The organism is Mammaliicoccus lentus (assembly GCF_947036595.1).
Lineage (GTDB): Bacteria > Bacillota > Bacilli > Staphylococcales > Staphylococcaceae > Mammaliicoccus > Mammaliicoccus lentus.
In genome coordinates this window covers 2,767,229-2,824,899 of the sequence record NZ_OX344834.1, presented here as the reverse complement: position 1 = coordinate 2,824,899, position 57,671 = coordinate 2,767,229, and the positions used below count along the sequence as shown (strand labels likewise).

General features: G+C 31.4%; 57 protein-coding genes, 2 riboswitches and 1 other annotated feature (2 of these 60 running past the window's edge). Of the genes, 30 read left to right on the top strand and 27 right to left on the bottom strand.

From position 1 onward, the window contains the following. Positions 1–634, top strand: the 3' portion of a protein-coding gene (locus ACNMOQ_RS14040) for a hypothetical protein (RefSeq protein ID WP_416350023.1). Its footprint begins 20 nt before the window's first position; 634 of the gene's 654 nt are visible here — the last part of the coding sequence; its start codon lies off the left edge, out of view; its stop codon occupies positions 632–634. 159 nt (positions 635–793) lie between these two features. Beyond that, positions 794–2,248, top strand: a complete 1,455-nt coding sequence (locus ACNMOQ_RS14035) for a carbon starvation CstA family protein (RefSeq protein WP_064211265.1) — start codon at positions 794–796, stop codon at positions 2,246–2,248. Between the two features lie 122 nt (positions 2,249–2,370). Here the strand turns inward: ACNMOQ_RS14035 and ACNMOQ_RS14030 are convergent, their stop codons facing one another. Genes ACNMOQ_RS14030 through ACNMOQ_RS14010 form a run of 5 tightly spaced genes read right to left on the bottom strand, consistent with a single transcriptional unit; the run spans position 2,371 to position 9,448 of the window. Then, entirely contained in the window at positions 2,371–3,114 is a 744-nt protein-coding gene (locus tag ACNMOQ_RS14030; RefSeq protein WP_103268566.1) for a cyclase family protein, read from the bottom strand. 20 nt (positions 3,115–3,134) lie between these two features. Beyond that, positions 3,135–5,384 carry a 5-methyltetrahydropteroyltriglutamate--homocysteine S-methyltransferase gene (gene metE / locus ACNMOQ_RS14025; protein ID WP_026023621.1) on the bottom strand — a complete coding sequence of 750 codons (2,250 nt, stop codon included), beginning with the start codon at positions 5,382–5,384 and terminating at the stop codon, positions 3,135–3,137. Next, entirely contained in the window at positions 5,378–7,216 is a 1,839-nt protein-coding gene (locus ACNMOQ_RS14020) for a bifunctional homocysteine S-methyltransferase/methylenetetrahydrofolate reductase (protein ID WP_416350022.1), read from the bottom strand. The genes metE and ACNMOQ_RS14020 overlap by 7 nt, the downstream gene beginning before the upstream one ends. Continuing rightward, entirely contained in the window at positions 7,173–8,345 is a 1,173-nt protein-coding gene (gene metC, locus ACNMOQ_RS14015; RefSeq protein WP_416350021.1) for a cystathionine beta-lyase MetC, read from the bottom strand. Before metC ends, ACNMOQ_RS14020 begins: the two co-directional genes overlap by 44 nt. Beyond that, on the bottom strand, positions 8,342–9,448 hold the full coding sequence (locus ACNMOQ_RS14010; protein WP_415363665.1) for a PLP-dependent transferase: 1,107 nt from the start codon (positions 9,446–9,448) through the stop codon (positions 8,342–8,344). Before ACNMOQ_RS14010 ends, metC begins: the two co-directional genes overlap by 4 nt. Positions 9,449–9,520: 72 nt before the next feature. Further along, positions 9,521–9,835 (bottom strand) — a binding site (T-box leader). A gap of 181 nt (positions 9,836–10,016) precedes the next feature. On the opposite strand from ACNMOQ_RS14010, the gene ACNMOQ_RS14005 reads away from it, so the two are divergent. The 7 genes from ACNMOQ_RS14005 (at position 10,017) to rpsR (ending at position 14,343) form a co-directional block, all read left to right on the top strand. Next, complete coding sequence (locus ACNMOQ_RS14005; protein ID WP_070044817.1) at positions 10,017–10,850, top strand: ParB/RepB/Spo0J family partition protein; 834 nt, start codon at positions 10,017–10,019, stop codon at positions 10,848–10,850. A 12-nt stretch (positions 10,851–10,862) separates the two neighbouring features. Then, entirely contained in the window at positions 10,863–11,747 is an 885-nt protein-coding gene (locus ACNMOQ_RS14000) for a mechanosensitive ion channel family protein (protein WP_016999200.1), read from the top strand. A gap of 23 nt (positions 11,748–11,770) precedes the next feature. Next, positions 11,771–11,968, top strand: coding sequence for a DUF951 domain-containing protein (locus ACNMOQ_RS13995; protein ID WP_016999201.1), 198 nt, complete (start codon positions 11,771–11,773; stop codon positions 11,966–11,968). A 1-nt stretch (position 11,969) separates the two neighbouring features. Continuing rightward, on the top strand, positions 11,970–13,070 hold the full coding sequence (gene ychF, locus ACNMOQ_RS13990) for a redox-regulated ATPase YchF (RefSeq protein ID WP_016999202.1): 1,101 nt from the start codon (positions 11,970–11,972) through the stop codon (positions 13,068–13,070). 118 nt (positions 13,071–13,188) lie between these two features. Then, entirely contained in the window at positions 13,189–13,482 is a 294-nt protein-coding gene (gene rpsF / locus ACNMOQ_RS13985) for a 30S ribosomal protein S6 (RefSeq protein WP_016999203.1), read from the top strand. 30 nt (positions 13,483–13,512) lie between these two features. Then, positions 13,513–14,046, top strand: a complete 534-nt coding sequence (gene ssb / locus ACNMOQ_RS13980) for a single-stranded DNA-binding protein (protein ID WP_016999204.1) — start codon at positions 13,513–13,515, stop codon at positions 14,044–14,046. Positions 14,047–14,100: 54 nt separating this feature from the next. After that, on the top strand, positions 14,101–14,343 hold the full coding sequence (gene rpsR, locus ACNMOQ_RS13975) for a 30S ribosomal protein S18 (RefSeq protein WP_016999205.1): 243 nt from the start codon (positions 14,101–14,103) through the stop codon (positions 14,341–14,343). Between the two features lie 237 nt (positions 14,344–14,580). Here the strand turns inward: rpsR and ACNMOQ_RS13970 are convergent, their stop codons facing one another. Continuing rightward, on the bottom strand, positions 14,581–15,480 hold the full coding sequence (locus ACNMOQ_RS13970; RefSeq protein WP_214269660.1) for an Abi family protein: 900 nt from the start codon (positions 15,478–15,480) through the stop codon (positions 14,581–14,583). A gap of 250 nt (positions 15,481–15,730) precedes the next feature. Between ACNMOQ_RS13970 and ACNMOQ_RS13965 the strand changes: the two genes are divergently transcribed. Beyond that, the gene (locus ACNMOQ_RS13965) at positions 15,731–16,570 is read left to right on the top strand and encodes a DUF2785 domain-containing protein (RefSeq protein ID WP_064211271.1); all 840 of its coding nucleotides are present in this window, start codon (positions 15,731–15,733) and stop codon (positions 16,568–16,570) included. A gap of 20 nt (positions 16,571–16,590) precedes the next feature. On the opposite strand, the gene ACNMOQ_RS13960 is transcribed toward ACNMOQ_RS13965, so the two are convergent. The 7 genes from ACNMOQ_RS13960 to ACNMOQ_RS13930 form a co-directional block, all read right to left on the bottom strand. Then, the gene (locus tag ACNMOQ_RS13960; RefSeq protein ID WP_064211272.1) at positions 16,591–16,971 is read right to left on the bottom strand and encodes a YbgA family protein; all 381 of its coding nucleotides are present in this window, start codon (positions 16,969–16,971) and stop codon (positions 16,591–16,593) included. A gap of 53 nt (positions 16,972–17,024) precedes the next feature. Next, the gene (locus ACNMOQ_RS13955) at positions 17,025–17,498 is read right to left on the bottom strand and encodes a pyrimidine dimer DNA glycosylase/endonuclease V (protein ID WP_064211273.1); all 474 of its coding nucleotides are present in this window, start codon (positions 17,496–17,498) and stop codon (positions 17,025–17,027) included. A 211-nt stretch (positions 17,499–17,709) separates the two neighbouring features. Then, positions 17,710–18,498, bottom strand: coding sequence for a hypothetical protein (locus ACNMOQ_RS13950; RefSeq protein WP_416350020.1), 789 nt, complete (start codon positions 18,496–18,498; stop codon positions 17,710–17,712). A gap of 126 nt (positions 18,499–18,624) precedes the next feature. Beyond that, positions 18,625–19,527 (bottom strand): type I pantothenate kinase, encoded by a 903-nt coding sequence (gene coaA, locus ACNMOQ_RS13945; protein ID WP_016999210.1) that lies wholly within the window; start codon positions 19,525–19,527, stop codon positions 18,625–18,627. 80 nt (positions 19,528–19,607) lie between these two features. Further along, positions 19,608–19,958 (bottom strand): hypothetical protein, encoded by a 351-nt coding sequence (locus ACNMOQ_RS13940; protein WP_416350019.1) that lies wholly within the window; start codon positions 19,956–19,958, stop codon positions 19,608–19,610. 183 nt (positions 19,959–20,141) lie between these two features. Further along, positions 20,142–20,954 (bottom strand): alpha/beta hydrolase, encoded by an 813-nt coding sequence (locus tag ACNMOQ_RS13935; RefSeq protein ID WP_416350018.1) that lies wholly within the window; start codon positions 20,952–20,954, stop codon positions 20,142–20,144. 180 nt (positions 20,955–21,134) lie between these two features. Then, a complete protein-coding gene (locus ACNMOQ_RS13930) occupies positions 21,135–22,007 on the bottom strand; it encodes a hypothetical protein (protein ID WP_416350017.1) in 873 nt (290 codons plus the stop codon). Positions 22,008–22,209: 202 nt separating this feature from the next. Here ACNMOQ_RS13930 and ACNMOQ_RS13925 point away from each other — a divergent pair, with 202 nt between their 5' ends. Next, the gene (locus ACNMOQ_RS13925; RefSeq protein ID WP_416350016.1) at positions 22,210–23,730 is read left to right on the top strand and encodes an SLC13 family permease; all 1,521 of its coding nucleotides are present in this window, start codon (positions 22,210–22,212) and stop codon (positions 23,728–23,730) included. Positions 23,731–23,857: 127 nt separating this feature from the next. Here the strand turns inward: ACNMOQ_RS13925 and ACNMOQ_RS13920 are convergent, their stop codons facing one another. Together ACNMOQ_RS13920 and ACNMOQ_RS13915 are read right to left on the bottom strand one after the other, a co-directional pair. Beyond that, positions 23,858–25,198, bottom strand: a complete 1,341-nt coding sequence (locus tag ACNMOQ_RS13920) for a sodium-dependent transporter (RefSeq protein ID WP_016999215.1) — start codon at positions 25,196–25,198, stop codon at positions 23,858–23,860. Between the two features lie 221 nt (positions 25,199–25,419). Continuing rightward, positions 25,420–26,079 (bottom strand): nitroreductase family protein, encoded by a 660-nt coding sequence (locus ACNMOQ_RS13915; protein WP_323710772.1) that lies wholly within the window; start codon positions 26,077–26,079, stop codon positions 25,420–25,422. Between the two features lie 44 nt (positions 26,080–26,123). Between ACNMOQ_RS13915 and ACNMOQ_RS13910 the strand changes: the two genes are divergently transcribed. Then, on the top strand, positions 26,124–27,212 hold the full coding sequence (locus tag ACNMOQ_RS13910) for an NAD(P)H-dependent flavin oxidoreductase (RefSeq protein WP_416350015.1): 1,089 nt from the start codon (positions 26,124–26,126) through the stop codon (positions 27,210–27,212). A 173-nt stretch (positions 27,213–27,385) separates the two neighbouring features. Here the strand turns inward: ACNMOQ_RS13910 and ACNMOQ_RS13905 are convergent, their stop codons facing one another. Together ACNMOQ_RS13905 and ACNMOQ_RS13900 are read right to left on the bottom strand one after the other, a co-directional pair. Next, positions 27,386–28,042, bottom strand: a complete 657-nt coding sequence (locus tag ACNMOQ_RS13905; protein WP_416350014.1) for a GNAT family N-acetyltransferase — start codon at positions 28,040–28,042, stop codon at positions 27,386–27,388. A gap of 148 nt (positions 28,043–28,190) precedes the next feature. Continuing rightward, the gene (locus ACNMOQ_RS13900; protein ID WP_416350013.1) at positions 28,191–29,531 is read right to left on the bottom strand and encodes a YsnF/AvaK domain-containing protein; all 1,341 of its coding nucleotides are present in this window, start codon (positions 29,529–29,531) and stop codon (positions 28,191–28,193) included. 255 nt (positions 29,532–29,786) lie between these two features. Next, positions 29,787–29,889, top strand: a riboswitch (purine riboswitch). A 107-nt stretch (positions 29,890–29,996) separates the two neighbouring features. Here ACNMOQ_RS13900 and xpt point away from each other — a divergent pair. From xpt to guaA, 4 genes are read left to right on the top strand one after another with little or no spacing between them, the layout of a single operon-like run. Then, positions 29,997–30,572: a xanthine phosphoribosyltransferase gene (gene xpt, locus ACNMOQ_RS13895; protein ID WP_070044839.1), complete on the top strand. Its 576-nt coding sequence runs from the start codon at positions 29,997–29,999 to the stop codon at positions 30,570–30,572. A 1-nt stretch (position 30,573) separates the two neighbouring features. Then, complete coding sequence (locus ACNMOQ_RS13890) at positions 30,574–31,842, top strand: nucleobase:cation symporter-2 family protein (RefSeq protein ID WP_416350012.1); 1,269 nt, start codon at positions 30,574–30,576, stop codon at positions 31,840–31,842. Between the two features lie 34 nt (positions 31,843–31,876). Then, positions 31,877–33,346 (top strand): IMP dehydrogenase, encoded by a 1,470-nt coding sequence (guaB, locus tag ACNMOQ_RS13885; RefSeq protein ID WP_016999221.1) that lies wholly within the window; start codon positions 31,877–31,879, stop codon positions 33,344–33,346. 19 nt (positions 33,347–33,365) lie between these two features. After that, positions 33,366–34,910, top strand: coding sequence for a glutamine-hydrolyzing GMP synthase (gene guaA / locus ACNMOQ_RS13880; protein WP_016999222.1), 1,545 nt, complete (start codon positions 33,366–33,368; stop codon positions 34,908–34,910). Between the two features lie 1,103 nt (positions 34,911–36,013). On the opposite strand, the gene ACNMOQ_RS13875 is transcribed toward guaA, so the two are convergent. The 3 genes from ACNMOQ_RS13875 to ACNMOQ_RS13865 all read right to left on the bottom strand — a co-directional run bounded on the left by ACNMOQ_RS13875 (position 36,014) and on the right by ACNMOQ_RS13865 (position 40,284). Next, positions 36,014–36,637: an ABC transporter ATP-binding protein gene (locus ACNMOQ_RS13875; protein ID WP_135021325.1), complete on the bottom strand. Its 624-nt coding sequence runs from the start codon at positions 36,635–36,637 to the stop codon at positions 36,014–36,016. After that, positions 36,630–38,666, bottom strand: coding sequence for a DUF1430 domain-containing protein (locus ACNMOQ_RS13870; protein WP_416350011.1), 2,037 nt, complete (start codon positions 38,664–38,666; stop codon positions 36,630–36,632). Before ACNMOQ_RS13870 ends, ACNMOQ_RS13875 begins: the two co-directional genes overlap by 8 nt. A gap of 511 nt (positions 38,667–39,177) precedes the next feature. After that, positions 39,178–40,284 (bottom strand): Gfo/Idh/MocA family protein, encoded by a 1,107-nt coding sequence (locus tag ACNMOQ_RS13865; RefSeq protein ID WP_257504252.1) that lies wholly within the window; start codon positions 40,282–40,284, stop codon positions 39,178–39,180. Between the two features lie 279 nt (positions 40,285–40,563). Between ACNMOQ_RS13865 and ACNMOQ_RS13860 the strand changes: the two genes are divergently transcribed. Next, entirely contained in the window at positions 40,564–41,154 is a 591-nt protein-coding gene (locus ACNMOQ_RS13860; protein WP_416350010.1) for a type 1 glutamine amidotransferase family protein, read from the top strand. Between the two features lie 69 nt (positions 41,155–41,223). On the opposite strand, the gene ACNMOQ_RS13855 is transcribed toward ACNMOQ_RS13860, so the two are convergent. After that, entirely contained in the window at positions 41,224–42,450 is a 1,227-nt protein-coding gene (locus ACNMOQ_RS13855; RefSeq protein WP_416350009.1) for a hypothetical protein, read from the bottom strand. A gap of 339 nt (positions 42,451–42,789) precedes the next feature. On the opposite strand from ACNMOQ_RS13855, the gene ACNMOQ_RS13850 reads away from it, so the two are divergent. Continuing rightward, positions 42,790–43,428 carry a hypothetical protein gene (locus tag ACNMOQ_RS13850; protein ID WP_064211285.1) on the top strand — a complete coding sequence of 213 codons (639 nt, stop codon included), beginning with the start codon at positions 42,790–42,792 and terminating at the stop codon, positions 43,426–43,428. Between the two features lie 68 nt (positions 43,429–43,496). Here the strand turns inward: ACNMOQ_RS13850 and ACNMOQ_RS13845 are convergent, their stop codons facing one another. Both ACNMOQ_RS13845 and ACNMOQ_RS13840 read right to left on the bottom strand, forming a co-directional pair. Next, entirely contained in the window at positions 43,497–44,030 is a 534-nt protein-coding gene (locus ACNMOQ_RS13845) for a hypothetical protein (RefSeq protein ID WP_218708835.1), read from the bottom strand. A 132-nt stretch (positions 44,031–44,162) separates the two neighbouring features. After that, positions 44,163–45,776, bottom strand: a complete 1,614-nt coding sequence (locus ACNMOQ_RS13840; protein WP_064211287.1) for a BCCT family transporter — start codon at positions 45,774–45,776, stop codon at positions 44,163–44,165. A gap of 242 nt (positions 45,777–46,018) precedes the next feature. Between ACNMOQ_RS13840 and ACNMOQ_RS13835 the strand changes: the two genes are divergently transcribed. After that, a complete protein-coding gene (locus tag ACNMOQ_RS13835; RefSeq protein WP_016999229.1) occupies positions 46,019–46,594 on the top strand; it encodes an ArsR/SmtB family transcription factor in 576 nt (191 codons plus the stop codon). Then, positions 46,594–47,841 carry an MFS transporter gene (locus ACNMOQ_RS13830; protein WP_257504246.1) on the top strand — a complete coding sequence of 416 codons (1,248 nt, stop codon included), beginning with the start codon at positions 46,594–46,596 and terminating at the stop codon, positions 47,839–47,841. The genes ACNMOQ_RS13835 and ACNMOQ_RS13830 overlap by 1 nt, the downstream gene beginning before the upstream one ends. Before the next feature lie 19 nt (positions 47,842–47,860). Here the strand turns inward: ACNMOQ_RS13830 and ACNMOQ_RS13825 are convergent, their stop codons facing one another. After that, positions 47,861–48,442 (bottom strand): alpha/beta hydrolase, encoded by a 582-nt coding sequence (locus ACNMOQ_RS13825; protein ID WP_416350008.1) that lies wholly within the window; start codon positions 48,440–48,442, stop codon positions 47,861–47,863. Between the two features lie 36 nt (positions 48,443–48,478). Between ACNMOQ_RS13825 and ACNMOQ_RS13820 the strand changes: the two genes are divergently transcribed. The 5 genes from ACNMOQ_RS13820 (at position 48,479) to ACNMOQ_RS13800 (ending at position 51,722) form a co-directional block, all read left to right on the top strand. Then, the gene (locus ACNMOQ_RS13820; RefSeq protein ID WP_135031828.1) at positions 48,479–49,450 is read left to right on the top strand and encodes a VOC family protein; all 972 of its coding nucleotides are present in this window, start codon (positions 48,479–48,481) and stop codon (positions 49,448–49,450) included. 15 nt (positions 49,451–49,465) lie between these two features. Beyond that, a complete protein-coding gene (locus tag ACNMOQ_RS13815; RefSeq protein WP_315295746.1) occupies positions 49,466–49,828 on the top strand; it encodes a hypothetical protein in 363 nt (120 codons plus the stop codon). Between the two features lie 229 nt (positions 49,829–50,057). Further along, entirely contained in the window at positions 50,058–50,381 is a 324-nt protein-coding gene (locus ACNMOQ_RS13810; RefSeq protein WP_016999234.1) for a PadR family transcriptional regulator, read from the top strand. Beyond that, positions 50,374–50,934 (top strand): HAAS signaling domain-containing protein, encoded by a 561-nt coding sequence (locus tag ACNMOQ_RS13805; RefSeq protein WP_064211292.1) that lies wholly within the window; start codon positions 50,374–50,376, stop codon positions 50,932–50,934. Before ACNMOQ_RS13810 ends, ACNMOQ_RS13805 begins: the two co-directional genes overlap by 8 nt. After that, a complete protein-coding gene (locus ACNMOQ_RS13800; RefSeq protein WP_064204272.1) occupies positions 50,931–51,722 on the top strand; it encodes a DUF4097 family beta strand repeat-containing protein in 792 nt (263 codons plus the stop codon). The genes ACNMOQ_RS13805 and ACNMOQ_RS13800 overlap by 4 nt, the downstream gene beginning before the upstream one ends. A 115-nt stretch (positions 51,723–51,837) precedes the next feature. Here the strand turns inward: ACNMOQ_RS13800 and ACNMOQ_RS13795 are convergent, their stop codons facing one another. Continuing rightward, complete coding sequence (locus ACNMOQ_RS13795; RefSeq protein WP_231051521.1) at positions 51,838–52,179, bottom strand: helix-turn-helix domain-containing protein; 342 nt, start codon at positions 52,177–52,179, stop codon at positions 51,838–51,840. 129 nt (positions 52,180–52,308) lie between these two features. Next, positions 52,309–52,407, top strand: a riboswitch (guanidine-I (ykkC/yxkD leader). 50 nt (positions 52,408–52,457) lie between these two features. On the opposite strand from ACNMOQ_RS13795, the gene ACNMOQ_RS13790 reads away from it, so the two are divergent. After that, positions 52,458–52,781 carry a DMT family transporter gene (locus tag ACNMOQ_RS13790; RefSeq protein ID WP_016999238.1) on the top strand — a complete coding sequence of 108 codons (324 nt, stop codon included), beginning with the start codon at positions 52,458–52,460 and terminating at the stop codon, positions 52,779–52,781. A gap of 1 nt (position 52,782) precedes the next feature. Continuing rightward, the gene (locus ACNMOQ_RS13785; RefSeq protein ID WP_016999239.1) at positions 52,783–53,097 is read left to right on the top strand and encodes a DMT family transporter; all 315 of its coding nucleotides are present in this window, start codon (positions 52,783–52,785) and stop codon (positions 53,095–53,097) included. 7 nt (positions 53,098–53,104) lie between these two features. Here ACNMOQ_RS13785 and ACNMOQ_RS13780 read toward each other — a convergent pair whose 3' ends face one another. Beyond that, entirely contained in the window at positions 53,105–53,557 is a 453-nt protein-coding gene (locus ACNMOQ_RS13780; protein ID WP_416350007.1) for a GNAT family N-acetyltransferase, read from the bottom strand. Positions 53,558–53,664: 107 nt separating this feature from the next. Between ACNMOQ_RS13780 and ACNMOQ_RS13775 the strand changes: the two genes are divergently transcribed. From ACNMOQ_RS13775 to ACNMOQ_RS13765, 3 genes are all read left to right on the top strand, one after another. Continuing rightward, the gene (locus ACNMOQ_RS13775; protein ID WP_064211294.1) at positions 53,665–54,561 is read left to right on the top strand and encodes a TIGR01777 family oxidoreductase; all 897 of its coding nucleotides are present in this window, start codon (positions 53,665–53,667) and stop codon (positions 54,559–54,561) included. 127 nt (positions 54,562–54,688) lie between these two features. Next, complete coding sequence (gene rocD / locus ACNMOQ_RS13770; RefSeq protein WP_016999242.1) at positions 54,689–55,900, top strand: ornithine--oxo-acid transaminase; 1,212 nt, start codon at positions 54,689–54,691, stop codon at positions 55,898–55,900. Positions 55,901–56,007: 107 nt separating this feature from the next. Then, complete coding sequence (locus tag ACNMOQ_RS13765; protein ID WP_016999243.1) at positions 56,008–57,078, top strand: NAD/NADP-dependent octopine/nopaline dehydrogenase family protein; 1,071 nt, start codon at positions 56,008–56,010, stop codon at positions 57,076–57,078. Positions 57,079–57,160: 82 nt separating this feature from the next. On the opposite strand, the gene ACNMOQ_RS13760 is transcribed toward ACNMOQ_RS13765, so the two are convergent. After that, on the bottom strand, positions 57,161–57,671 hold the 3' end of the coding sequence (locus ACNMOQ_RS13760; protein WP_064204269.1) for an MFS transporter. 653 nt of this gene lie beyond the right edge of the window; only the last 511 of its 1,164 coding nucleotides appear in the window; its start codon lies off the right edge, out of view; it ends in the stop codon at positions 57,161–57,163.

Sequence of the window (57,671 nt, the reverse complement as noted above, 5' to 3'; positions counted from 1 at the left end):
AAGATTGTTAGGTAGCAATGTTGTTTTAGATGAAGATAATTTGAACAAGTTTTATAAAAAAATAACAGTAATGACTCTACTTACTTTCCCATTACTATTTGTGGAGATTTATAATGTTATAAATTGGAATAACCAAACTTTTTCCATTTTAATATTGTTATTTATTCTTTTATTTTGGCTTTGGTATATGTTTATAGCTTCCCTTGATTTTGAATATACAGTCGATAACAAAAAAACTACTAACAAAGATAAGATAAAATCTTCCCTTTTATTTTCATTATTACTTACGATATTTGGGTTAGGTGGATTTGAGACATTCGTACTAGGATTAGATAAGGTAACAATTAAAGATTTTTTCATTCTTATTGGATCTTTTATAGTGGTAACAGTAGCTTGTTTTTACATTATTGTATATAAGAAGGCTTATTATGAACAAAAAAGATTATTACCTTTTGTTTTTTTTACTTTGATAAACTGTTCTTTATTTCAAGGTATTACGAATTTACTTTCTGATGAATCATTTCTAACTATTCATGATTTTACTGATGACATACTTCCATATATGGCTTTTATGATATTTACGCTTTTTATATACTACAGATATGAAAGTAAAAAAGGTGATAGAAGTACTTAGAAAAATTAAAGAATGGAAATTTAAAAATTATAAATCTGGCTACTTGTTATATTTGAATATATCTCCCGTTAACGAAAACGTTAAAGAAGTATTGTTTTTTACTAATATATAATTTATACTTTGATTTGAAAGCGTTTGCAAACAAAAGGGGGATTTTGCATGATAACATTTTTAGTATCAATTGCTTTGTTAATTATAGGGTATTTTACATATGGTAAATATATTGAAAAAATGTTTGGTGTTAAAGAGGAGCGTCCGACTCCTGCTCATGACCAACGTGATAATATTGATTATGTTCCTATGTCGACGAATAAGAACTCATTAATACAATTGTTGAATATAGCAGGTGTTGGACCGATATTTGGACCTATTATGGGTGCTTTATATGGTCCAGTTGCGTTTTTATGGATTGTTCTTGGATCAATTTTTGCAGGAGCAGTGCATGATTATTTAACAGGTATGATTTCTATACGTAATAAAGGGGCTCATTTACCTGAATTGGCGGGTAAATTTTTAGGTAATGTTATGAAACACCTTGTAAACGTGTTTACATTGTTATTGTTATTACTTACAGGGACAGTTTTTGTTACGAGTCCGGCGTTACTTTTACATTCGTTAATGGACGGTAGAATAGCTTTAGGTATTATTATATTTGTGATTTTCTTATATTATTTCTTATCAACAGTTTTACCGATTGATAAAATTATTGGTAAAGTTTATCCGATATTTGGTTTTATTCTAATGATTTCAGCTGTTGGTATTTTCATTAGATTGTTGATGACTGGTGCAGAAATTCCTGAATTGACGTTGAAGAATATGCATCCTGATTCAGCGCCTATCTTCCCACTATTATTCTTTACGATTACTTGTGGGGCTTTATCAGGTTTCCATGCTACTCAATCTCCAATCATTTCTAGAACGACAAATCGTGAGAAAAATGGTCGTATGATATTCTATGGCATGATGATTGCAGAAGGAATTATCGCTATGATTTGGGCTGCTGCTGCTATGAGTTTATTCGGTGGTTATGGTGGACTTCAAGAAGTACTAGCAAAAGGGGAAGCGGCTCTTGTAGTGAGTGAAGCATCTACTATGTTACTAGGCTCAGTATTTGGCACGCTTGCAATATTAGGGGTTATTGTATTGCCAATTACGAGTGGTGATACGTCGTTTAGAAGTGCAAGAATGATTCTTGCTGATTATTTCAACTTCGGTCAAAAGCAAGTTTGGAAACGATTCGCAATAGCAATTCCAATGTTTGTGATTAGTTTTATTCTAACTACAGTAGATTTCACAATATTATGGAGATACTTCTCGTGGGCTAACCAAACAACTGCAACAGTGGCGTTATGGATTGGTACGATGTATCTATTGTTATCTAATAAGAACTTCTATGTAGCTTTAATACCGGCACTCTTTATGACGTGGAATATATTCACATATATTTTAAGTCAGCCAATTGGTTTAGGTATAGATTTATCGCTTAGTTATTGGTTATCAGCTGGCTTAACGATACTATGGACGATGTATTTCTATTATATATATCGTAAAAATAGTGAAACAGAATTTGAAATTGATCATCAAATTTTATCACCAACAGCACCTAAATATTAATATAAAAGCAGAACCTTTCGATCTCCACCGAAAGGTTCTGCTTTTTTGTTACGTATTTATTTAATATAGGTAAGGGGCTGCCATATAATACTCGCTCAAAAATACTATATGGCAGTGTGCTATTAACTTGGGCTAATAGCAAATGCTCGGACAGGGAATCCGGGGGCATTTTTAGGTTTTGGACTAATGGCTAAAATGACTGAACCACGTGTTGGTAGTTCATCTAATCCGGTTAACAGTTCTATCTGGAATGTATCTAAACCGAGCACATAACGTTCACCTACGATGTCGTTATGTTTACGGATATCAATAGAAGCATCTGTATCGAACGTTTCATGTCCTATTGATTTTATTTTTCTTTCTTCGAATAAATATTTCAAGGCATCTAATGACCAACCTGGTAGATGCTCGTTTCCATCTGCATCTCTATTTTCAAATTGTTCTTTATCTGGCCAACGTTTAGACCAATCACTTCTAAAAGCGACAAATGTATCTTGTTCAATTTGACCATTCTCAGCTTCCCATTTAAGGATATGTTCTTTTGTTAATCTAAAGTCTGCATCTTGTTCAACTTCTTTTGAGAAGTCTAGTACTATTAAAGGTAAGACCGTTTCTTGTAAACCTAATTCATGTAGATAACGTTTATGTTCTACAAAATGAATAGGGGCATCTATATGTGTGCCATATTGTGTTGCAAATTGCCAAGATTGAGCAAAGAATCCATCATCTTTCACTTGATATAAAGTTTTCGTTTCAGCATTTTCAAATGATGAAAAATGTGGAGATTCAGAATCAAAAGTATGCGTTAAATCGACCCATTTATATTTCTTTAGTTGGCTCAGTGATTCCCACAATGGATATGACATAACATCACCTCTTATTTTGATTAATTTGGTTGTTTGACTGTGTTATCTTGACGTAGCTTTTCAACTGAACGAACAAGCACATTTAAAGCTTCTTTAACTTCGTCTTCTTTTCTTGTTTTTAGACCACAATCTGGGTTAACCCAGAATAATGAACGATCAATTTCTTTAAGTGCTCTATTGATAGCAACTGTAATTTCTTCTTCTGTTGGAATACGCGGGCTATGAATATCATAAACGCCTAAACCAATACCTAAATCATATGTGATGTCTTCGAAATCTTGAATTAAATCACCGTGACTTCTAGAAGTTTCTATTGAAATAACATCCGCATCTAGTGATTTAATAGCGTGAATGATTTGTCCGAACTGAGAATAGCACATATGCGTATGAATTTGCGTTGAGTCTTGAACAGATGATGTTGATAATTTAAATGAATGTACTGCTTTATCTAAATAATCTTCATGATATTCTGAACGAAGCGGTAAGCCTTCTCGTAATGCTGGTTCATCAACTTGTATAATTTTAATACCTGCGTCTTCAAGTGCTAGCACTTCCTCGTTAATAGCAAGCGCGATTTGGTCTTGTACTTCACGTCTTGGAATATCAACACGCTCAAATGACCAGTTTAAAATTGTAACAGGTCCAGTAAGCATACCTTTAACTGGTTTATCCGTTAAACTTTGTGCATATAATGTTTCATCAACTGTTAATGGAGCTGTCCATTTAACATCACCGTATATGATTGGTGGTTTTACAGCACGTGATCCATAAGATTGAACCCATCCAAACTTAGTTACTAAGAAGCCATTTAACTTTTCACCAAAGAATTCAACCATATCATTACGTTCGAATTCACCATGAACAAGTACGTCTAAACCAATGTCTTCTTGAATTTCAATCCAACGTTTAATTTCATTTTCAAGGAACTCTTGATACTGTGCATCAGTAATTCTATTGTTCTTCCAGTCAGCACGATATTTTCTTACTTCCCTAGATTGTGGGAAAGAACCAATCGTAGTTGTAGGTAGGTCAGGTAAATTTAATAATTGATCTTGTAATACTTTTCTCTCTTTAAATGGTGTTGCACGCTCTGACTTAACAGCTTCATAATCATATTCTAATTGTTTGAATGATTGACCTTCAAAACGTTCAAATTGTTCTTTTAATTGGTTATATAAAGTATCATCTTGTTCATTAAATAATTGTTTTAATGCGTATAATTCATCTAATTTTTCTGTAGCGAAACTTAAACCATCGCGTATTGAATCATCTAAAGTTTCTTCTTCTAATGTAACTGGTACGTGTAATAAAGAAGATGAAGGTTGAATAACAAGTTCGTCAGTATAAGATTGTAAAGTTTCAATCAATGATTTCTTTTCTTCAATATTAGCTGACCAAACGTTTCGACCGTCTACAATTCCAGCAAATAAAGCTTTTTCTTTAGGGAATAGTCCGTCTTGGATTTGTTTTAAGTTATAACCATTATCATGAACGAAGTCTAACCCAAATCCGTATACAGGTAATTTACCAACGAAATTCAAATCAACGCGTTCAAAGTATGTTTGTAATACGATATTAGTTGAAGCAGCTTCTTTATTAAAGAAGGCATATGCTTCTTCTGTGATTTCTTGTAATTCATTAGCTTTATCTGTAACAAGAATAGGTTCATCTACTTGTATATATTCAGCACCAGCTTCTGTTAACGTTTGGAATACTTCTTTATATAAAGGTAGTAATGTTCTGACTTTCTCATCAAAAGTTTGGTTTCCGCCTTTTGAAAGTGCAACGTAAGTGATAGGTCCTAAAATAACTGGATGAGTATTTACACCTAATTCTTTTGAAAAATTAAATTTATCTAGTAATACATTACGATTTAATTGAGGTGTTACATTATCCCATTCAGGAACGATGTAGTGATAGTTAGTATTAAACCATTTAATTAAAGCACTAGCTACATGCTCTTTGTTACCTCTAGCAATATCAAATAGTAAATCATCATCTACTTCGCGACCTTGAAAACGTTCTGGAATGATATTAAATAATAATGATGTATCTAAAACATGGTCGTAAAGTGAAAAGTCACCAACAGGTATTTGATCAACATGATGATTTTGTTGGATTGTTAAAATTTCTTTGTGTAAATCTTGTAATGTTTGATCAAGTTCAGTTTTGTCTATTTTATTTGACCAATAACTTTCAATTGCCTTTTTCCATTCTCTTTTCTTACCTAGTCTTGGGAATCCTAAATTTGCTGTTTTAATTGTCATAATATTGCCTCCTTAGATTGTGTACCAGTTATGGATTTTGAATACTGTGCAAGTTCAACTGTAATATCATATTTTAAAAATGGTGTGACTAAATACAGACCATTAAAATATTGGTGAATCGTGTCGATTAATTCTTTACTTAAACTTATGCTAAGTGCTCTAGTTGCCTCTTTATCATGTTTGACTTTTTCAAAGGCATTAAGAACACCTTCAGATAATTTGATACCGGGTACTTCGTTGTGTAAAAACAGTGCGTTATTATAGTTGGTTATTGGCATCACTCCTATAAATATTGGTGCATCTAGATGTTTAGTTGCTTCGTATATTTCTTTTATTTTTTCAGGTTCATAAACAGGTTGAGTAATAAAATATTCAATGCCTGAATCTAGTTTTTTCTCTAGTCGTTTCACTGCTGGTTCTAATCTTCGAACGTTTGGATTAAATGCTCCAGCTACTGAGAAATTTGAATTCCTTCTTAGCGATGCTCCGTCTGCGTTAATACCTTGATTAAACTGTTGTATAATTTCTGCTAAACCATTTGAATTAACATCGAATACGCTTGTTGCACCTGGGAAATTCCCTACTTTAGAAGGGTCTCCTGTGATTGCTAAAATATCATTAATTCCTAAAAGCGATAGCCCCATTAAATGAGATTGTAGACCGATTAAGTTTCTATCTCGACAAGCTAAGTGTACGAGGGGTCTAATTTTATAGTTTTGTTTAATAATACTTGCTGCAGCAATGTTAGAAATTCTAACGCTAGCTAAAGAATTATCAGCAAGTGTTATCGCTTCTACTTCAGCATCTTCTAAAGCTTTAACACCTTTGAAAAACTTGTCTGTATCTAAATGCTTTGGTGTATCTAATTCAACGATAACGGTAGGTTTGTGGCTAACGAGTTCGGTAATGCTAGGTTCTTGTTTATCTTGTTTTTGATATTTCTTTGTTTCTATCGGTATAACATTTTTATGATGTACAGGCTTTAAATCTTTTACGACTTCTTTGATTTTCTTAATGTGTTCTGGCGTAGTACCACAGCAACCACCGATAAGGCGGACGCCTTGATTTACAAGTTCTTTAGCAGATTTTGAAAAGTATTCAGCGTTATTGCTGTACTTAAGTTCATTCTCTTCTAAATCAAGTAAGCTTGCGTTTGGATAACATGAAAGATATGCATCTTTAGGAATATCAATATGTTTATAAGTTTGAATCATATGATAAGGTCCATGGTGACAATTCAGTCCAACAATATCTGCTCCTGCATCGAGTAAAGACTGCAAAGCATCCGGTATAGGTGTACTATTTCTTAAGAAATTCGTGTTGCTTGCTGTTAATTGAGCTATAATCGGTAAGTCATATTTTGCTCTAGTATCTTTTAATACAGCGAGTAATTCTTCTAAGTCGTAATATGTTTCAAAAAGTATGCCATCCACACCTTCATTTACTAAAGTCTCAATTTGTATTTCTGTATGGTATTGAATGGATTCAATGGATAAGTCACTTTTTCTTATGTTTCGAAAACCACCGACAGTTCCTAGTATGAATGTGTCTTCATTGCTTGCTCTTTTAGCGATGCGTACTGCTTCTTTGTGTATATCTTTGACGAGGTGCTCTAAATTATATATTTGCAATTTTTCAAAGTTAGCACCGTATGTGTTGGTTTGAATAACATCAGCTCCTGCTTCTATATAGGAGCGATGTATTTTTTCTATCTTTTTTGGATGTGTTAAGTTATAGCTTTCTGGACAAGTATCTAATCCTTCTGAATAAAGGATTGTACCCATTGCTCCGTCAGCTATTAAGATACGGTTCTTCAACGCCTCTTTCATCTTCATATATAGCCTCCTTTAATGCCCAATCGATATCTGTAATCAATTCTTTGACATCTTCTAATCCGACTGAGAGTCTGAACAAACCGTTAGTAATACCACGCTCTGCTCTAATTTCTTCTGGTATTGCAGCGTGACTCATTGTAGCAGGATGAGAAAGTATCGTTTCGACACCACCTAAACTAACTGAAACAAGTGGAATATTGAGATGATCTACAAATGACTGTGCTTTTGACTCGTCTTTAAGTCTAAATCCAATAACAGCACCACCATTTTTAGCTTGTCTTAGGTGTGTGTCATTAGTAATTGGATAATAAACAGTTTCAATCGCTTCATTTGTTATTAAATATCTATATATTTGTTCAGCATTATGAACACTTTGTTTAAATCGAATTGGTAATGTTTTTAAATGCTTCGCAAGTGTCCATGAATCGTACACACTTAGACCTGATCCTGTTCCATTTTGAATGAGATAAATATCTTCTTTTAATTTAGGATCATTCACGACAACTGCTCCTGCAATCAAATCACTATGGCCACCTAAAAACTTAGTAGCAGAGTGAACAACGATGTCAGCGCCTAATTTAAGAGGTGACTGTCCAAGTGGTGTCATAAATGTGTTATCAACTGCCAATAGTGCATCGTTACGTCGTGCTATCTGTCCAACTCCATCAATATCTGTCACTTTAAATAGTGGATTGGAAGGTGTTTCAACGTAGATGAGCTTTGTATTAGGTTGAACTGCGTTTTCAACTTGGTTTAAATCAGTCTGGTCAACTGTTGTAAATTCGATTTTAAATTTTTTAAGAATTTGTTCGGTTAGTCTAAAAGTACCGCCGTATACATCATTCGGCAAAATAACATGGTCTCCAGGTTCTAATGTGAGAAACACTGCAGTGATAGCTGCAATTCCTGAACTAAAAGCAAATCCATACTGACCGTCTTCTAATTTAGCTAATTTTTCTTCTAGCAACTTTCTATTTGGATTTCCACTTCTTGCATAATCAAATTCTTGATTTTCACCTAGTGTATGTTGGTGAAATGTTGATGAATAATATAATGGTTGGTTACTTGATAAATGTTCATGTCCGCGAGTTGAGTCTAAAATTAATGAAGTTTCTTTTGAATAGCTCATAATGACACTCCTTCTTTTTTTGATTTTTTCAGAGCTTGAAGTATGTCTTGGTAGATGTCTTCGTAATCTTCAATTCCTATTGATAGACGAAGTAAGTATTCATCAATGCCACGTTTGTCTTTTTCTTCATCAGCCATATCAACATGCGTTTGCGTATACGGGAAAGTGATGAACGTTTCTGTACCACCTAGGCTTTCAGCAAAAATACATAAATCTATATTTTGTAAAAATCGATCTACGCTATAGTCTTGTTTCAATCTGATGCTTAACATGCCTGTTCTTCCTGAATAAAGAACTTCTTCTATGCTGTTTACTGATTGAAGTGACTCAGCTAATTTTCGAGCGTTTTCTGTAGCACGGTCTAATCTTAGATGTAAGGTTTTCAAACCACGTACTAGTAAATAACTATCGAACGGTGAAAGTGTAGCGCCGATCATATTGTGAAATTGTCCGAGTAATTCACCTAAGTTATCATCTGCTACTGTTACAACACCTGCTAATACATCATTGTGTCCGCTTATATATTTAGTAGCAGAATGTAAAACGATATCTGCACCATCTTTTAATGGAGTTGATAGATACGGTGTTAAAAATGTATTATCAATGATTGTTAAAATGTTATGTTCTTGGGCTATTGCATACAATGGATCTAAATCAACCGAGAACATTAACGGGTTTGATATTGGTTCGATAAAAAATGCTCTAGTATTTTCAGTTAAAGAAGCATTTACTTCATCAATATTTGAAAAATCAATGTATTTAAATTTAATATTGTATTGTTTCTCATAAAATTCAAAAAGTCTAAATGTGCCACCATATAAATCAAAAGAAACAAGTATTTCATCATTTGGTTTAAATAAGTTACAAATCAATTGAATGCTAGCCATACCACTTGAAGTTGCAAATGAGTATTTTCCACCTTCAAGTTTTGCAAAAGCTTCTTCAAATTGTGAGCGAGTTGGGTTTTTAGTTCTTGTATAATCAAATCCAGTAGAACAACCTAATTTTTCGTGTTGATAAGCTGTAGAAAGATAAATTGGATTTGTTGTTGCTCCCGTTTGATCTTTTGTTAATGAAATTTGAGCGAGTTGAGTAGATTTCATAATTGCCTTCCTCCCTAATTAAATATAAAAATAAAAAAAGCTTCCGTCCTTTAAATCCGAAATGATTCGGATGTAAAGGACGAAAGCTTAGCTCGCGGTACCACCTTTGTTTGTAATGACATTGCTGACATCACCTCTATAAGTACGCCATCTCTTAATAAAATATACAGTGGCAGAAAAGGAATAGTACAAAAAATTTCCAGTACGCCATCAATATAAGAGATTTTAATACTGTATCGCTATAACGGGCGATCCCGTTGACACCTCAATATCGATGTCACCACTCCAAGGCCATTTTCAATCTTTCTTTCAATATTCCCTTTCAGCAAATAGGAACTCTCTGTTAATTGCAGTGCTAAGATTTACTTTCCTTTTTATCGTGCTTTTAATTATTATTTCGTTGTTGATATATTACACATTACTATGCGCTTATTTTTTTGTCAACAACTTTTCTGAATATTTTAATTTATCCGTTAATTTTTCTTTTGTGCATAAGGTGTTTAAAATTGTTATAATTTAGTGTGCATGTTTTACGTGAAACAAATTAAAGGATAGACGCGGTGATGAAATGAAAGAAAGAAATTATGAATTAACTCAAAAAATTTCTTATAACCATAGTAGTGATCAAATTATTGAAATTCCATTAGATAAATTAAGAAGAAATCCTTATCAACCACGACAGTTTTTTGATGAAGTAGCATTACAAGATTTAACCCAATCCATTTCACAGCATGGTGTGTTACAACCTATCGTCGTCAGAGAAACGATTAAAGGGTACGATATTGTTGTAGGTGAAAGGCGTTTTCGGGCTAGTCAATTAGCCGGTAAGCAGACTGTCCCAGCAATTATTAAAGACTTAACAGATGAAGAAATGCTAGAATTAGCCATTATCGAAAATCTGCAACGAGAAAATTTAAAACCTTTAGAAGAAGCGAAAAGTTATGCGACGATGATGGAAGAATTAAACTTGAGACAACAGCAAGTTGCTGATAGATTAGGTAAGTCACGATCATACATCGCAAATGTCTTAAGGCTACTTAATCTGCCACCAAGTGTTAAAAATATGATTAATGAAGATCAGTTATCTAGTGCACATGGAAGAACGCTACTAGGTTTAGAAAAAGAACATAACATTGTTGAGGTCGCCAAAAAAGTCATCAAAGAACATATGAGTGTTAGGGCGTTGGAAGAGCATGTGAAGCTCTTAAATGAAAAAGGAAAACCAAAAAGTAAAGCTCATCAAAATAAGCCGCAATTTATTATGAAACATGAGTATCAATTAAAAGAAAAATTTGGAACTAATATTGATATTCATAAAACGAAAAAGTCTGGCAAGATATCACTTGAATTCAATTCAGAATCTGAGTATAAAAGAATAATAGAATTATTGTTAGAACAGTAAAGAGGTGCAAAATTGAAAAAAATAAACAACATCATCCATAAATTAATTGATCCATTTATGAACCCAGACAATTGGCAGAAATGGATAGAACAGATATTTATTGGCTTATTTTATATTATACTCGCGTTTATAATCATTAAAATATTGCATAAATTAATAGAAAAATTCTTCACTACTAAATATGGAACGAAGCGGGTAGGGAAGTCTAACAAACGTGCAAAAACAATGGTAAACTTATTACAGAATGTAGTTTCATACGTAGTTTGGTTTATTGTTGCTACAACTATCTTAAGTAATTTAGGGATTAGAGTAGAAAGTATCATTGCCGGAGCTGGAGTAGTCGGTTTAGCAATCGGTTTTGGTGCACAAGCATTAGTAAAAGATGTCATAACAGGATTCTTTATTATATTTGAAAATCAATTTGACGTCGGAGATTATGTAAAAATTAATACGACTGGGACAACAGTAGCAGAAGGTACTGTACAATCTATTGGTATGCGATCAACAAGAATCTTATCCTTTGAAGGAGATTTAACAATCTTACCAAATGGAACTATGAACGAAATAGTAAACTTCTCAATTCACAATGGTATGGCTATTGTAGAAATACCTGTTTCTATTAAAGAAGATCTAGATAAAGTAGAACAAAAATTAGAAGTGTTTTTACCAACTATAAAAGAAAAATATGCAATTTTTGTTAATGAACCTGAAATATTAGGAGTAGAAACTGTAACAGCAGGTGAAGCTACTATAAAAATTGCAGGAGAAACAGAACCAAACGCACATGGTACAGGTGCACGTATTTTAAGAAGAGAAATAAAATCATTCTTCGATAAAGAAGGTATACAATCACCAATACCAACTATGGTTTCATATAATCCAAATAATATTCAATAAATATCTAAAATGGAGGCTGTTTCATGATAAAATCATATGACTTAAATGATATTGTAGAAATGAAAAAACAACATGCATGTGGCGTCAATAGATTTAAAATCATAAGATTGGGAGCAGACGTTAGAATTAAATGTGAAGGTTGTTCACGTAGTATAATGTTACCAAGGCAAGAATTTGATAAAAAAATCAAAAAAATATTAGAAAAAGGACAAGGTGAATAAAATGGCATTAACAGCTGGTATCGTAGGTTTACCAAACGTTGGGAAATCTACATTATTTAACGCAATAACAAAGGCGGGAGCATTAGCGGCAAACTATCCTTTCGCTACAATTGATCCAAACGTTGGTATCGTAGAGGTGCCGGATCATCGTTTACAAGAATTAACTAAATTAGTTAAACCAAAGAAAACAGTACCAACTGCTTTTGAATTTACAGATATAGCAGGTATCGTTAAAGGTGCTTCTAAAGGTGAAGGATTAGGGAATAAATTCTTATCACACATCCGTGAAGTAGATGCTGTATGTCAAGTTGTACGTGCATTTGAAGATGAAAATGTTACGCACGTTTCAGGTAAAGTAGACCCAATCGATGACATAGAAGTTATTAATATGGAATTAGTGTTAGCTGACTTAGAGTCAGTAGAAAAACGCTATGAAAGAGTCGCGAAAATGGCGAAACAAAAAGATAAAGAAGCTGTTGCCGAAGAAAAAATATTAGCAAAAATTAAAGAAACATTAGAAAATAATGAACCAGTAAGAAGCATAGAGTTTACAGCCGAAGAAAAAACTATTTTAAAACACTTAAGCTTATTAACAGCAAAACCTATGTTATATGTAGCAAACGTAGCTGAAGATGAAGTAGCAAATCCTGAAGACAATGAATATGTGAAACAAATCAAAGAATACGCAGATAATGAAGGATCAGAAGTTATTGTTATTTCAGCGAAAATAGAAGAAGAACTTGCAACATTAGATGATGAAGACCGTGAAATGTTCTTAGAAGATTTAGGTGTAGAAGAAGCAGGTCTAGATAAATTAATACGAGCTTCATATAACCTATTAGGATTAGCAACATACTTTACAGCAGGTGAACAAGAAGTAAGAGCTTGGACATTTATAGAAGGTATGACAGCCCCACAATGTGCTGGAATTATTCATACAGACTTCGAAAGAGGATTTATTAGGGCAGAAACAGTAAGTTATGATGACTTATTAAGTAATAATGGCATGGTTGGAGCTAAAGAAGCGGGCAAAGTAAGACTTGAAGGTAAAGACTATTTAATGAAAGACGGAGACGTCGTTCACTTCAGATTTAACGTGTAAAAAATGATTGTAAAAAGTAATGCTGTGTGCTATAATTCTTGATTGTGAGTAATGAAAATTATTCCTTGCTTAATACAAAAGATATTAAGCCGCATAGACCACAAGGAGGTGTAAATTGATGAGAACATATGAAGTAATGTACGTAGTACGTCCAAATATCGAAGACGAAGCTAGAAAAGCTTTAGTTGAGCGTTTCAAAGGCGTTTTATCTTCAAACGGTTCAGAAATCATCGAAGAAAAGGATTGGGGTAAACGTCGTTTAGCTTATGAAATCCAAGACTTCGCAGAAGGTTTCTACAATATCGTTAGAATTAAGGCTGAAAATGATGAAGCAATCAATGAATTTGATCGTTTATCAAAAATCACTGGCGATATCATTCGTCACATTGTCGTACGCGAAGATGAAAAATAATTTTAATTTTTAAGATATGGGGGAGATTAAATGATTAATCGTGTTGTATTAGTCGGTCGGTTAACTAAAGATCCGGAATACAGAGTAACACCCTCAGGCGTTCAAGTTGCTACTTTTACTTTAGCTATTAATCGTACTTTTACGAATCAGCAAGGTGAAAGAGAAGCTGACTTTATCAACTGTGTCGTTTTTAGACGTCCCGCAGAGAATGTAAACAATTACTTATCTAAAGGTAGTCTTGCAGGTGTTGAAGGTCGTTTACAATCTCGTAGCTACGAGAACCAAGAAGGTCGTCGTGTTTATGTAACTGAAGTTGTTTGTGATAGCGTTCAATTCCTTGAACCTAAAGGCGCAAACCAACGTCAATCAGGTAATGATAACCAATCATACAACCAGAAAAATAATAACGAATTCCAAAACTATGGACAAGACTTTGGCGGTAACCAACAAGGCCAAAAAGCACCTTCAAATCAACAACAGTCAAATAATAATCAACAATCAAGTAACCCATTTGCAAATGCTAATGGACCAATTGATATCAGTGATGATGATTTGCCGTTCTAAACAGTTGATTTAAACGTTTATATATAAACTTAACGAGAAGGGAGGAACATAATCATGGCAGGTGGACCAAGAAGAGGTGGTCGTCGTCGTAAAAAAGTTTGCTATTTCACAGCAAATGGTATTACACATATCGACTACAAAGATACAGATTTACTTAAGAAATTTATCTCAGAAAGAGGTAAAATCTTACCACGTCGTGTAACAGGTACTTCAGCGAAATACCAACGTATGCTTACAATAGCTATTAAACGTTCACGTCACATGGCTTTATTACCATACGTTAAAGAAGAACAATAATATTTAATGTATACAAAACCCTCTAGCAATCAGGCTAGAGGGTTTTTTGTGTTCGGATTTATGGAAAAAAGGGCAGAAAAAGGGCAACGTGTGAGAAAGTTGATATTTTAAGCATAAAAAAAGAGGCAACCTCTCGGTCAACCTCTTAAAACGGAAAGAACAAAGTTCTTTCATAATAAACAAGAGATTTTAAAAAGTATCTCTTGGAGACAATTGTCTCATTCCTTATATATAATACTAATTGTTCTTGACATAATAGTCAATCATTTTGTTGAGGGATAGAAAAAAATAAGAAAGGGATGGTACATTTCTATAATGCTTATATTTTCTATTTTTACGTTCTTTGAATGCTAATAATTCATTTTTTCTATTGTTTTTAATACTATCACTACAATACTTCGAATGTAATATAAATAATGAGAGTATATCTATAATTGGTAATACTTTTAGATTGATTTCTGAGAGTCCTTGTTTTTGACCAAGTTTTTTTAGTTCTCTTTCAGTTTTTAATTTATATCTTGGGATTAAATTAAGCATTAAGGGCTGGCTATGGGCACATTTATTCCTAACATTTTTAGTGAATTTAATGAACTTACCAGCTTTTCGTAATTCATCGTCATTAGTTCTAGCGGAATAAAATTCTACAAATGCAGAAAATTGTCCGAAAGGCATTAATTCTAAACATACCCATACTGGAGGGTCATTGTAGTATTTTTGAAAACTAGGCATAACTGTATTATCTCTTTTTATAACAGTAGTAAAAATTTTATTTAGATCGCCTTGATGATTATTGATAAAATCTTGCATAATTTGGTAACCATCTTCTTTATCATCATTAGTTATTTTTTCAAGAATATCAGTTTTTAGAGAATGTTCAATATCTAAACACATTGGTAATAACATGTAACGTAACCTCATATCTAAAGTTGCGAGATCTGATAGTGCGGAAAATTCAAAATTATAATTTCCACTACTATCTTTAGGTATGTTTTTTCTGAATGAAGATAGTTTAAAAAAGTATGTGTTATTTTTCAATATTTCTTTAGCTTCATTCTCTTTTATTTCGTTAAATAAAATACCTAAAGATTTTAATTTTTTGATTTGTTCTTCATAGTTTAACTTTGGCTTTCTACCCATTTCAACTTTCTATCCCCTCTAATTATTCATCATATCTTTTACCATTTTATCCGTAATATATGGCTACTGTTGCTTTATAATCACTATGCTTTACTCTATCTCGATTGCCAGTAAGGCATTTTTCTATTATTAAGATAACTCTTAGATAATATTATATCTAAAATAAGAGCGCATCCTTTATAAATATTATAATATAATGGATTTATAAAGCTATAAAATATATAATTATTTTGTCGGGTGGGGATGAGAATTGGATATAAAAGAGGTATTAAAATTATTTGAAAGTAATTTGTTACATGAGAACATTTCAGATTCAGTGCTAAGTGAATTAATGAATAATGTAGGCAACACAGATTCTGATATTCGTGAAAAGACTACTGAAATAATTTGTTTATTAATTTTAAATAATAAATTAACTGATATTCAAATAGATAAAATATTGTATATGAGCTTGAGAAATTTAAATATAAACTTGGGTAATGATGATTCTGATAGTGTATTTTTAAGAAGTTTTAGTTCTTTAATACTTGCTTCTATAGTAGAAAATGATATTAAAAGTAAAACTTTTGAACGAGATACTTACAATGAAATTTTTAATGCAGCGATTTTTTATTATGAAAAAGAGCAAGATATTAGAGGTTATATACACAATAAAGGATGGGCGCATAGTATTGCACATGGGTCGGATTTAATAGTTGCTTGTATAAAATCTGATTTTTATTTAAAGAATTATAACAGTATGGTTATGAATTTGATTAGTAATAATCTCTTCAAGTTAACAAAAGATTCTCTACCATATATTGATGATGAAGATGAGAGGCAAGTATTCATAATTGAATCATTATTAGAAACAGGGTTCTCTGATATAGATTTAAGTAACTGGATAAATGATATTCAAGTTAAATTAAATCAATTAGACTATACTGGAGTAAAATATTATAGAGCTCAAAAAAATATAACTGATATGTTTAAAACTTTATATTTCAGATTAAAGTTTAACAACCAATGTGAAAGAACACGAATGACAATTGAATCAAAACTTGAAGAAATATTTCTTAAAACTTACTTTAAAGATATTGAGAAGAAGTAGAATAATAATAAATTATAACACTATATTTCTAATTCACTAATAATAGTCGAATTTAGAATATAGTTGGTTTGGTATTTTTCGCTTAAAAATTTTATAAAATGAAGCAATTCTTTTGGTTCTATATTGCCGTTAAGAAATTGATCTTTTAATAATAAATACGTTGTTTTTTCTTCTTTATCTGAGATTTTCTTGAAGTATCCCCACATATGGTCATACGTGTTTATTATAGAACCTTTAGTTGGCGTAATCTGTTTAGCTTTATTTATTTCACTTTCTATTTCGTCTAAAGTGACAGGTGATTTTAGCATTTCTCGAATGCTTAAATAGTATTTTTGACTGTGCCACATGACTTCATATTTATGCTTAGCCCATAATAATTCACTGTTTTTATTATTTTTCATAATGATTAACCACACCTCTTTTACCTGTAATTAAATCATTCATAATAATTCTCCTAAACATTAATCAAACAGTTGCATCTTGCCGGTATCTTGTCATTTTGCCATTTATAATATAATAATTTAATATATTCTTCGTAAGCTGTGTCTCCGTATATTTTATCATTACCATAGACGTAAATAGGAGGTAAGTTTTCATCAGAAAAATGACTACGATTTTTATCAATGATTAGTGCTAAATTTGATAAATCTTGTTTAAATGACTCTGATCTTTTTCCACCTCTACGAATATGTTCTTTATTCATCTCTTTTAACAATTGGAAAGTATCTATAATATAAGGATTACCATCATTATAAACATGTTGAACAATTGGATGGTGTATATACTTTGTGTTTCCTTCAATTAGTTCCATATGAGCCAAGCATACTCTAATAATTTGATATAGCTCCAGTATCTGTTTAGATAAGCGTCTATTGTCTAGATATTTTGCACTGACTTCATGATTCGGACTTACTCTAAATATTTGCATATTAATCACCTAATCTATAAATACCATTTTGAGACTTTTATTTTGTGGTATTTTTAAACTAATACCACAAAATTATAACTATTCGATACCCTATAATAATGGGAAAGAAACTTAATAGTGAATTTCATAGCTATTACACAAAAATATATAAGACGGAAGGACCTCTTGTGAAAGTTGGTAAATATGGCTTTTTAGTTGGATAAAAGTATATTTATTTTTGCCGGTAGATATATTTGTCATATTTCCCCCAATTGTATTCAAGCTCCTGTTTGCTTATGATTTTATATGGATTAAATATAGTTTGGCCGTTTTTATTTAAGTAAAAATTATTTTCAATTTGATAAGCAGCATGGACGACTGCTTGCTCAGAAAAGTAAATTACTACATCTCCTACAGTACTAGAATTATCAGTTCTTACATAGCCTAGTTGTCTAAGAGTATGTAAAAATGAATCTCCTTTTATCCATTGATTTAAAATATTTCTAGATTTAGTAATCGCATATAATACTGTTGATAAACAATTCGAGCCCTGATATAAGGGGAATGTATCAACTAAAGATTCTATATGCTCTGGTAGTTTTATATGTATTTCATCAGATTTATTGTCTTGATAATCATGAATTTTTGTATTAAAAAATTCTTTTTTAGTATCAGAATTCATTGTTTTCCATTTGAAAGATGTAATTAATTTGTTATTAATAAAAAGTGGGTTATTAATTTTATGTTGTTCGTCTATAAGAGTGTTCTGAGTAGCATTGCTTAAGGATTCAAACCATCCAGCGTATGCTTGAATCACATATTTATACTCATATAAGTTCCATATTTCGTATAAATTATTTGTTTTAATGTTAAACAAACTACTCTCTTTGAATTTTTCTTTAGAGGTTATTAAGATTGACTCATATTTAATTGGTAATGAAGTAACGAAAAATAAATCAAAATCGTTAAAGTAATGTTCTTCCCAGTACTTAATGGTTTGTGAATTGGGATATATATACATTTGCAACCTCCGATATTAGAAATATATAAAATCAATATATATAAATAATCGTATAAAAAAACAGCATTGTTTTATTTATACGATTAAGTATTGGTTTTATTATATATAATATTTTAATTTACTTATCTAAAATTTATTAAATCTTAAGTTTTCAATTACATGATTTTCACTCTTATACAATACGAGATCTGATCTGTTTTTAGTTGGTAAAATATTTTTTATTAAGTTCACTTCGTTTATATCTTCCCAAATTTCTGTAGCAATTTTGATTGCTTCTTCTTTAGGTAAATCACGGTATCTGTAGAAATGAGAATCTGGTTTTTGGAAGGCTTCTTCTTGTAGTAATAAGAAGCGATTGAGATACCATTTTTTCATGTTATCTATTGTTGAGTCTAAATAGATTTTATAGTCGATATAGTCGCTTACAAGTTCTTCTTCGTGTGGATTCACTTGGAATATGTTTACCCCTTCGATTATAAGGATATCGGGACAATCAACGTAATGATATTGTTCTTTAAGTCTGTCATATGTGATATGTGAATATGTGTATGTTGGTATATTTGGTTCATTTTCTTTTATTTGTTTTAAGTGATCAATAAGTATTTTTGTATCATAACTTTCAGGGAATCCTTTTTTAGAAAGTAAGTCTTTATCAATCAGTTCTTGTTTGGGCATAATATACCCATCTGTTGTGATAAGGTCGACTTTCCAATCAGGATTATATTCTTGGAGTAGGTGTAAGAGTAGTCTTGAAACGGTACTTTTACCTACTGATACGCCACCTGAGACACCGATTATAAATGGTGGTGTATTATTTTTGTTGAGTAATTTTGTATTGATGTTCTGTGAGTAGTCTTTGTGAAATTTAACTTTGTTTGTCAAAAAGTTAATTAACGGCAAATATACTTCGTCTATTTCTGTAGTAGTTAAATTATCATTTAAGCTGATGATTTCATCTAAGTTTAAATGACTGACATCCATGTTTAATTTGAAATCTGTGTTACGCCATTCTTCTTTTGTGAATTTCATAATTTTTTCCTCTACTTTAAGAATTTATCGATTTTTTTACAGTACTCGTATAGGTTAACATAAAATTTACAAAAATTAACCTATTTATTTTTTAAATCTTCATATATAAAAAATTGAGCAATCTTCATTGCGTGTATATGCTTTTGTAATCGTTTGTATGTCGAGCTTTCTTTGTTGTGTTTGATTTGTGCTTTAGATGATTTGTTGATAATAGATTCTATCGGTGGTAAAGCTTCTTCTAGCTTGATTTTATCGTAATACTCAGCTGATGTTATGACACCTTTAGAAGTTTTCAAAGCTTGTATTCTGTTAATTAAAAGCGAGTGTTGAGATGTATTTTCATCAAATTTACCGAGCATCTTTTCGCAATTTGTAATAGTAGCGTTTATTGTATTTAAGGCTTCAGAGATTTCGGAAGTTGAGTAAGCCATCATAGATATCCTCGCTTCCTTTATAGTAATTATATTTAGGATAAACGACATAGAATAAAAATCAAGTTAAAAAGACATAAAAACAGACTAGGACATAAATAAATGTCCCAGCCTGATTCTTTATATTGGCGGTAGCTAATTAGAATACAAATGCACTTATATTAAGCTTTTTCATCTCTAGTCTTACGTCATTTGATTTCCTCCAATTATTCGATTTACAAGCGTTATTGTTCCGGCTCGTTGAAGGGGAGCGTGACCTGATTTTAAATTGTTGTAGAGGATAAATTTTATATTAGCACTATCTATATCATATCTGTCCAACATATTACAAAAAGGATTAAACTGATTTTTCATATCTGATGAGCATAACCTATTTTGTACATAATAGATTTCTGGAACATAGTTTTTTTGTCTAAACAAACTAGTAATAGATAACCTAATAGCATATTTCTTCTTGATTTCTTCTGTTGAATAGTCAGGAAATATAGATGTATAAAGCTTATTTACATTGGTTTGATCATACTTATCAACATAACATTGAGGATTGTTAACAATGGCTTTAGTATCTTTATGTAACGCGGCAAGATACATGGACATAAAACCTCCTGCTGATGAACCATAATAATAGGTGTTTTCAGGTTGGATACTTAGTGTATTTGCAATCATTTGGGCAATATCACTATAATCCATTAAATAATGTCTATCTTCGCTGCCAACACCCCAACCGATTCTCAAGTTATTATTATGCACAGTTCTATCATCAATAAAAATACAACTTGCATTAAAGTCTTCGTGCCATGAATGTCTCATAAAAACTGGTGGCTTACTTTTATTAGGATCGATAGCACCGTTAGAGAAAATAATTAATTGTTCGTTGTTTTCTTTTAAATTCAAATGAATATAGAAGTCGATATTGTCTTTAAGAATTTTAACAGTTTGATTATTGTTTATTATCAAGTCATTGTACTTTATGTTTTCAAAATATAATGTTTCCACTTAATGGAGCACCCCTAATCGTATTTATCTGTGTATGATTAGCTTTTAATATATCAAAGTGGAAATTTGATTTACAATAAAAGCCCATAAATTTACAAAAACTTAACATAAGTCAAAATGATTTAGTAAATTTTGGAACAAAAAACCCAGAAGATATATGTCTTCTAGGTTTTTAAAATATTATATATTGAATAATCTTTGGAAGAAACCTTTTTTCTTTGGTTCTTCTTTTGGAGATTCTTCTGATTGATTGCTTTCTGCTGTAAGTGGTACAACTGTTTCATCGTTTGAAGTTTCAGAAGTAGTAGACTCTTCTTTGTCATCTTTAGCTTCTTCTTTAACTTCTTCTTTTTCTGAAGACTCTTTAGCAGTTTCTGTAGTTTCTGCTTTAACTTCTTCAGATTGCTCAGATTTAGTTTCTGCTGAAGCTTGCTTATTATCGTCATCTTGTTCGTTGTTTTCTTTTGATGCTTCTGCAGCAGCTACAGTTACTTTAGAAGGTGTCTCATCTATATCTTCAGTTTTAACAGATTGAGTTGTAGTCGCTTCAACTTCTTCTTTAGGAGAAGTTTCAGTTTGAGTAGTTTCTTTCTCCGCTACGTTAGTATTCTCAGTTGGCTCACTATTTTGAGTTTCTTGTGGCACTTGTAAAGCTAAAGTTTGTTCTAATTTTTGTTGTGTAATATGTACTTGTTGTAGCATTTCGCCTAACATTTGTCTTTCTCTACGCATATGTTGTACTTCAGTTCTTAATTCATCAATTAATTGTTGAAGTTCAGGCGTTTGTTGAGTAGGTTCATCTTTCACAAGAACTTGTAAGAAATCTTTTTCTTTTTCTAAAGTTTCAAAAGCTTGATCATAACTGTTAGTTTCTTTCACTTTTTCAGCAATTTCTTGGAATAATTCAATATCTTCTTCTTGGAAATCTGTAGCTTCTCTTCCACGATATTCCGTCTTAGAAAGCTGATAACCTCTATCTTCTAAGTGCTGTACAATTTTTCTAACTTGCTTTTCGCTAAGACCAACCTTAGCTGAGAATTCTTTTGTTAACATTTCTATGCCTCATCCTTTATATAACAGTGTTTTCTATAGGTCGGGTTGTCTGCCGACAGACAACCGTCACGCTTCCCTTAATACATTACATGTATTTGTGATAAAGTTCAAGTATTAGTTAAATAATTCGTTATATCCCAATAAGAAATATGTTACTATTTAGGAAAATAGAATAATAAACAATAAATTGGAGCTGTTGTCGATGTCAAAAAATGCAGAGAAAAAAGCTTTTAAACCAATTTGGATTATCATTAGTTTTATTGTACTAATCACAATATTATTATTATTACCAACACCTAACGATTTACCTATTATGGCTAAGTGCGCACTGGCAATATTAGCTTTTGCCGTCATTATGTGGGTTACAGAAGCTGTTACATATCCAGTATCAGCTGTAATGATTGTTGGTCTTATTGTATTATTAACTGGTTTTAGTCCAGTTCAAGATTTAGCTGATTCATTAGGTAATCCCGCGGTGGATGGTAAAGCTGTTGAAGGAGATGCTTTATTAGGAACGAGTAATGCTTTAAAAATGGCCTTAAGCGGATTTTCAGGATCTGCAGTTGCGCTTGTTGCTGCAGCGCTTTTTCTCGCAACAGCCATGCAAGTGACAAACTTGCATAAACGTTTAGCATTGCAAGTTCTGTCAGTTGTAGGAAATAAGACTAATAGAATTGTTATTGGAGCTATAGTTGTTTCAATAATATTGGCATTCTTTGTTCCTTCAGCTACTGCACGAGCAGGCGCAGTCGTACCTATACTATTAGGTATGATTGCAGCATTCAATACGTCTAAAAACAGTAAGCTAGCTGCTTTACTGATTATAACAGCAGTCCACTCAGTATCAATATGGAATATTGGTATAAAGACTGCAGCAGCACAGAATATAGTCGCAATCGGATTTATTAATAAATCTATGGGGCAAGATATATCATGGGGCGAATGGTTCTTATATGCAGCACCATGGTCTATTATAATGTCAGTTGTCTTATACTTTGTGATGATTACAATTATTAAACCTGAAGAAAAGGAAATCGAAGGCGGGACAGAATTAGTTAAAAAACAATTAAAAGAACTAGGTCCTATATCAGCAAGAGAATGGCGACTCATCACTATTTCCGTTTTATTACTATTATTCTGGTCTACAGAAAAACTACTGCATCCTATAGACTCATCTTCCATTACAATCATCGCTTTAGCAATTATGCTTACACCTAAAATAGGAGTATTTACTTGGGAAGATGTCGAAAAGAAAATCCCTTGGGGAACTGTTATTGTATTTGGTATAGGAATATCTTTAGGAACTGTTTTATTAGAAACAACAGCAGCACAATGGTTAAGTGATAAAACATTCGGTTTGATGGGATTAAATCATATGCCTTTAATTGCAATCATTGCTTTAATATCACTATTTAATATTCTTATACATCTAGGGTTTGCGAGTGCAACGAGTCTTTCTTCAGCACTGATTCCTGTATTTATTGCTTTAACACAAACGCTAGATTTAGGAGATCAGTCGATTGGTTTCGTATTAATCCAGCAATTTGTTATTAGTTTTGGTTTCTTATTACCAGTGAGTTCACCACAAAATATGCTCGCATATGGTACAGAGACATTCACAGTAAAAGATTTTATTAAAACAGGTGTACCAATTACCGTCATCGGTTATATATTAATAGTTATAATGAGTATGACTTATTGGAAATGGATAGGAATACTTTAAAATAAAAAGCATCTCACTTAACTGATTATTTCAGTTTGAAAGTGAGATGCTTATTTTTTATAAAATCGTGACAATTACACATTTTAGTTCCTAAAAATGACTATCTATTGATTTTAATATGTTCATCCTATAATAATTGTCCGATGAATACTGCGATGATAATAATTGGTAAAACAAATCTAACTAAGAAATACCAAGTGTTAACGAAGAGTCGTCCTTTTTTACTATCTTGCATATTCAACTCTTTCATAATAGTAGTTTTATCAAAAATGTGACCAACAAATATTGTGACACCGAAAGCTCCGATAGGCATTAAAATGTTAGCTACTAAATAATCCATGTTATCAAAGAATGTACCGACACCAAATGTTAAGTTTTGCAACAATCCATTTGATAAAGCGGAAGGTATCCCAAAAATAAACACAAGCCCGCCAATAATATAAGCCCATTTCTTTCTATAATCATTATTGTTTTTTGTGATGTTTGATATATTTAATTCGAGCAATGATATTGATGATGTAATTGCTGCGAACAAGAACAATAATAAGAATAATAAATAGAATAATGAACCTAAAAACATTTGATCAAAAACTTGTGGTAATATGATGAACAATAATCCAGGACCTTGGTTGGGTTCTAGACCAAAAGCAAAAATAGCTGGGAATATTGCTAGTCCTGCTGCTATTGATACACCGATGTTCATCCATACAATTGCATTAGCACTTTTAACGATATTCGTTTTTCTGTCTAAGTATGAAGCGTATGTCATCATTCCGCATGTACCTAGTGATAAGGCAAAGAAGGATTGACCAAGAGCATATAACACACCTTCAGAGCTTAAATCAGCTATTTTAGGAGTAAGGAAATATTGGATACCCTCTAAAGCGCCGTCTAAAGTTACAGATCGAATGATAATGATTAAAAATGATAAAAACAATAGTGGCATCATGATTTTTGATGCTTTTTCTATGCCTTTTTCTACACCTTTACTAACAATAATAACGGTGATAAATATAAACGCAAATTGACTTGCTAATGCGAAGAGTGGATTTGAAATATAATCATTAAAGATATTTCCGTATTCGTTGGAATGCGTTAAACCAACGCTATCCAATAACGTCCTAATAATATATAAAATAATCCAACCGCCGATAACACTATAGAAAGAAAATAATACAAACACGGTTAAATTACCAAGCCAACCGATTAAATTGAAAGAAGACTTACCAGAAACTTTCTTGAATATATTTGTTGAGTAAGTCTTTCCATATCGTCCTAATATAAACTCACTTAATAGTAGTGGTAAACCAACTAGTAGTGTAAATATGATGAAGATGAATAAAAATGCACCCCCGCCATAAGTTCCAGCCATGTATGGGAATTTCCATACAGCACCTAATCCAATAGCTGATCCCGCACTTGCTAATATAAATCCAATATTAGAAGACCATTGTGATAAATTTTTCATAATAAACCTTCCTTTATATATAAAATACTTTAAAGCGTTAAAGCGTTCATGTAAAAAAGTCTTAGCGCAATAAATTCTACACTCTATTAAGTAATAAAGCAATATAAAAAATACCCTAAAAATTAGAATTTTATCTAACTTTTAGGGTTTGATTTGAATTAATATCTCATTAATGATGTTTTTATTTACGAAGACTAGTCCATATTTAAATAATTTAACAATTATTTTCCAACTATACCATCACTTTCGTCGTTCCATGCTATGATGCTTTCTACTGGTAATCTACTTGACTCATGCGGAGCTTTAGCGCCTTTACCGATAGCAAGTAAATGAGCAGGTACATATCGTGAAGTATCGATATTTAAAGCTTCAAGTAAAGCCGTTTTGTCGAAACCACCAATAGGGTTAGTATCATAACCATGATCAGTAGCAATAAGCATAAGTTGCATAGAAGCTAGGTTTACATCCATTAAACCTTGTTCTTTGAAGTAGCTTTCATCTGCACCGCTTATTAAATTAGAAATTGTTTCAATGAAATAATCTTTAGAGTTTTCATCCATGTATCCAAGTTCTACGTTTTTCTCATAAATTTCACTAACGTAATCAGCATGTTTTAAGTCAGCTAATATGAGAATAATAGCACTTGAAGAGTGAAGTTGTCTTTGGTTGAATTGTACAAGGCTATCTAATTTTTGTTTAGTTTCTTCTGAATCTATAATAACAAATCTCCAAGGTTGTAAATTGATTGATGAAGGTGCTTCTGTAGCTAGCTCAATCATTTCTTCAATTTCTTCTCTAGGTATTTTAAAGTTAGGGTCGAATTCCTTAACTGATTTTCTTTTCTTTATAATTTCTGTCAATGTAAGTTTTGATTGTGACATTTTGATACTCCTTTTAGTAAGATGACATTATAATGAACTAAATAATGACAAAAATAAAGCAATCAGCTTATGGTTATTTTGAAAGGGGTAATGATATGAATAGAACTATGCTATTGAATGAATTAGGCGTGTCAGAACCAATATTTCTAGCAGGAATGGCTGGTGGTGTAACGACACCTAAGCTGGTTTCTGAAGTTTGTAACGCAGGTGGATTAGGTCAAATAGGGGCAGGTTATATGAATCCAGAATCATTATCAGACGATATTGATAAGATACGAAAAATGACTGATAAACCGTTTGGCGTGAATTTATTTATCCCAGAATTTCCTGAAATTAATCAAGACAAAGTTGATCGAATGAATGCAATATTGAAACCAATAGAAGAAGAACTTCAATATGAACCAATTAAAGAAGTAAAGATTACAAATCAATTCGACGAAATGATAGATGTCATTATAGATAAAGAAGTAAAAGTTGCGAGTTTTACATTTGGCAAACCAACAGAAGCGCTTGTCAGCAAGTTGCACAGGCATAAAATATTAGTATTAGGAACAGCCACTGAGTTGGAGGAAGCACTAGATTTAGTGAAGGTTGGTGTAGATGGAATTGTTTTACAAGGAAAGGAAGCAGGCGGGCATAGAGGCTCCTTTAAACAGTCATTACCAGATGACCTGCTTACAACAGAGCAATTATTTAATCTTGCAAAGGAATCTATAGCTTTACCTCTAATAGTAGCAGGTGGAATAACAAACCCTGAACGTTCACAATTTTTCCTTCAAAAAGGCGCTACGGCTGTACAGTTAGGTACAGCATTTTTAACAACAGAAGAAAGCGGAGTGCCTAACATCCATAAAGAGAGTATATTGCGAGCTACTACTAAAGATATTGTTTTAACAAATACTTTTAGTGGTCGCTATGCTAATGGAATAAGAAATGCTTATATTGTCTATGCTGAAACATTTGAAAGAGCGATTTGTCCTTATCCAATTCAAAATATATTAACACAGCCTATGAGAGGGAAGTCTAAAAAAGAAGACAATCCTGATTATATGAATTTGTGGTGTGGTACAAATCCCGAGGGAGCTAAGAGAGAAAAAGCTCAAGACCTTATAAAGAGATATACAGAAAAATAAAAATCAGGGAGCGGGAGAGGCATCTCATTTTGTTAAAAAGATTTTGTATCCCCACCCCGGCAAGGATGACTAGATATGAAAAAAGCTTGATATAATCGTGTTTTCATACCAGTCAGCTACTGCCAATATGATAAAACAGGCTGAGACATTTATTTATGTCGCAGCCTGTAATTTTATAACCCCATTGAATCTAATAGTTCATATACAAATTCTCTGTCATTTTCGTTACCGTGTATATATTTATTAATATAACATGAACGTATACTTGGCATAATAACGTCTTTTTGAAGCGGTAAGTATTGTTTAACAAATAAATTGATTGGTGAAGGTGGTAAAGATTTTTGAGGATTTGGTTGAATATATAATATGTTTTGCAAAATTTCATAACCATGTCTATTGAAAAAGTTTTTGCGCATAATAGCTTGTTCTTTTCCTTCTTCAGAATCATATGATTCTTCACCGAATGACTCAAGCATAATCATGTTAGCATCTCTACCATGTACTTCTTGACCACACTTGTGTAATTCTTCTTCGATTTTTTCTAAAGTTTGTGCACCTACACGTCGATTTCGGTGTTCTGGGTGGGTCATTAAATAATTAATGAATGCAGAGTTAGTAGTTGGTTCATAATGACCAGTTGATAGGCTAACAACCATATCATCTTTAAGACCAACTAAAAATATATAATGATTTTTGATATATTCAGATGTTAATGAATGTATGAACACATGACGATCTTCTCTGATTTCTACTTTGAAAATTTCCTCATACATATCTAATGCTTTTTTAAACAATGGATCATCTATTGATGTGACAACTTCAAAATTCATGTTAATAAACCCCTCGACTCAAGATTTAGTCATATTATAACATATCACACTAAAAATGCTTATACAGTGTTTTCTTATATTTTATATACGTAAAATAGAGCCCGGGACAATTATTTATGCCCCGGACCCTTTTAATATTAATGATGTTTTATTGTTTATCATCATCAGTAGGATTATTAATATCTGCTTCTTCTCGTCTTACATTTTCTGAAACGTGTTCTGTGTCTTGTACTTTGTTTTTCTTGATTACAATTTCTTCAGACACTACGTTTTCTTTATCAACATTCACACGTTCTTCATGTAATGGTACGCGAATAGAATCATCCTCGTTTGATTCAAAGTCGCTATCTACTTTTTCATTTACTGGTCGACGCTCGATAGTAACTTCTTCTTTTTCTACAGGTACATCGAACTCTTCAGTTTCCTCAACTACATGTTTATCAACTGAAGCTTCACCAGTTTCAACGTTTTCTTTGTCGACGTTCACTCGCTCTTCATGTAGTCTAACAGCTTCTTCATCATCTGCCGTAGTATTTGTACTATCAGCAGCGTTTCTGTTTTCATTAGAAGTTAAGTCAGACTGTCGTGTTAAATCCTCATTAGCGTCTTGAGCATTTAAATTTTCTCTTTCATCATTTAAAGATGAACGCTCAGTTTCAACACTATCATCGTGAACTCTAGTGAACTCTGATTCATCTTCACGTGTTAAATCTCTTTGATCTTTTACATTATCAGCTTCACCATATGGTGGTTTTGAATCATTATTATTACGATTTTTAAGTTCTTCTAAATCTCTTTCGTTATCACTAGATAATGTTTCATTTTCATTTTGCTCTGATTGGTTTGCTGCATAACCTGCTGCACCTAAACCAGTAGTGCCCGCAAGAGTAGAAGCTGTAGAATGATCATCAACATCATCATGTGCTTCATTTTCTTCATCTATGCTGTTACCATAGCGATTGGTATCTTTATCATCTTGTAAATCGTCTGATTCATTGTTTACATCTTTTGATGAATTTGCAGAAGCAGCTCCAGCTCCGATACCAGCACCTGTTCCAGCTGAAACACCGCTATTACTATCTTCTTTTGAGAAAGGTTTAGTGTCATCGTAATGTTCGTTGCCTAATTGTGAATCTTTCGGATGGCTAGAATCAAAGTTCTCAGTTTCTTCAGTATTATCATTGTCGATATACAATAATATTTTTCCATCATTCAGAGCATTTTTATACTCATCTACATTTTCGTCAGGAACATTGATACCTGTAAGTACTCTTTCTTCTGCGCTTTCACCTGAGAATAATGCAGTGAGTTTATCACTAAATGATCCTCGAGAATTCTTTACTTTTACATCTGTATATTCTAGTGAGTTATCTTCTAATCGATTTTCAGTTATAACTTGTAAGTCACGTTCTCCTAATCCATCTGCTTTCAATTGGTCTATTCGTTGTAGTAATTCACTTTCTGTATTAAACTTTTCGATTTTACCCATACTTAAAACCTCCATAAATTTGTAATGTGCAAAAACCATCAATCAGTGAATACTCTTATGATGTTTATAGATTAATTTAATATTGTTTTCATAAATACAATATAATTCACAAATACCCTTCTATGAGATAATCAAACAAAACAGGGTAAAAATTCTCATTATTTTAATTATTCTGTCTATTTAAAATGTGTTTAAATCCCGTGATAATAAGGTTTTTCCTATTGTAAAAATACTGATATTTTGTTATTATCAATGAATAATTTATTACTAAAAACTCATATAATCTGAAGAATATGGCTTTAGAAGTTTCTACCGCATTGCCTTAAACGATGCGACTATGAGTAAACGAATAACTCTGGAACCAGACTATCAATTTTGTGTGGTTTTATATTATTTTTTACTCATCTTACCTATATTTTAGGATTAAGGTGTGTTTTTTTTAATCTAAATGAGGAGGCGAGTAGTGTGAGGACACTACAGAATAGGGTTAAAGAAGATGGTGTAGTTATTGATGAAAAGATACTTAAAGTTGATTCATTTTTAAATCACCAAATTGATGCAAAACTTATGTACGAAGTAGGACAAGCAATTGTCGATCATTTTAAAGAGAAAAAAATAACAAAAGTGTTAACGATTGAAGCTTCAGGTATTGCGCCAGCTATTATGGCTTCTCTACATTTAGATGTGCCTTGTTTATTTGCCAAAAAAGCAAAACCTTCTACAATGACAAATGAATTTTATCACACAGATATTCATTCGTTCACAAAGAATACAACAAGTACAGTTGTTATTTCGAAACAATTTTTAGATGAAGATGATCATGTATTGATTATTGATGACTTTCTAGCGAATGGTGAAGCATCATTAGGCTTACACCGATTAGTTCAATCTGCAAATGCAACTACTACTGGAGTTGGAATTGTAATAGAAAAGAGTTTTCAACCGGGAAGAGAAAAATTACAATCAGAAGGATTAGACGTCTTATCATTGTGCCAAGTTGCATCTTTAGCAGGTAACAAAGTCAAATTGGTGGACGAATAAGATGAGAAATTTCATACTAAGTGTCCAACATTTATTAGCAATGTACGCTGGCGCAATTATGGTGCCTATTATTGTAGGTTCAGCATTAGATTTTACGCCCGAAGAAGTAGCATATTTAGTAGCAATAGACATATTTATGTGTGGTGTAGCAACATTTCTACAAGTATATAAAGGAATTGGTATTGGACTGCCGGTCGTCTTAGGTTGTACATTTACCGCTGTTGCACCCATGATACTTGTCGGAAACACACACGGAATTAGTGTGTTATATGGTTCAATATTCTTATCAGGTATTATTGTTATTATAATGTCTCCATTCTTTTCATATTTAGTAAAATTATTCCCACCAGTTGTTACGGGTAGTGTTGTAACGATTATAGGAATAACACTTATGCCTGTTGCAATGAATTACTTAGCTGGCGGGGAAGGCGAAAAAAACTATGGAGATAGTAAAAATATATTTTTAGGTGTATTCACACTCGTTATCATTTTACTGATTCAACGATTATCTAAAGGATTTATTAAATCAATTGCTATTTTATTAGGTTTATTAATCGGAACAGCAGTTGCATCATTTTACGGATTGGTAGATACTTCAGAGTTACATAAGTCAAATTGGTTAGAACTACCACGTCCATTTAGATTTAGTGGTTTCGAATTTGAGTTTGGAACAACAATAGTCTTTGTCATTATCGCAATCGTCAGTTTGATTGAATCCACAGGTGTGTATCATGCACTTAGTGAAATTACAAAACAACCTATTTCTAGAAAAGATTTATCTAAAGGTTATCGTGCAGAAGGTATAGCTATTGTGATAGGTGCTATATTTAACGCGTTTCCATATACAGCCTACTCTCAAAACGTTGGCTTAGTTTCTCTATCTGGAGCTAAGAAGAATCAAATCATGTTTATGATGGTTGCACTACTCATTATATGTGGTTCTATTCCAAAGTTAGGGGCGTTAGCAAGTATGATTCCTTTCCCAGTGTTAGGTGGTGCAATGATCGCAATGTTTGGAATGGTTATGGCATACGGCGTGAAAATGCTAGGTGGCATAGATTTCAACAAACAGAACAATTTACTTGTGATTGCAGTATCAGTTGGGATAGGCGCAGGTATTACCGCAGTACCACAGGCATTAGAAACATTCGGTGAACAATATGCATGGTTAACTCAAAATGGTATTGTTTTAGGGACATTTGCAGCTATTATATTAAATTTATGTTTTAATGGGTTAAACAATCAACAAACCAGTGAAAATATGAAATAATGAAAATGAAAATAAATTAATGGAGGTTATATTCATGTGGGAAAATAAATTTCAAAAAGAAGGATTAACGTTTGATGATGTATTACTTGTACCAGCTAAGTCAGAAATATTACCTAGTGATGTTGATTTAAGTGTGAAATTATCTAAGAACATTAAATTGAACATTCCAATTATTTCAGCAGGTATGGATACAGTAACTGAAGCTAAAATGGCTATAGCTATGGCTAGACAAGGTGGTTTAGGTGTTGTTCATAAAAATATGTCTATTGAACAACAAGCTGATGAAGTTCAAAAAGTTAAGCGCTCAGAAAATGGTGTTATTACAAATCCATTTTACTTAACACCTGAAGAGCAAGTATATGCAGCTGAAGCATTAATGAGTAAATATCGTATTTCTGGTGTACCTATTGTAAATAACGAACAAGATATGAAACTTGTTGGTATCCTTACGAATCGTGATTTAAGATTTATAGAGAATTTCTCAATTAAAATTTCAGACGTTATGACAAAAGAAGATTTAATTACAGCTCCAGTAGATACAAACTTAGAACAAGCAGGAGAAATCTTACAAAAATATAAAATAGAAAAACTTCCATTAATTTCTGAAGACGGTAGTCTAAAAGGCTTAATTACAATTAAAGATATCGAGAAAGTGATTGAGTTCCCATATGCTGCAAAAGATAGTGCAGGTCGTTTATTAGTAGCGGCAGCGTTAGGTATTGCTAAAGATACACCTATACGTGCACAAAAACTAGTCGAAGCGGGAGCAGATGCTTTAGTTATAGATACAGCTCACGGACACTCTAAAGGTGTATTAGAAGTTGTTAAAAACATAAGTGAAACATATCCTGATGTAACGATTATTGCAGGTAATGTAGCAACTCAAGAAGGTACTAAGGCATTGTATGAAGCGGGAGCAGACGTTGTTAAAGTTGGAATTGGACCAGGTTCAATTTGTACGACACGTGTTGTAGCTGGTGTAGGTGTTCCTCAAATTACAGCTATTTATGAATGTGCTACTGAAGCACGTAAACATGGTAAAGCTATCATTGCAGATGGCGGTATTAAGTTCTCAGGAGACATTGCTAAAGCATTAGCAGCAGGCGGTAACGCAGTAATGCTAGGTAGTCTTCTTGCAGGTACTGAAGAAAGCCCAGGACAAACTGAAATCTTCCAAGGTCGTCAATATAAAGTATATCGTGGTATGGGATCACTTGGTGCTATGGAACAAGGTTCTAAAGACCGTTACTTCCAAGAAGATACTACAGCTAAAAAATTCGTTCCAGAAGGTATTGAAGGTAGAATTGATTTCAAAGGACCTTTACAAGATACAATTTATCAACTAACTGGTGGTATTAAGAGCGGAATGGGTTATACTGGTTCTGCTAACTTAGAAGAACTAAGAGAAGAAGCTCAGTTTATTAGAATGACTGGCGCAGGACTTAAAGAATCACATCCACATGATGTTCATATAACTAAAGAAGCACCAAACTATTCATTTTAATTAAAGGAGCAGGACTATTATGGAAATGGCTTTTGAGCAAGAATTAATTCTTGTATTAGATTTTGGTAGTCAATATAATCAATTGATTACACGCCGTATAAGAGAAATGGGCGTATATAGTGAATTACACGACCATGAAATCTCAATGGAAGAAATTAAAAAAATGAATCCTAAAGGAATTATCCTTTCTGGAGGCCCGAATTCAGTATATGAAGAAGGATCTTTCACAGTAAATCCTGAAATTTTTGAATTAGGTATTCCAGTTCTAGGTATTTGTTATGGTATGCAATTAATGACAAAATTACTGGGCGGTTCAGTTGAAAGAGCAAGTGAACGTGAATATGGTAAAGCGACATTAAACGTAAAATCAGATGACGATTTATTCTTTAGCTTGCCTAATAGCCAAACTGTATGGATGAGTCACAGTGATAAAGTTATTGATATACCTGAAAACTTCGAAATCATTGCAGATAGCCCAAGTTGTCAAAATGCAGCTATAGAAGATAAATCAAGAAAGCTATATGGTGTTCAATTCCATCCAGAAGTAAGACATACAGAATACGGAAATGATTTATTAAGAAACTTCATTCGTCGTGTTTGTGAATGTACAGGGAACTGGACAATGGAAAACTTCGTAGATATTGAAATCGAAAAAATTAGAGAACAAGTTGGAGACCGTAAAGTACTATGTGCAATGAGTGGCGGAGTAGACTCTTCAGTAGTAGCTGTCTTGCTACATAAAGCAATCGGTGATCAACTTACATGTATTTTCGTAGACCATGGACTTCTTAGAAAAGGAGAAGGCGACATGGTTATGGAGAACTTTGGTGAAGGCTTCAATATGAACATCATCAGAGTAGATGCTAGAGATCGTTTCATGAAAAAATTAGATGGCGTTTCAGATCCAGAACAAAAACGTAAAATTATTGGTAACGAATTTGTGTACGTATTCGATGATGAAGCTTCTAAATTAGAAGGTGTAGACTACTTAGCACAAGGTACACTTTACACAGACATTATTGAATCAGGTACGAAAACTGCACAAACAATTAAATCACACCATAACGTTGGTGGATTACCAGAAGACATGCAGTTCCAATTAATCGAACCAATCAATACACTATTCAAAGATGAAGTGCGCGCATTAGGAATTGAATTAGGCATCCCAGAACACCTTGTATGGCGTCAACCATTCCCAGGCCCAGGGTTAGGTATCCGTGTATTAGGAGAAATCACAGAAGACAAATTAGAAATCGTTAGAGAATCAGATGCGATCCTAAGAGAAGTCGTACGTGAAGAAGGTCTAGAAAGAGAAATTTGGCAATACTTCACAGTATTACCAGACATTCGTTCAGTAGGCGTTATGGGAGATTACCGCACATATGACTACACAGTAGGCATTCGTGCTGTAACTTCAATAGATGGAATGACGAGTGACTTCGCAAGAATAGACTGGGAAGTATTACAAAAAATATCAAGCCGTATCGTTAATGAAGTAGACCACGTAAACAGAGTAGTCTATGACATAACATCTAAGCCCCCAAGTACGATCGAGTGGGAATAATCCATAAACAAATATACTAAGATTAGCTATGAAGAAATCTATGATAACAGATTTCTTCATAGCTATTTTATATGTCTTCTTTTTCTTCATCTTTAAGTAGAACAAATACTGCTATTCCTAGAGGAATGCTAATAATAGGATGAAAGGAAAACACTGCTAATATAATACATGCTGCTAAAAATTGTAGATCCTTGTGATTTTAGTTTTGAAATTTAAACATGATGATATTCTCCTGTCTAATTAAGTAATAGACTATTACATATAAATAGAAATTTTAATTCAGCATTACTACTTTATAGAATAACTTTTCTTTATTTTTACTCCTCTCTAAAGTGAAGAAAATAAGGCTATTTATTTAGGAAGTATAATTACAATTATGATTTTAATTATTCAATGAAAGCAAAAAAGTACATATAGTAAGATAAGAAAAAATAATGAAGCACTATGTATACTGATGCTTTAAATGTATGAACGAGACTTTGCTTTCAAATTCTGAAACGAAAAAAGAAGACTTGTATATTGTACAAGTCTTCTTTTAGTGCAAGAAAGTAAGCTATACTGGTGTCTCTAACAACAATCGCATCACTGTAAATAGCTTGGAATTATTAAAAGTATAAACAGTATGAACATAGATATAGCACTAACGTAAACTGAAACTTTGCTGCTAATATGCGTTTTACATATTGTTATATAAATTAATAATTGAGTTAGAAAATTAAATACAAACAAAAATAATAAGCTAAATATTATTTCTAGTAACTTAATATCTGTAAAATCAAATGACAGAATTAAAAACATACTTAAAAATAAAAATATTGTATAAAGAAAGTACTGCAAAAGAATATTTATCTTGTTGAAAAAGCTAATAATAACATCAAAAGTAAAAGCATATTTCAACAAAAATATATTTATAAATATAGAATAAATGAATTGTAAAAATAGGAATGATGTTAAATTGTTAAAAAGAGATGTTTTTTGATCCAAAACTATAGTTATTAAGGATATTAAAAAAATAAAAAATATGGCTAATAAATTTGTTTTTCTATTCATAAAAAGCTCCAATATTGTAGTGTTTTGTACCTGTTACTAAAGATTCAGAAACATTATAATAAATCCATATCTATAGTTTTGTTGCCAATATCAAAAAATGTTTTATCATGTGTGGCCATAATTATTGTAATGCCTTTACTATTTAGTTCTTTGAATATATTCATGATATTCAAAGAGTTTTCTTCGTCTAAGTTACCCGTTGGTTCATCTGCAATAATCACTGTAGGTTCTTTTAAGATTGCTCTAGCTATAGCGATTCTTTGTTGCTCACCACCGCTACAAGTATATACTTTAGTCTTTAAATCTAGATTTGAAAGTCCCACTCTTTGAATGACTTCTGCTATTCTTGTAGTATCCTTTTTTGAAACATTCAGTGGTAATGTTAAATTGTTAAGTATACTATCATTTTCTAAAAGACCATAGTTTTGATATATATAAGCGATATCTTTTCGTCTAAATTTTATTTTATCATTTTCTTTAAGGATTATTGTATCATTAAAAGTTATTTCGCCATCATCTGGGTTTTCGAGTAACCCAATAATATTTAATAAACTAGATTTACCTTTCCCGCTTGCTCCTTTAATGATAATAAAATCACCTTGTTCTATAGTATAACTTAAGCCTCGTATGATATGTTTTTTATCAAATGATTTTTGGATATTTTTGAGTTTAATCATCTTTTTTTCCTTTCAAAATCTGATTTACATTTTCTTTGTTTAATTTGATAAATGAGTAATAAGTTATGATTACTTCAATTAAAAGTATGCCAAGAAAAATGAAATAAGATATGATATTTAGTTGCGATAAAATTAAGATGCCCATTAATAAATTCACTAATAATAAGAATGTTAAAATCCATTTGTGAATTTGAAGATAACTATATCCTAAATTACGTTTAATAAATATTTTGTATTCATAAGATGTGAAATATAACCTAATGAAAGTAAATGTCATTATAATAAATGTTAAACCAGTTAATAAAGCTAGCACTGTATATTTATATGCATTTACTTTTAAACTATTAATTTCATCTACTTTAGTATCGTAAACAGATACAACGCTAGGTATATAACCATCTATATTGAATTTCTCTAAATCTTTTTTTATAGTCACATAAGGGTTGTCTAAATTACTTTTAAATACATACCTTGTAGAAAAATATGTTTCAAAATTAAGAGGATCTGTATTACCGGTTTCTATTATGGTAATTGGTGCAATAAGTGTATTTTTTCCGCCACCAATTTTATAGTCGTATGTAAAGTAACTAACTTGATTATTAACCCATATAATATTTATATTTAATTTTTTATCAATCTTACCTTTATAATTTTCTATATCTTTTTTAAATGTGAAATTGTCTTTATAATTATCTTCAATCGTTTTTTTATATTTTTTATATTTAACTGGTACTATGATATTTTGTGTATTTTCATCATTAACTAGATAATTTAGAACGTTTTGATTGTTGAAAGTTTCAATTCTATGTTCTTTTAAATAATTTTTATCTATGATAATTGTTTTACCGTCTGGTTCTATGTTGGTATTTTCCTTTTCATTCAATTTATATAGTGGTCTTCCATCAGCATCATAAAAATTTTCAGCATCAATAATGAATCCTTTATTATCTGAGCTATTATAATAAGCCTTTAAGTTATTACTTAATTTCTTTGATAATTGTTTATCTTTCACTTGTCCTTGATCTAAAATTTGAGTTTTATAAGCATTTTTTGCAACATCCCAATATTTAATGCTATTTTTCTGGTTCTTATATTCGCCGTAATTCTTAACTAAGCTCTGAGTTGATATTGATAAAAACACAACTGCGATTATTGATAATGACATATATGTATACATCATTAAAAAAGGATTACTTTGTTTAATGTTTTTAGAGTATTGTTTTGTATAGACCAACAGTACGATAAATATCAGACCAACGCATAAAGCAGTTAAGGCGACTGTCGTACATAGTGCAACATTTATTACATTTATGAGATGATTGTCTTTATAAATTAAAATATAAGCAAATACACTCAAAACAATATTTATCATTGCATAACATAACAAATAGTATTTTAAGTCTGAAAGTAGAAAAGTGAGCAAGTTAAACTTACTGTAACCTAAATCATACAATAATTTATTATCATATTTTCTACATTGCAGAAAATGTATAAATACAGCAAAAAATATGATAATTAGTAAACTTGAAAGAATTATGCTAAATTCATCAATTTGAATATGTTGATTTACTGTGTTATCGACTTTTTGTGCTGTCCCAACATTCATATTCATTAAATCAATAATATTTTGTACATTTTTTTCATCCCCTGAAAGGAAATATGTACCTTCCTCAGATAAATTAGTATCAGTCAAATCATAGACTTTGATTTTCAATTTACTATCGAATAAATTAAGATTTTTATCTTGATCTGCTTTTTGTTTTAATTGTATATCTGTAGTATTAATTGCCACTTTATCATCACTCAAGTAAGTAACTTTTGTAATAGGTACATTATATTTTTTTGATAATACCTTAAAATAATGTAAAGAATGTTCACTATATTTTTTCTTCTTGTCAAAAGCAAATTGGACTTTTTCACTTTGCTTTTCTATCGAATTATAAAATGACAACGATTTAGCCGAGTCTACTATAATAAAATTTAGAATAAGTGATATAACTACTGCTAGTATTAATATAATCTTTTTCATGGTTACCCCGCTTCTATAAAAAGAACCCATTAAGACAATAGCTCTCAATGGGTAAAAAATTAACTATTTGTGATCATAGTATTATTAGCTATACTAGAATTATTATTTTGAGTTACAGATTGTACTAAACATTTATAACTATCTATATTTTCTGAATTGAGGTTTACATTTATGTAAATAAATGTAAACCTTGTGTTTATTATATCTAATTAAGCAATTGTTTTATCTTTTATTGCCTAAATGTTACGTTTTTATGCCTAAGTGTTAATTTTTAACATATATTCCAATAAATAATAGTGGAAATAAATTTAATTGAAGCTTACTTTTTTATTTTATATATTATTTTTATATTTTAAATTAAGAATGAGTTGAAAAGGAAATATGTATGATAATGCAATGATGGAAAATTTTTATAAAACTATAAAAAAAGAGCTTATTAATGATGCGAATTTCACATCTATTGAATAAGCTCAATTATAAATCTTTAAATATATAGAAATATCTAATTATCTTAATTCGTAATTTCATCAAGTGAAACTTTGCGGTCTTCTTTTAATGAAAGTGTGCATGCATCTGCAGTTGCTATCGATTCTAGGGCTGCAACACCGTTAAGAAGGTTAACATATTCTTCTGTTACATCTCCTCCTTTAAGAACGTTGTGAAGATAAGACATTTCTTTATCAATACATGTTTGAAGCCATAATGGACATCTGACGCCTGGTTTACCATAAGCAATCGCACCATCCATACCACGACCTGTGTAAATGTCAGTTCTTTCATCGTCTTCTTGTTGCGTTTCATGTACTAAAAAGTGTGATTCTTTTTCACCTTTTATTCTTAGTGTGCCACCAGTATTATAAAGGTCAAGTTTGATAGCTCCTTTTGTTCCTTCGATAAGGACGTAGTGTTCTCCCCAACGAAAGGCATTTCCATATTCTAATAAAGCATATCGATTATCGTCATACTCTAAATTAATAATTAACATATCGTCTTCATCACCGAAATTATCGCCTTTATGATAAACATTTCCGCCAACCATTGTAGCTTTCTGTGGTAGACCTCCCATAATAAACTGGATACAGTCTAATTCGTGAATGTGATGATATAAATGACCGCCTGATTGAGAACGTATTTTTTTCCAAGAAACTTTTGATTGTTGTTCTTCCCAACCTGTACGAGTAGCATGACAATATAATACTTTTCCAATTTTGCCTTGTGTAACTAGTTCTTTTGCATAATGAACGCCATTAAAGAAATTCATAATATGTCCTGCCATGAAGATAACATTATTTTTTTCACAGGCATCTACCATAGCTCTACAATCTTCAAAATTTAAAGCTATTGGTTTTTCGCAAAAAACATGTTTACCATTTTCAGCAGCTTTAATAACTGGTTCACGATGAAGATAACTTGGAGATGCGACAATAACACAATCGATGTCATTGCGAGCTACTAAATCATCGAGACTTGAACACGTTTCAGCTTCTAATTCTTCAGCGATTTCCTCTGCATGATTTGGATCAAATACTGCAATTACTTTAGCATCTTCAATTTTATTAATGGAGCGTGCTAAATCAGCTCCAAAATAACCTGTTCCTACAATCCCATAATTAATCATAAAGAAACTCCTCTCTGTTTAATCATCAATGCTATATGATAGGTATAGAACTACATTTTCATGTGCAGTTAATTTCGAGACCATGGAATCATTTCTCCTACTATGTAAAGCATACAATTACAAATACATTATTTCCATCAACGAAAAATAAAAACATCAACTAATTTAGATAAATCACTATTTCCTAGGAAATTATAAATTTAATTATTCATCTAATAATTTATTTTATCCCTTAAATTTTGTATGATTAAAACAATAAAATAAAAGGAGTCTTCAATTATGAAAAAAGCATTGTTTCTTTTGTTAGATGGTTTTGCTGATTGGGAAGGTAGTTATTTGTCTTCGACTTTAAATCAAAGTGAATCTTGGTCTGTTAATACGATTTCAATTGAAGAGAAGGTAGTTTCTTTAGGAGGTTTTACTGTTTTAATTGATTATATAATTGGTGACGAACCTAAAAATTATGATCTTTTAATAATGATTGGTGCTAATTCTTGGGACAATGACAATCATAAACTATTAAAGTTTGTGCAAGAAACCTTTAATAAAGGTATTCCTGTGGGAGCTATATGTGGTGCTGTTGATTACTTAGCGAAACATGGTTTCTTAAATGACTCAAGACATACTGGAAATACCGTTTATTTATGGGAAGATTATAATGAATATAATTCTAAGGATAATTTTATAGAAGAACAAGCAGTGAAAGATGGAAAATTAGTTACTGCAAATGGTACAGCTCCTATTGAATTTACAGAATTAGTATTAGAATTAATAGAATTTGCTAGTCCGAATAATATCGAAAAAAAGATTTATATGTATAGAAATGGCTTTTATAAATACAATGATAAATATGGAAATCCTTTTCTTTAAATTATCTTTATAGCTAAATAAAAAACCCTAAAAATTCAGCTTTACTTCTGAATTTTTAGGGTCTATTATCTATTTCTTAGTTTCAACTTTCACGAAATTTTCGCTCTTTAATTCGTTTATAAGGTCTTCTTGTTTTTCATTTGTGAAGTTATTCATAACTTCTGTTGTGGATTCATCTTTGATGAGGCGTTTGTCTTCTAGTGTGTAATTTTTATAGCCGTAACCTTTATATCTTGTCGTATCATCTGAATATTTGTCATGGTCTGTTATTTTGGCTGTAGTAAGTATTGTATATTTGTCCGGTTCTAACGTAGATGTTGGTGTTACTTTTTCTGATTCGTTATCATCTTCTTCATAACTGAAGCTATACTCATCTTCTTCAGATCCAATTTTGTAATAGCTGCTTAAAATTTCTGTTGATTTTTTATTGTACTTCGTACTTTTGTTGTCTTCTTTAATTTGTGTTTTTGTTTTGTCGATAATGTCATTAATGTTATCTATATCATTAACATCTGGTAAATCTTTAACTTCAACTTGATATGTTTTTGATCCTTTAAATGTTTTTGAACCACTGTCTTGTATATTACTTATTAATTCTTTTGGTAGTTCTAAATTTATTTTATCACCATTTTTCAAGTTGCCGTTGTTAGGGACGGTAAAATTATATGAGCTAATATCATAACCATCACTTTCATCATCTTTAGTAATTAAGTTTAATTTTCCAGAGTTGTTTAAACCAGTAAATTTCGTTTCAATATTAGAGAATATGTCTTTAGTTGTTACAGTTTTAGGTTTTTTAAGTCCTTCTGCTTTGAATGATTTTTTGAATTCTTTCACTTTAAGTTTGTAATCATCTGAAATACCTTTTTTTACAGATAATTTTACTGTCGTTTTATCACCATTAGATAAATTACTATCATTATATGTATCGAGCTCAACGCTATCGTATATTTTCTCTGCTTTTTCAAGTTTCTTTTGTTCTTCGTTATTGAAGTTCATAGGGTCTATATCATCTTCATCGCCATTCTTTATCATATCAATGACTTCTTTATTTTTAAATTTGCTTTGTTTTAGCGCTTGAACTAAAAGTTTACGTTCAATCTTTTCTTCTGAGCCTTCAGTTAGTGCAGCATTCCCACTTTTATCATATCCAGAAAATTCTACATCTACGTCTCCTTTTACATCTATCGCTTTGTTTTTAACGACTAATGTAATAATAGTTGCCACAATAATAATAGCTATAATTGCAATAATAAGCCATTTGAATTTAAGTAAATAATGTTTAAATTGTTCCATATCAATTTCTCTCCATCCAATTATATATTTATATATATAATTATATACATAATATATATCGTTTTAAAGGGCTCAAAGTAAATCAGATTTAGAAAAACTTATTTTATTAATTGTTTTGTTTGTTATGGAATTTTTTAACAAATATATGTAATATAAAGTTAATATCATATTTGGATAGGTGAATTTTGCAGGGAGTGAAACGTTATAAAGAAGTTACTTTTAGCACTAGTTGCATTTATTGTAATAGGGGCTGCTATATATTTTTTTGTTAATTTAAAATTTGATAGAGACAATAAAATACATCACTATACTTCTAAAGATGGAATTGAGGGTGAATATATGATTTATCCTGTTTCAAACCCTAAAGGTGTATTAGTTTGGTTGCATGGTGACGGTGCTTATGAATTAAGTCATCCTGATTCAGAGTTGTATCTAGGTGGAAAATTTGGCGTTAAGAAGGTAGCTAAAGATAAGAATTTAACTTTAATTGTTCCTAAAACACCAGCCGATGACTATACTTGGTGGAAGAAGGGCGAAGAAAACTCAAAATATTTAATAGAACTTATCTCTTCTATACCCAATCATGATCATTTATGGATTGGAAGTTTTTCAGGTGGTTCAGAAATGACAACTTATTGGTTAATTGATCAATTACCAAAGTTAAACGTTAAAGAAGGAGGAGCGGTTCTATTTGGTGGCGGGGGTTCGCCGAAAACAGAAGGTATAGCAAATCATGTAAAAAAAGATGAAATAGTATCAGGAACATTTCCATTAACTTGGATTGTTGGTGAAAATGACTATGGCCTTCAGACTGAAGATGATCCATTCAGTGCTATTGAAACAAGTAAAGAAGGTCAGTTATTCTATAAGAAACAAGGATGGAAGACAGAAAGAAAAGAATTAAAAGGATACGAACATGTACTTTCTAAAGATGGTGAAGGTTTATATGGTTATTATCTAAAAGAATACATAAATTAGAATAATATTATAGAATGGGACTACGAAATTTTTTTAATAAAACGAAATTTCTGTCCCACTCCTTTATGTCACTTTATGTTGAGGATTTTTTCGATATCTTGAGTAGACTTCCATTCTTCTAAAGTAGAAGGATCAATATGTAGAAATGTTCCATCTTCAGTGTTGATGTATTCCCCGTCTTGAGAACCTTTACCACCGAAGTAATAGGGCTGATTATTTTTTTCGAAATAATCTTTAAGGGCTTGTTTTAAAGATTGTCTTAATTTAATTTCTTCTTTAACTTCATTATTGTCGTAATAATAATTATCGATTTTAGTCGAACCTGAAGTAATGCCATGGTGTTGGTTCATATATGCTATTTCTTCCCAACTAAAGTATAAGTATTCGCCCGTACTAAAGGAATATTGAGTAAGTGGAACAATAGAATCCTTCCATTTAATATTAATAAACTCAGGTAAATCTTCAATTTTTAGAATGTAGTTATCATTATGATCTTTCTTAACATTAGGAACACTATTAATCCAACTTACTACATTTTCTTCAGTATTGAATGCACCTATTAATTGAGTTGTTTCATCGTCTTGAAGAGATAATATATACACTATAACCGCCTCCTTTTTTCCTAATTTTACCACAGCATAATAAATTTAAAAGGTAGAGGAACAGAAATCTAATTGTCATAAAAAAAGACCCCGAGACGAATTTTTATGTCTCGGAATCTTAAAACGTTTATATTATACAGGTCCATTATCATAATAAGTTTCTTTTTTAGAACTATCTCTTTTTTCATTCTCAAATGAATCTATATATTCTTGATAACGTCTTTTATTTGGTGTAATAGTCATACCTAAATACTTACGATCACCGTTAGCATCTTTATAGAATGCAATCACCATCAAAATAATTACAAAGCTAAATGGTAGAGCTGAAATAATTGCGGCGGATTGCAGAGCGTCTAGACCTGTATCGCCACCTGCTAATAACAATACATACGCAATAGCTGATAAAGAAACGCCCCATACAATTTTTACAAAACCTGATGGATTTAATCTACCGAAAGATGTTTGCATGCCTAAAACAAATGTTGCTGAATCTGCTGATGTAATAAAGAAGGATGCAATCAGAGCTAATGCTACAATTGATAGAACAAATCCAAACGGCAGTTCATTAAAAATACCAAATAATTGTGTTTCTGCAGGCAATTTAAATATAGCATTGTGTTCTTTTCCAGTTTCTATACCTGTAACACCGAATACAGTGAACCATATAATACTGATTACTACAGGTACTCCTAGAACACCACATACGAATTCACGAATAGAACGACCTTTAGAAATTCGAGCAATAAATAAACCAACGAATGGACTCCAACTCATCCACCAACCCCAGTAATATATCGTCCACGTTTGCAACCATTTTTCTTTTTGCTCATTTAATGGTGCGACGTCTAAACTGTTATAAATAAGCGTGTTTAAATAATCACCAGTACCTGCTGTCATCATATTTAAAATTAATAATGTAGGGCCAACTATAAATAAAATAACGAGTAATATAGTTGCTAATATCATATTTAAATTACTTAAATATTGGATACCTTTACTTAAACCGCTCCAAGCACTATATAAGAACAGAACTGTTACAATGACGATGATAATGCCTTGTACTAGTTTATTATTTGGCACATCAAATAAGTAATTTAAACCTGCATTAATTTGAATAGCACCTACACCTAGAGAGACAGCTACACCTATGATTGTAGCGAAGACAGATATAACATCTACTGTTGTACCTATAGGGCCTTCAACTTTATTACCTAAAATAGGACGTAATGTTCTAGATATAAGCCCGTTTTCACCTTTACGAAATTGAGAATAAGCTAAACATAAAGCAACGATTCCATATATTGCCCAAGGGTGAAATCCATAGTCCATAAAGGAACCTCTAAAAGCTTCTACCATTGCCTCTTTTGTTTCAGGTTTAGCTGTTGGAGGAGCGAGGTAATGAGCTATTGGTTCAGATGCCCCATAGAACACAAGACCAATACCCATACCTGCACTAAATAGCATAGCCAACCATGAAACTGTATGAAATTCAGGTTTGTCATCAGGTTTTCCAAGTTTTAATTTCCCGATAGGGCTAAAGACTAAGAAAATAGTAAAGCCTAAAATAACTGTATAAAGTAACATGTAATACCATCCGAAAGTAGTCGATACCCAAGCTGACATCATACCAGTGATTTCTCCGAATTGTTTTGGGAGAATAGCGCCGATTACTACAAGGAAACCAACAATACTTGCCGCATATACAAATACATTAGAAAATTGTTTTTCTTTATTGATAACATTCACTTCCCCTTTAAAAATAAAATACAGTTTTAAATCATACCATAGTGAGTAAGATATTCAACCGTGCATAGGGAGGTAGTGAACTTCCATGAAAGTGTTTATAAGTATTAAAAATTCTGTTGATTATGATTAGACCATACTTTGTACCAAATTTTGACTTACATGTATCATTAAAATATATACCCCTTGTTTTAATTTATTTAATCGGTTAAAATAAGTTAACCGTAAAATATGGAGGGGAAATCATGGAATATAATAGATATGAAATTAATACTTTTGATGAACTGAAATGTATTTCTGATAAATTGAGAATGGAAATCTCAATGTTGCTTATTGAAAAAGAAATGACAGCAACTGAAATTGGCAAGAAACTAGAGATACCGAAAGCCAAAATTTTTTATCACCTTAAAGAATTAGAAAAGTATGAAATGGTTAAATTGAGTCGAAGCGAGGTTAAAGGGAGTAACGTGTATAAATATTATGTGGCGACGCATAATGGTTTTAAAGTGAATCCTCATTTATTGAATGTTTATCAAGAAGAAATTTCTAATTCTACTAAAGGTATGATGCTAGCGCAAATTAATAGAACAATTGATGTTTTGAATACTTATGGTTTAATTACTACTGATGAACAGTTAATTTCTAAGACGGTTCAAGCTAGGTGGTCTAAAGCGCAGTTTGAATCTTTTAATGAGCGACTAGATCAATTAATTGAAGATATTGATAAACAAGAAAAAGATGGCTCAGAACCTTTATATTATTTAAACATGGTAGGGTTTGAAGTTAGCGATAAAATTTTTAATCGTCAGGATAATGAATAATGCGGTCAGTCTTAAAACATCATTCGTTTATGCGCTTGATATTTGGGAGGTTACTAACAAATACTGCCGACAGTATTTATTTCATTACCACGATGTGGCTTATTTACGATATTACTAAAAGTTCAGCTATGACGGGATTATTGAGTAGTTTAATTGTAATACCAAGCTGTTTACAAATGTTTTATGGTCCTGTTATTGATCACTTTAATGTGAAGAAAATCCTCATTAATTCTCAGCTTGTGCAAGCAGTTTTGATTGGGTTTATTGCAGTTATGTTATTTTTCAACTATGAAAATGCAGTTATTATTATCATACTTGTAGTATCAGCTGCTCTATTAGGCGAAGTGTCTTATCCTATTAGTAATAAATTAGTCCCTTCGTTATTACCAAAAGATAAAATTGTAACCGGTAATGCCATGATGTCTTTTTCTAATCAAAGTATGGATTTAGTATTGAATACTGTTATATCTATTTTAATATCAGTGGTGAGCATTTATTCATTATATGTTATGAATACGATTGTGTTTGTTGTAGCAGCAATTATGTATTCTACAATTAAAATAAAAGCAAACCAAAATATAACGAACCAATTCAGTTTCAAAGAATATAAGCAATCTTTAGTAGAAGGTATGTATATTGTTAGACATTCTTTGCTATGGATTTTTCAGATTGGTGCTTTTTCCGTTAATTTTGGTATTGGAATAGTTTATACAGCATTACCGGTTTTATCCCATTATTTAAATGAACCTGTATACTACGGATTATTCTTGTCTGCTATTTCATTAGGTATGGTTTCATCGACTTTAGTTGTAAGTTTTATTAAGAAATTTCCGTTCGGTAAAATCATGGTTATCACATTTTTAATGTCGGGTATATGTTTATTAGTAGGATTTATTTTGCCCGTTTATCTATATATTGCATTCTTTGCTGTCAGTTGGCTTTCAGTGGGATTAGCTAATATTTTATTTTTATCAGCTGGACAAGCAATTATTCCAGAATTTATGTTAGGACGCATTACATCCATTACTAGTAGTTTAGGTGTGATAGGTTTGCCATTGGGCAGCTTGATAGGAGGCTTCTTATTAGAAGTGATTAATCCTATTTCCATGATTAGTTTAACAGGATGTTTCTTTATTATATTAGGCATCATTTGGTTATTGCATCCGCAACTATTTAAGTTAAAAGCGATTGACCATTTAACTTTGGAAGATTTTAATATTAAAATAAAAAATAATCCTCCAAATTAAAATTGGAAGATTATAATTGTTAAATTAAACTTTTTAATAACTCTATTTCTGGATCAACTAGTTCATGACCGCTATCTAATAGTTCGAAATGGACTTTTTTGAAGTAAGGTTTAAGTTGTTCTGCTAAACCTTTCACATCGCCTGGCAGCGCAGAATAATCGTTAGCACCAGCGGTAATAATTAAAGAAGTGTTATGATAATTTTTTGAAATGTTATAATTTAATTGAGCTGGATGTAATAGTAAAATTTGATCTACGTGTGCTAAAGATTGCTCGAGCAGACCAAGTATAAAGTTTGCTCCATTTGAGTACCCTAAAAATATGACTTTATCATATGAATGTTCGTAAATGAAATGGTTCCAAAATTGTATGAATGATTTTGTACGATGATTGAAATCATCTCTATCAAGTTGATTGTTTTTCAGTGGTGCAAAAAAACGTCTTTCTATGCCTTCACCAACGTTGCCTAAAAAGCTAAGTGTATTAACATCTGGCATTATTTCACCGGAAATAGGTAGCAGCTGATATTGATTGCCCCCAGTACCGTGAAACAGTACAATAAGCGTATTGTTATTTTGATTTTCTTGTAAGAAGTATTCCATAAAATCTCCTCCATAAATTTGAAAGGGGTGTCGTGTATGAATCACCATTCAATTATACACCATGTATCCATTATAAATAATGACGCAGAACAATCTTTTAATTTCTATCGTAATATATTAGGTCTTAATTTGCTAATGAAGACTGTAAATCAAGAAAATTATGAAATGTATCATATATTTTTTGCAGATAAATACGGACGTCCTGGGACTGAAGTAACTTTATTTGAAATGAAAGAGGGAACTAATAATCATTTCGGTACGAATGCGTTTGATAGATTATTATTTAAAGTGCCTTCAAAAGAATCTTTAAAATACTGGGAAAGACGCTTCGATGAACTTGACGTTTGTCACTATGGTTTAGAAATTTACACTGACCGCAGTCTTATTCGCTTCGAAGGTCCAGACGAGACACCACTAGGTTTAATCGTTATGTCTGATCAAGAGAATTTAGATGATTATTACACAGATGAAAAAGGTATAATACCTATAGAGCATCAAATTATTGCATTGGATTCTGTACATATGCGAACAAAGTATCCTGAGGCAAGTAAACAATTTTTCCAAAAATTATACAATTGGGAAGCGTACGAACGTACTACATTTTTCGATACTCAATTACCCGTTGAGATATTGCATAACAATCAACATAGTATGTATCATGAGATACATATCGTGCATGACACATTTAATAAACTTGAAGAACAAGGATTTGGGGGTATTCATCATGTAGCTATCTCAGCAAATGATGAGGAAGCACTTGTTCAAATTGAAAAGACATTAGATAAATTGAATATGAAACACTCATCAATAAAAAATAGAGGTTTCTTTAAATCTATTTATTATAGAGATCCTAACCAAGTGCTTTTTGAAGTTGCAACAATGAAACTCAATATCGACGAAGTGAAGTTCGAACAAAAATCTTTCGAAGAAATACCACTTTATTTGCCGGAACATTTAGAAGAAAAACGTACATTTATTGAAAAACAACTTAGAAAATCAAAATTTTAAATGAGGTGATTTTAATTGAATTCAGTAATTGAAAACATTAAATTTAAACCACGGCGATTTATATTTATGTTTGTAATACCAGCTATTTTAATCATAGTATGTTTAGCCATATTTAAAACGTCAACTTTCACTTTTTGGATAGGCGCGTTCTGGATTTTAATAATTTTCCAAGGCTTTAACACGTCAGTATCAAGTGAAATTTTAAATGATGAACTCAATAATATCATTAAAGAAAAAGGAATTACAAAAGAACAACTATTTGAAATAACTGGTTTAACTAAATATGAAGTGACTGAAAGAAATGGTCATTATGACTTTTATTTTTCAGGTTCCAAAATGAAAAAATATTTAAAAATGCTTAAAAATTATGATGCTTAAATAGATAGTATTTGATTTGAAAATCCTTGTTCAAGATAATTCTCCTAATCCGTTAGATGTTAACTTTCGGATTAGGAGAATTTATTTTTATATAGCATTTTTAATTTTTGATATAAATATATCTAGACTATTTATTGTTCAGTACCTTGCATTGTTTAATAGTGTGTGGTATATTTTTTGCAACAGCTATTATACATTGTTTAGTACTGAATAATGTGGGGGAAAAATTATGAATATACAATTTAAAAAAGGTGCACTTGAATTTATAGTATTACTTATTATCAAAGGTGAAGACCAATATGGGTATTCATTAATTCAAAAAATAACACCTAGAATCATGATATCTGAAGGAACGGTTTATCCATTACTTAGACGTTTAGTTAAAGACGATTATTTAACGACTTATTACAAACCTTCAACTGAAGGACCAGCTAGAAAATATTATAAAATAACGGATTTAGGAATTGAGAGGTTAGAAAGTTTGTTGGATGAATGGAAGAGCTTTACAGAAGCGGTAGATTTATTTTTAGAGGAGAGTGAAATTGATGAATAAAAAGACATATTTAAACACGTTAAATAAACATTTGAAGAATATTTCTGATGAGGAACGTGCCGATATTCTAGATGAATATGAAACTCATTTTATTAGTGGTATCGAAGACGGACAAACTGAAGATATGATTGCTAAAGAGCTAGGACATCCTAAAGAAATTGCTAAAGAGCTCAATGCGACATTAGCACTTGATAGAGCAGAAACAAATAATAAAGTGGGTAACGTATGGCAAGCCATTATATCTGTGATGGGACTAGGAATATTAAATTTCTTTGTTATTTTAATTCCATTTGTCATTATTATTTCTATTTTATTTAGTTTTATCGTGACAACATTATCTTTATTAATTACACCAGCAATGTTGATTGTAAAAGGGCTTTACAATGGATTTGATGCAATACAATCAATTGACGTTTATGTCGTCCTAACTAGTTTTGGTTTAGGTTTAATGATATTTACAGTCACTTATTTATTAACGAAATGGTCGTATAAATTGTTTGTAAAATATTTAAGATGGAATATTTCTATCGTTAAAGGAAGTGCTAAATCATGAAGAAAACATTATGGATATTATTTGGTGCTGGATTAATTTTGTTTATAGTATTTGGCACTATGACGTTAATAGAAGGTCAAAAATCAGCAAAGAACATGAGTGAAGAAACGCTTATTAATGAAACTTACCAAAGTGAGATAAAGAATATCAAAGTAAATGGAAAAGATGCAGCCGTAAAAATTAAAAAAGGTAACCAATTTAAAGTGAAATCAGTTGGAAGCAAAGATGATTTCCAAGTAAGCTCAAAGGTTAGAGGCGATACTTTAGATATTAATGTTAAAAATCAATTTGACATAATAAATTTTGATTTATTTAAAAACATGCATACACAAATTGAAGTTACAGTACCAGAAGAATTAAATAGCTTAAATGTAAAAACAGATACAGGGAAATTAAGCGTTAAAGATATTAAATCTCAAACTTCAACATTTAAAGTAGATACAGGTATGATAGATATTTCAAATTCACAATTGGGAAATTTAAAAGTGGATTCAGATACTGGAAAAATTTCAACGCATAATATAGATTTTGAAAGTGGCAAATTAGAAGCAGACACAGGAACAATTAAAATGAATGGTGTACCAGTTGATAAACCACTTAATATTAAGACAGACACAGGTGCTATTAAACTAATATATAATGAAGCACCAAAGAATACATTTTTAGATATTGAACAAGACGTCGGTAATGCTAAAATCAATCAACCAGAATTGAAAAATAAAAAAGTAGGATCTGGAGATAATTTAGTGAAAATTACGAGCGATGTGGGTTCTATTCAAATAGATTAATCAAATATTTTAGAAGCACTTAGGACATAAGTCCCAATTCAAAATAAACAAGCATATCACTTAACTAATATTTTAGTTAAAAGTGATATGCTTATTTTTATAAAATCATTATAAATTATTTTGAAGAAATATCTTTTATTAAATGATAAACTTCTCTTTTCTTCTCTTTACTTAAAGATCTTAATAATTGTATAGATTCATTAATGAGCATGGAGTCTTCTTCGTCTTCATAAGCTTCAGGGACATTGACCCACCCCATGATATACGCAGGTGTTGTTGAAAGAGCGATAGCTAATTTTTCGACCATTTTTGGCGTTAGTTTAGAAGTCTGTCCCGTTTCATAACGAGAAATTGTAGACTGGTTTACATCAGCTAGTTTAGCTAATTTATATGTTGTAAATCCAAGTTCTTCCCTTCTTTGTTTAATACGATATCCTGTATGATTCAATGATTTCACCTCAATTACTTTAAATCATAGTCTGTTATATATATTATATATGATTTGTGTTGTTATTTGTTAATTTGTGATACGAATTATACTTTCATTGACCAGTCAAAATCTATTTGCTATAATTCAAATTAATTTAATAAAGCTTTCTAGGGTTCCGTAACACAATGTTAGCCTGGACCGAGAGAAAGCCACAAGTTAATGCTTGTGACACGGAAGGATAAAAGCCTGGGAGACTTATTTTTAATATAAGTTTCCCGGGCTTTTTAATTTGAGGAGGAATCATAATGAATTGGTTAAAAATTATCATTGGTGCAGTATTTGAGGTGGTCTGGGTAGTTGGTTTAACACATTCAAGTAACGTATTAGAATGGATTGTTACTTTAATAGCTATTGTAATTAGTTTCTATTTATTAATAACAGCTTCAAAAGCATTACCTGTTGGAACATCGTATGCAGTTTATGTTGGTTTAGGTGCTACGGGTGTCACAATTGTTGATTTTGTATTTTTCGGACAGCCAGTCGTCATTGGCAAAATCATTTTAATCATCACACTTATCATCGGTGTAGTAGGTCTTAAATTAGTTACACCAGAAGGGGAGGAAAGTTAAAATGGCTTGGTTAATATTAATTATGGCAGGTTTATTTGAAATGTTAGGCGTACTCTTCATTAATATTTACTCAAAAAGAAATAACGTTAAATCTTTATTAGGTCTCATGTTATTCTTTGGCTTAAGCTTTATTTGTTTAACAATCGCAATGAAAAGTATTTCGATGAGTACGAGTTATGCTGTTTGGACAGGCATTGGTGCTGTCGGTGGTGCATTATTAGGAATTATATTCTACGGTGAATCCAAAAATATAAAAAGAATTTTATTTATCGGAATCATACTAGCGAGTACAATCGGTTTAAAATTAATTAGTTAACGTTATTTTATAAATCATAATTTATTTCCATCCATTCAGGTGCTTCTTCAAATCCTAATTTTTTATAAACGGGTTTACCTAAAGGAGAAGCAGCTAAAAATATTTTTTTAATGTCACGCGCTTCAGCATCTTTAATGAGTAAAGAAATAATTTGTTGTGCGATGCTACGACCTCTAAAGTTAGGATGTGTGTATATATTAGTTACGTATGCACGTTCTCCTGATTGGTTTATGTATGAAGGAGGAAATGGATAATAAATAATTGCGCCCGTAGCAATTACTTCTTCATTTTCGACTGCTAAAAGCTGATAAAGAGATTCGTCTGTTATGACATTTGTAAAAAATGTTTCTAAATCATGATCAATATCTATAATGGGGTTTGAGCCTTCATCTATTAATTGTTGTTTTCTTAGTTTTACAATTATATTTAAGTCATCAATCGTTGCTTTTCTTATATGCATGATAACTACTCCTTGTCGTTTATTTATTATGGGTCATTTTTTGATTTAAGGGTATAGTACCATTATAGATGAACAAATAAAACAACTTAAATTAAAGTAGGGATAAAATGAAAAGAATACTCATAACAGGTGGCACAGGTTTAGTAGGAAGTGAACTAGTTGATTATTATTTGGCAAATAACGATGAGGTCTATGTTCTAACGAGAAGTGATAGAGATTCTAACAATACATCTTTATATTATATTAATTGGTCGAAAGACAATTGGGAAAAAGCAATACCGAAAATAGATGTTGTAATCAATTTAGCCGGAGCTAGTTTAATGAACCGTTGGACAGAGGATTATAAAGAAACTATTATGAATAGCCGTATAGAATCAACGAATCGTTTGTTTAAATTTTTTGAGGCACAAGACTATGCACCAGAAGTATTATTTAACGCGAGCGCAGTTGGTTATTATCCACCTTCCAAAGTTGTATCTTATGACGAATATGATCAATTCTTATCTCATGACTTCTTATCTACAGTCGTTGAAAGATGGGAAGAAACAGCATTATTATTTAAAGAATTAGGAACAAGAGTCGTTATCGGTAGATTTGGTATCATTCTTTCTAATAAGGGAGGGGCTTTGACTACAATGGTTAAGCCTTATAAATTCTTTGTTGGCGGTTCTTTAGGTTCAGGAGAACAGTGGATGAGCTGGATACATCTTGAAGACTTAAAAGAGGCTATAACAACTTTAATTAATAATAAAGATAAACAAGGTGTGTATAATATTTGTAGTCCAAACCCTGTGCGTCAAAAAGTGTTAGGAAAAACAATTGCTCAAACTATAAATAGACCGCATTTCTTGCCAGCTCCAAAATTTGCTTTAAGGGCGGTCTTAGGTGAACAATCGACAATGATATTAGATGTACAAAGAGTATTTCCTAAGAAATTATTAGAGATGCGTTTTCCTTTTAAATATCCAGAAATCGATGAAGCAATCAAAGATTTATTAAATTAAATAGATTAAATTATTAAAAGAGAAGTGAAAAACTTCTCTTTTTGTTTTGACTTATTCTCCGATAATATGTATCATATATGAATAATAATACGAAATATAGAATATTTATTATGAAGGTGGATGTTAAATGAATAATTATATTGAACTAACTGAAAAGTATAGCCCGAATAACTATAGCCCTTTAAATATTGTTTTGACAGAAGGTAAAGGTGCATATGTTAAAGATTCAGAAGGTAATACATATATTGATTGTGTGTCAGGTTTCTCTGTATTAAATCAAGGACATTGTCATCCAAAAATCATTCAAGCATTCTTGGAACAAAGCCAAAAGATTACGATGACTTCAAGAGCTTTATATAGTGATAATTTAGGTGTGTGGGAAGAAAAAGTATGCAAACTCACGAATAAAAATAAAGTCTTGCCGATGAATACTGGAACTGAAGCGGTAGAAACAGCAATTAAAGTTGCGACAAAATGGTCACAAGATGTGAAAGGTTTAAATGCGCATGATGCTGAAATTATAGCGATGGAAGGTAATTTCCATGGCAGAACAATAGGCTCATTATCTTTATCATCAAATGATCAATATAAAGAAGGATTTGGTGAGCTAGCTGGCAATATAAAATATAGTGAATTTGGAAACATTGAGGATTTATCTTCTAAAATCACATCTCAAACTGCAGCTATTATATTAGAACCAATACAAGGTGAAGGTGGCGTCAATATTCCACCAAAGAACTTTATTAAAGAAGTTAAAGAATTATGTGATGAACATAATATATTATTAATAGCTGATGAAATTCAAGTCGGATTAGGCAGAACTGGTAAGATGTTAGCAATTGAGTGGGAAGACGTTGAAGCGGATATAATATTACTCGGAAAAGCTTTAGGTGGTGGCTTTTATCCAATATCAGCAATAGCTGCTAATGATGATATTATGCAAGTTCTGACACCTGGAACACATGGATCGACTTTTGGTGGTAATCCATTGGCTTGTGCGGTTTCAATAGCATCATTAGATGTGTTAATCGATGAGTCTCTACCAGAGCGCTCTGTAGAATTAGGAGATAAATTATTAAAGGGTCTCCAAGAAATTAAAAGTCCAATTATTAAAGAAGTAAGGGGCCGTGGTTTATTTATGGGAATAGAACTCAATGAAAATGCACAAGAAATAGTATCAGAAATTAATCAACAAGGTGTTTTATGTAAAGAAACACAAGGAAATATTATTCGTTTGGCACCTCCATTAGTTATTGAAGATAAAGATATTGATACCATCATTAACGTTATAACTGGTGTTATAGAGCGTGTATCAACGAAAGAATTAAATGAAAAATAAAATTTTTAAACGTTTTTAGTTAATAATTGTAATCATTATGTTAAAATTTCTTGGGTATTTATAAAATAAGCAATTATTTATGATACTAAAAGAAAGGAGTTTTAAAAATGAAAATTGCAATTGTTGGCTCAGGTAATGGTGCAGTAACAGCTGCTTTAGATATGATAGATAAAGGTCACGAGGTTAAATTATATTGCCGAAATCAGTCTATAAATAAATTTGATAAAGCTTTTGAAAAAGGTGGATTTGAATTTAATAATGAAGGCGATAGTAAGTTTATAAAATTCACGAATATTAGTGATGATATTGAATATGTATTGAAAGATGCAGAATTAATTCAAATGATTATACCATCATCATTTATAGAACATTATGCTAAAACGATGGCGCCTTTTGTTAAAGAGAATCAATTAATACTCTTTAATATGGCAGCAGCAATGGGATCTATTAGGTTTATTAATGTATTAGAATCTAAGCATATTGATTTTAGACCACAATTTGCTGAAGTTAACACATTAACGTATGCTACACGTGTTAATTATGATACTGCAGAAGTAAACTTATCTTTAAATGTGAAAAAAGTGCACTTTTCAACATATTATAAAACTTATTTAAATGAAAGCTTTAAATTAGTAGAGAAGTTATACCCTTATGTTGTTAAAGAAGAAAGTTTATGGAAAACAAACCTAGAAAACGGTAACCCAGAAGTACATCCTGGCCCAACTTTATTAAACGTTGGTCGAATAGATTACTCAAAAGATTTCTCATTGTATTCAGAAGGTATTACACCTCATACGGTAAAATTACTTCATGCTGTAGAATTAGAAAGATTGGCACTCGGAAGAAAATTAGGGTTTGAGTTAAATACTGCTAAAGGTGCTCGTATTGAAAGAGGTTATTTATCAATAGAAGACGAAAACGTTCCTCTTAATAAATTGTTTAATGACAGTCCTGTCTTTTCTCAAATACATGGACCAAATTCAGTAGACAATCGCTATCTTACAGAAGATATTGCATACGGATTAGTACTTTGGTCAAGTTTAGGGAAAGTTATCGGCGTAGAGACCCCTAATATAGATGCAATTATCGCTATTGCATCGACAATTCTAGAAAGAGAATTCTTTGAAGAAGGTCTAACAGTAGAAGAACTTGGACTAGAAAAACTAGGCTTAGCATAAAGTAAAAAGTGTTAACAATAAAAAAGAGTAAAGACATTTACACACTGTAGATGTCTTTACTCTTTTTTTATTAATAAATTATTTAAGTTGTGCTATCTCTAAATAGAGAACGGCTAATGAACACAGCTATAAAGGTTAAGAGTAGTGACAATATACCAATGCCTAACCATTCTAAATGTACATAGATATAACCGCCTAATATTGTTAATAAACTTGAGCCTACATAGTATCCTAGTAAATATAATGTAGACGCATGAGACTTGCTTGATTCTGTAAGTGTAGCTATATAACTACTTTGAATAGAATGTGCACCAAAGAATCCAAATGTCATTGCTGCTAAACCTACAATATCAATAGGTAAGTATGTGATGAATGTTAAGGCAATACCTACAATCATAATGGTAATGGCAAGTGCGTAAGCTTTTTTAACACCAAGTTTAATACTTAATTTACCGAAATTGATAGAGCTATATGTACCAATTAAATAAAGTATAAATATAAAAGCAATAGTGGATTCGCTTAAAGAGAATGGAGGTTGTTCAAATCTAACAGTAATATAACTGTAAATTGTGACGAAGGTACCCATTAATAAA

Bases quoted from the DNA above. Each gene is read 5' to 3' on its own strand.
- ACNMOQ_RS14035 (WP_064211265.1), top strand. From the start codon at position 794: ATGATAACATTTTTAGTATCAATTGCTTTGTTAATTATAGGGTATTTT.
- ACNMOQ_RS14030 (WP_103268566.1), bottom strand. From the start codon at position 3,114: ATGTCATATCCATTGTGGGAATCACTGAGCCAACTAAAGAAATATAAA.
- ACNMOQ_RS14020 (WP_416350022.1), bottom strand. From the start codon at position 7,216: ATGAAGATGAAAGAGGCGTTGAAGAACCGTATCTTAATAGCTGACGGA.
- metC (WP_416350021.1), bottom strand. From the start codon at position 8,345: ATGAGCTATTCAAAAGAAACTTCATTAATTTTAGACTCAACTCGCGGA.
- ACNMOQ_RS14010 (WP_415363665.1), bottom strand. From the start codon at position 9,448: ATGAAATCTACTCAACTCGCTCAAATTTCATTAACAAAAGATCAAACG.
- ACNMOQ_RS14005 (WP_070044817.1), top strand. From the start codon at position 10,017: ATGAAAGAAAGAAATTATGAATTAACTCAAAAAATTTCTTATAACCAT.
- ACNMOQ_RS13995 (WP_016999201.1), top strand. From the start codon at position 11,771: ATGATAAAATCATATGACTTAAATGATATTGTAGAAATGAAAAAACAA.
- ychF (WP_016999202.1), top strand. From the start codon at position 11,970: ATGGCATTAACAGCTGGTATCGTAGGTTTACCAAACGTTGGGAAATCT.
- rpsF (WP_016999203.1), top strand. From the start codon at position 13,189: ATGAGAACATATGAAGTAATGTACGTAGTACGTCCAAATATCGAAGAC.
- ssb (WP_016999204.1), top strand. From the start codon at position 13,513: ATGATTAATCGTGTTGTATTAGTCGGTCGGTTAACTAAAGATCCGGAA.
- rpsR (WP_016999205.1), top strand. From the start codon at position 14,101: ATGGCAGGTGGACCAAGAAGAGGTGGTCGTCGTCGTAAAAAAGTTTGC.
- ACNMOQ_RS13970 (WP_214269660.1), bottom strand. From the start codon at position 15,480: ATGGGTAGAAAGCCAAAGTTAAACTATGAAGAACAAATCAAAAAATTA.
- ACNMOQ_RS13960 (WP_064211272.1), bottom strand. From the start codon at position 16,971: ATGAAAAATAATAAAAACAGTGAATTATTATGGGCTAAGCATAAATAT.
- ACNMOQ_RS13955 (WP_064211273.1), bottom strand. From the start codon at position 17,498: ATGCAAATATTTAGAGTAAGTCCGAATCATGAAGTCAGTGCAAAATAT.
- ACNMOQ_RS13950 (WP_416350020.1), bottom strand. From the start codon at position 18,498: ATGTATATATATCCCAATTCACAAACCATTAAGTACTGGGAAGAACAT.
- coaA (WP_016999210.1), bottom strand. From the start codon at position 19,527: ATGAAATTCACAAAAGAAGAATGGCGTAACACAGATTTCAAATTAAAC.
- ACNMOQ_RS13940 (WP_416350019.1), bottom strand. From the start codon at position 19,958: ATGGCTTACTCAACTTCCGAAATCTCTGAAGCCTTAAATACAATAAAC.
- ACNMOQ_RS13930 (WP_416350017.1), bottom strand. From the start codon at position 22,007: ATGTTAACAAAAGAATTCTCAGCTAAGGTTGGTCTTAGCGAAAAGCAA.
- ACNMOQ_RS13925 (WP_416350016.1), top strand. From the start codon at position 22,210: ATGTCAAAAAATGCAGAGAAAAAAGCTTTTAAACCAATTTGGATTATC.
- ACNMOQ_RS13920 (WP_016999215.1), bottom strand. From the start codon at position 25,198: ATGAAAAATTTATCACAATGGTCTTCTAATATTGGATTTATATTAGCA.
- ACNMOQ_RS13915 (WP_323710772.1), bottom strand. From the start codon at position 26,079: ATGTCACAATCAAAACTTACATTGACAGAAATTATAAAGAAAAGAAAA.
- ACNMOQ_RS13910 (WP_416350015.1), top strand. From the start codon at position 26,124: ATGACAAAAATAAAGCAATCAGCTTATGGTTATTTTGAAAGGGGTAAT.
- ACNMOQ_RS13905 (WP_416350014.1), bottom strand. From the start codon at position 28,042: ATGAATTTTGAAGTTGTCACATCAATAGATGATCCATTGTTTAAAAAA.
- ACNMOQ_RS13900 (WP_416350013.1), bottom strand. From the start codon at position 29,531: ATGGGTAAAATCGAAAAGTTTAATACAGAAAGTGAATTACTACAACGA.
- ACNMOQ_RS13890 (WP_416350012.1), top strand. From the start codon at position 30,574: ATGAGAAATTTCATACTAAGTGTCCAACATTTATTAGCAATGTACGCT.
- guaB (WP_016999221.1), top strand. From the start codon at position 31,877: ATGTGGGAAAATAAATTTCAAAAAGAAGGATTAACGTTTGATGATGTA.
- guaA (WP_016999222.1), top strand. From the start codon at position 33,366: ATGGAAATGGCTTTTGAGCAAGAATTAATTCTTGTATTAGATTTTGGT.
- ACNMOQ_RS13875 (WP_135021325.1), bottom strand. From the start codon at position 36,637: ATGATTAAACTCAAAAATATCCAAAAATCATTTGATAAAAAACATATC.
- ACNMOQ_RS13870 (WP_416350011.1), bottom strand. From the start codon at position 38,666: ATGAAAAAGATTATATTAATACTAGCAGTAGTTATATCACTTATTCTA.
- ACNMOQ_RS13865 (WP_257504252.1), bottom strand. From the start codon at position 40,284: ATGATTAATTATGGGATTGTAGGAACAGGTTATTTTGGAGCTGATTTA.
- ACNMOQ_RS13860 (WP_416350010.1), top strand. From the start codon at position 40,564: ATGAAAAAAGCATTGTTTCTTTTGTTAGATGGTTTTGCTGATTGGGAA.
- ACNMOQ_RS13855 (WP_416350009.1), bottom strand. From the start codon at position 42,450: ATGGAACAATTTAAACATTATTTACTTAAATTCAAATGGCTTATTATT.
- ACNMOQ_RS13850 (WP_064211285.1), top strand. From the start codon at position 42,790: ATGATTTATCCTGTTTCAAACCCTAAAGGTGTATTAGTTTGGTTGCAT.
- ACNMOQ_RS13835 (WP_016999229.1), top strand. From the start codon at position 46,019: ATGGAATATAATAGATATGAAATTAATACTTTTGATGAACTGAAATGT.
- ACNMOQ_RS13830 (WP_257504246.1), top strand. From the start codon at position 46,594: ATGCGGTCAGTCTTAAAACATCATTCGTTTATGCGCTTGATATTTGGG.
- ACNMOQ_RS13825 (WP_416350008.1), bottom strand. From the start codon at position 48,442: ATGGAATACTTCTTACAAGAAAATCAAAATAACAATACGCTTATTGTA.
- ACNMOQ_RS13820 (WP_135031828.1), top strand. From the start codon at position 48,479: ATGAATCACCATTCAATTATACACCATGTATCCATTATAAATAATGAC.
- ACNMOQ_RS13810 (WP_016999234.1), top strand. From the start codon at position 50,058: ATGAATATACAATTTAAAAAAGGTGCACTTGAATTTATAGTATTACTT.
- ACNMOQ_RS13805 (WP_064211292.1), top strand. From the start codon at position 50,374: ATGAATAAAAAGACATATTTAAACACGTTAAATAAACATTTGAAGAAT.
- ACNMOQ_RS13800 (WP_064204272.1), top strand. From the start codon at position 50,931: ATGAAGAAAACATTATGGATATTATTTGGTGCTGGATTAATTTTGTTT.
- ACNMOQ_RS13790 (WP_016999238.1), top strand. From the start codon at position 52,458: ATGAATTGGTTAAAAATTATCATTGGTGCAGTATTTGAGGTGGTCTGG.
- ACNMOQ_RS13785 (WP_016999239.1), top strand. From the start codon at position 52,783: ATGGCTTGGTTAATATTAATTATGGCAGGTTTATTTGAAATGTTAGGC.
- ACNMOQ_RS13780 (WP_416350007.1), bottom strand. From the start codon at position 53,557: ATGCATATAAGAAAAGCAACGATTGATGACTTAAATATAATTGTAAAA.
- ACNMOQ_RS13775 (WP_064211294.1), top strand. From the start codon at position 53,665: ATGAAAAGAATACTCATAACAGGTGGCACAGGTTTAGTAGGAAGTGAA.
- rocD (WP_016999242.1), top strand. From the start codon at position 54,689: ATGAATAATTATATTGAACTAACTGAAAAGTATAGCCCGAATAACTAT.
- ACNMOQ_RS13765 (WP_016999243.1), top strand. From the start codon at position 56,008: ATGAAAATTGCAATTGTTGGCTCAGGTAATGGTGCAGTAACAGCTGCT.